This is a genomic window from Methylobacterium tarhaniae (assembly GCF_001043955.1).
GTDB lineage: Bacteria > Pseudomonadota > Alphaproteobacteria > Rhizobiales > Beijerinckiaceae > Methylobacterium > Methylobacterium tarhaniae.
The window spans coordinates 1-40,680 of sequence record NZ_LABZ01000002.1 but is presented as its reverse complement, the minus strand read 5'-3'; the positions used below and the strand labels follow the sequence as shown (position 1 = coordinate 40,680).

The window sequence follows — 40,680 nt, the reverse complement described above, 5'->3', positions numbered from 1 at the left end:
CTTCAACGACATCTTGTACGGCAGCGCCGGCGACAACGTGCTGATGGGCGGCTCCGGCAACGACGCCATCTACGGACTGGACGGCAACGACAGGCTGGAAGGCGGCCGCGGTCTCGACACGCTGCGAGGGGATGGGGGCAACGACTCGCTCTATGGCGGCGACGAGGACGACGTCCTGGACGGCGGCTCCGGCAGCAACTTCCTCGATGGCGGCAACGGCACCGACACCGTCAGCTTCGGGAGTGCCGCCGTTGGCTACAGCATCGACCTGAACGCGCAGCGGGCCTGGACCAGCCAATACGCCGACACCCTGGCCTCGATCGAGAACGCAGTTGGTTCCGGCTTCAACGATACGATGTACGGCAGCGACGGCAACAACGTGCTGATGGGCCTGAACGGCGACGATGTTCTCTACGGCGGCGCGGGCGACGATGTCCTGCACGGCGGCGCGGGCAGCAACTTCCTCGATGGCGGCAACGGCAACGACTTCGTCAGCTTCGAGAGTGCCGCCGTTGGCTACAGCATCGACCTGAACGCGCAGCGGGCCTGGACCAGCCAATACGCCGACACCCTGGCCTCGATCGAGAACGCGGCTGGTTCCAGCTTCAACGATACGATGTACGGCAGCGACGGCAAAAACGTGCTGATGGGCCTGAACGGCGACGATGTTCTCTACGGCGGCGCGGGCGACGACGTCCTCCACGGTGGCGCGGGCAGCAACCGCCTCGATGGGGGCAACGGCAACGACACCGCCAGCTACGAGGGCGCCGATGGGGGCTACACGATCGACCTGGCCAACCAGCGGACCTGGAACGGTCGCGAGGGCGATGTGCTGTTCTCGATTGAGAACGCGACCGGCTCGTCCTTTAACGACAGCATTGTCGGCAGCGAGGGCGCCAACCTACTGCAGGGCCGAGGCGGTAACGACATCTACATTGTCGACAACGCGACTGATCGTGTCATTGAGGCAGCAGGTGAGGGCTACGACCGGGTATTGGCGCGCACGAGCTACACGCTGGCCACCGGGCAGGAGATCGAAGCACTCAACGCCGACGCCACTGGCAGCACGGCATCGATCGACCTGACCGGCAACGAGTTCGCCAATAGCTTGGAGGGCTCGTATGGGGCCAACCGCCTCGATGGTGGAGCCGGCGCCGACACGATGCGGGGTTATACGGGCAACGATACGTTCGTGTTTGCGAACGCGCTGGTGACAGGAGTCTTTGATCGGATCGTCGACTTTGGCACGAGTGCGGGGGACGACGACACCATCCAGCTGTCATCGAGCGTGTTCGGCCTGTCGACTGGTGCATTGGCATCAGGAGTGTTCAAGGACCTGAGCCAAGGAGCGGTGGATACGGACGACCGGATCCTGTACGATCGTAGCAGCGGCACCCTGTACTTCGACGCGGATGGCAGCGGCAGCGGCGCAGGGCTGCAGTTTGCTAGCCTCCACAACCGTGCAGTGCTAACGGCGGGCGACTTTATGGTGGCGTAGCACCCGGCCGGCTTCACCGACTGGGTGGCCGATGCCCCTGCGTGGCCGGCTGATGTGCCTGAGGTAATCGGCCCGCGTAATTGATCATCCCTTCGGGGACCTAAGGGGTCGGCCGTCCTGCGGCTTTAGCCTAGACGAAGGCCTCGCTGGCTCACGCTGGCGGGGCCTTTGCCATTCTAGGGCAATGGCGTGATAGGGTCAGCCGATGGACGACGCGATGTTCAACGACCTGACCCGCAGCCTTGAGCAGGCTGCCGCCCACACCCGCGGCGAGACCGTGCCCGGCCTGCGCGTCCTCGCCCCCTGCGAGGTCGACGTCGCGGCGATCCAGGGCCTCACCCTTGCGGCCCAGATCATCACCACCCCGGCCGGCCAGGAATTCGTGATCCTGCCGCGCCGCATCTACGACGCGCCGCTGCAGGGTTGCCCGCCGCTCATCCCCAAGTATCCACCTCAGGTGTCTCGCGGTAGTTCAGATTGGGCATGCCCTTTGTAAACCAGCCTCGGGGCGGCTACGGGACACTTATCAGACCGGCCAAACTGAACCAGTATCAGGTGAACCATCCCAACTGAACCGGCGCTCGCTCGCCGCATCTCATTATGCCCGCATAGGTATACCCGTACGGACGGGACCGGCCACGCATAGCTCGAGCATGGTCAGGTTTGGGAGCACTGGCGCCCCCAAGAGGGCCCCGACGGCTCATGGAGAGCTCTAAACGCCGTGTCGATCCTGGTCTGTCCGAGCAGCAGCCAGACGCAATGCGTCGCGCTCAGCTTCGAGAACGGTCAGGTGAGCTTGAAGCTCCTTGATCGTGGCGTGCAGCTCGCCGGCATCGACAGCCAGCTCCACGCACTGCTCCTGCGCCTCGGCGAGGGCGAACCGCAGCTTGGCGTTCTCGACAGCGAGGGCGAGCAGATCGGTTTCAACACTCATGCATGGTTTGCCCTGGCTCGGATCGGGTCGAGCCGCATCGTAGAAGGGAGCGGCGACTACGGCAGGTCAGGGCACAGCCGCCGCTCTCGCCGGTTCGGGAAGCCCCTGTTCGGCTCTCGGTTGAAGTCAACCAAGCGCGGTTAACGAAACGTAGCGCCTGGGTAGCTGGGCTGCTCAGGTGTGAGGACTACTGAACCGCCCCGGATTTCCCGGAGGCTCCAACTTCTGAGAGGATGGAGCCATGACGAAGCGAACAGCCCCGTTTTCCCCCGAGGTGCGCGAACGCGCGGTGCGGATGGTGCGCGACCATGGGGGCGAGCACGGCTCACAATGGTCGGCGATCCAGTCGATAGCCGCGAAGATCGGTTGCTCGGGCGAGACGCTGAGGAACTGGGTGCGCCAGTCCGAGCGGGATCAGGGTGTGCGTCCGGGCCAGACGACGGACGAGCGCGAGCGGATCAAGGCGCTTGAACGTGAGAACCGCGAGTTGCGCCAGGCCAACGAGATCCTGCGCAAGGCGAGCGCATATTTTGCCATGGCGGAGCTCGACCGCCGGTCGCGGCCATGATCAGCTTCATCGACGATCATCGAAAGGCTTACGGGGTCGAGCCGATCTGCAGGGTGCTGCCGATTGCCCCGTCGACCTACTATGTGCATGCCGCCCGACGTGCTGCTGCTGAGAAGCAACCGGCTCGTGCCCGCAGTGACGCTGCGTTGATGATCGAGATCCAGCGCGTGTTCGAGGCCAACTTCCGCGTCTACGGCGTGCGCAAGATCTGGCGGCAACTGGCCCGGGAGGGGATCGTGACCGCGCGATGCACGGTGGCGCGGCTGATGCGCAGGATGGGCTTGGCGGGGGTGGTGCGCGGCAGGACCGTACGCACCACGATCCCCGACCCGGCCGCAGCCTGCCCGCTCGATCGGGTCAACCGCCACTTCAAGGCTCCGCGGCCGAACGCCTTGTGGGTCAGCGACTTTACGTACGTGGCGACCTGGTCGGGCTTCGTGTACGTGGCCTTCGTCATCGATGTGATCGCCCGGCGCATCGTCGGCTGGCGGGCCTCACGCAGCGCTCATGCAAGCTTCGTTCTGGATGCTCCGGAGCAAGCACTGCACGAGCGTCGTCCCGTCCAAGGTGGTGGCCTCGTGCATCACTCGGATCGTGGTTCGCAATACTTGGCTTTGCGCTATACCGAGCGCTTGGCTGGAGCCAGTATCGAGCCGTCGGTCGGTAGTGTCGGCGACAGCTACGACAATGCTCTCGCGGAGACGATCAACGGCTTGTTCAAGGCAGAGGTGATCCATCGGCGCGGCCCGTGGCGCTCCTTCGAGGCGGTCGAGTACGCCACCCTGGAATGGGTCGACTGGTACAACCACCGCCGCCTGCTCGCGCCGATCGGCCACGTCCCTCCCGCCGAGGCCGAAGCGCGCTACTATGCTAACGTCGGCGACCAAGCCCTGGCCGCCTGACCCAAGACAAAAAGCCTCCGATAATCCCGGAGCGGTTCACCTCCGGGCGGCAATGGCCGACCTGTTGGATCTCGGCGCTGCGTCGGGCCGCATCCCCTGGAATGCGGTCCAGGCCGACCATCCGGTCGGCGCTGACTTTGCACGGTGGAAGTGTGACACTCGCCACCTTTCACCGCTTACGACTGCTCGGTAGTGTTGGTGGGCAAGCGGGGCAGAGCCACGCGGCGGGGGCGGAACCGTGGCAAACCTCGAAAGCGACATCGTTGGTCGGGTGAACCGGCTTGCCCTACGGCCTACTGAGAAGAACGCCCTCCTGCCGCTCATGGAGGCCGTCAGCAACTCGGTTCATTCGATCACCGAGCTCTACGATGACAAGGCGGCTGCCAAAGGTCAGATCGTGGTCCGCGTTCATCGGCAAGGCGACGTGCTGGAGGGCAGGGTTGTCGGGTTCGATATCGAGGACAACGGGATCGGCTTCACTGACGACAATTTCCGGTCCTTCAAGACGCCTGACTCTCGGTGGAAGGAGCAACGCGGCGGCAAGGGCGTCGGACGCCTGGCATGGCTTAAGGTGTTCGACCGGATCTCCGTCGATAGCACTTACGAGGGCAAAAAGGGCTGGGCGCGGCGGGCCTTCGATTTTCGGCTGGCCGACGAGGACCAGATCCTTGAGAAAGACCTGCCCGTAGCGGAGAAGCGGCATCGCACGGTCATCAGTTTCCGGGGCTTCAAGGCCGCGTATGAGAACCGCTGCCCTGCCAAGCTTGGCGTCATCGAGAACCGGATCGCCGCGCACTTCGTCCCGCTGTTCGTAGCCGGGAACGCGCCACATGTGACGGTCGAGGACGACGGCGATACCGATATCCAGACGCTGTTCGCTGAGAGCATCGTGGACCAGACCACCTCCGACATCATGATTGGCGAGGGAGAGGAGGCGTTTCCCCTCACGGTGTGGTCGCTTAAATGCGACAAGCGGATGCGGTTCGATCCCCCGGCGTTCAACTTCGCTTTCATCGCGGGCGATAGCCGGTCGGTGATCGACTACGCCATTGATGAGCAGCTGGGCCTCAAGGCGCTCGACAAGGAGCACGTCTACATCGCCTGCGCGTCGAGCCCCTACCTCGATCAGAAGGTCAACAGCGAGAGGACGGCATTCACGCTGGACCCCTCCGAGGTGGACGAGATCAAGCGCGGGGTGGCGTCCGCTGCACGGCACTACCTGAGGCCCTACATTCAGGAGGCTTTGGCCCGAAAGGTCGAGGCAACCCGCGAGCTGATCGCAGAGAATCCGCAATTCCTCTACCTCGCCGACAACGTGGACAATTTTGCCGAAAGCCTACAGCCCAACTCGTTCGGCAAGGAAGAAATCTTTCTAGAGATGTCCCGTGCGCGTTACCGCAGGCAAAAGAAATTCGTATCGATTGAGAAGGCAATCAAGACAGGCGACTTGCTGAAAGGCCCACTAGTCGAGAAAGTCGAGGAATACACGGCATACATTGCCGATGAAAAGAAGGGCGCACTTGCCGAGTACGTCACCAAGCGCAAGGCCGTTCTGGATATCTTTGAAACCCTCCTCGAATATACCGACCCTGAAAAGGAGACGTACAGTAAGGAGGACGCCCTTCATCAGCTTTTCTGCCCCATGAGGATCGACTCCAAAGGTCTGACCATAGAGGATCATAACCTTTGGCTGCTCGATGACCGGCTCGCTTTTTTCAATTTCTTCGCCTCTGACCAACAGCTCAATCAATACACCACCCTTGAGAGCGAGGAACGGCCAGACCTCGCGTTTTTCTACAACTCGTGCGTGGCGTGGCGAGAGCGGGAAAACCCCGATACGGTCGTTCTTGTCGAGTTCAAGCGCCCCATGCGCGAAGACTATAGCAAGGGCAAAGACCCGGTTCAGCAGGTTCTAAGCTACGTCGAGCGGCTGCAACATCCGGAAGGCGAGGTGGACATTCGGGGCCGCGCCATTCTCGGCATTGGCCCGAACACCTCATTCCATTGCTATATCGTAGCCGATATCACACCCCAGCTCAGGGAAAAGATGATCGGCCGGTTTGTCAGGACCCCGGACGGGAAGGGATATTTCGGCTACTCAACCAACCCAGCTGCCTTTGTCGAGGTTATTCCGTTCGGGAAGGTGCTGCACGACGCTCGGCTGCGAAACTCGATCTTCTTCCAAAAGCTCGGCATCACAAACACAGGCTGAGGGCTATGGCAGGCCGCATCATTGTCATCATGGGGACTTCCAGCGCAGGCAAAACTACGCTGATAAAGGCCCTACGAGAGGACATGCCGGAGCCGTTCTGCCTCTACTCCGCAGACCAGCTCACGGACGGCAATTTCGCGGCGGTGAGCCAGGTGCGGGACCGGAGCGCCCCGGAAGAGTTGGCGGCCTTCCATAGGGGCTTCAGCCGGTCCGTGGTGGCCTTCGCGGACGCAGGCAACGATCTGATCGTCGAGTTGGTGATCGAGACGCAGGAGCAGGCGCAAGATCTGAAGGAGGCTCTTGCAGGGCATGACGTGTTCTGGGTGTGGGTTTCAGCTCCAAAGCCCGAACTAGAGCGCCGCGAGAAGGAGCGGGGGGATCGCCGCACTGGTGCCGCGCTCCACTATCTCAGCCACAAGGCGTTCCTGACGTACGACCTTGAGGTTGATACCACAGAGCTGATGGAGGACAACGTGTTCAAGATCGCTGACGCGTGGCGAAACAGACGCTCTCCTGCCTAATTCCAAGAGGACAAGATGCGGGACAATCCGACCGAGCGTCTTTTCGCTAGTGAGGTGGAGTTCACATACTTCCTAGCAAATTTAATGAACGACAATCCCAGCTTTTCCGACATTTCAGTCGACACGATCATAGGCTCACGCAGCAGTGAGACCAAGGACCGCCTCGCACGCGCTGATATAATAGCTGTTCGCACTAAGCAAAATGGTAAGAATGAAACTCTTATTATAGAATGCAAAAACCGGCCTCTGTATGGGCAAGAAATTGACCGTGCTTTAGAGCAGATAGCCCGATATGGAGTTTTACGCCCATCCTCGCGCCTTGTACTTGCCCTTCCCGGACAGCTTGCTGACGAGGACGCCGTAAGGGTTCGAACAGCAGGTATTGAGCTCTGGGACCTGGCGACAATAGGAGTGATTTTTCGGTCCCAGCTGCTCCGATTGTCATCACCCACCTCGGCAGCATTCATTGGTGAGGCAGAAACTCCGGCTTCCGCTTTCATCAGGGAGCTACAAGCTTGCGAACCCGGAAAGAAGATGTGGTCGATCTATCAAGATTTGATCGGAAGGATTTTAGAACATTGCTTTTGCCCGCCGCTCAACCCTCCGCTTGGCGAGTCACCAGATGTATCAGGGGTAAATCAGCGTGATTTTGTACTAGCAAATTTTGCAGAAACCGGTTTTTGGACCAGCATCAGAACTCGATACGCAGCCGATTACATCGTTGCTGACGCCAAGAATTACGTCGGACATGTCAAAAAGAAAGAAGTTCTTCAAATCGCAAACTACCTCAAGCATTATGGCACCGGGCTTTTCGGCATGATCCTTTGCCGAACGGGAGGGGATGCCTCCGCCACTCAGACGGTCCGTGAACAGTGGGCGCATTACCAGAAGATGATCTTGATACTCGATGACACGCACATAGTAGCCATGCTCAACGCGTCTGTACGAGGTGACGCAGCTTCAGTTTTAGCCAAGGAGATACAAGAATTCAGGCTTAGCATGTAAACCGAAATCACAATAGGAGAAGGCCTCGGTAGCGAAGTCTAGGCCCGAACTGTGGCACGCTCCAACTCTGTCAACCAAGCGCCGAAGTGGGGGCAGCGCGCGCGCAGGGTAGGAAGCCCGATCTCCATCGCAACTAGGGTGCCAGCTACGACCTTGCTATATTCAGGGATATAACGAAGGATGCGCTTGGACGGGGCTGTCTCTGCGCCATCGTTTACTGCTTCAGGTGCGAGATCAGCGATTTCAGCGCGCAGGGCTGCGACAGCGTCAGTACGGTCCGGATAGAAATGGATAAGGGCCTCAGGCTCGGCTAATAATAGTGCCTCGTACTCGTGGAGCTGGAGATTAGGTGTGAAGCGCCACAAACCGTCTCTGCTGATATCAGCATAAAAGGCCGCCTCTAAAGCTGTAACTCGCACGTCAGCTTTTCCTTGCGGACCCTCGCCCGCGCTCGGGAAATCCGCTGGCAGTGCATACAGATCGAGCATGGTAGTGAACCAAGTGTCTTCACCATGCATCTGCTGCATCATTTGACAGATGAAGCGGCGAGCCTTCCCGTAATCGACCCAGCCGCCTTTGTGCTGACGAGCGTTCGAACCGCGCTTATTGGGAAGGATCAGCGGCGTCACCATAACCTCGAGCGGCAAGAAATGCGGCGCGAGGATATTGTTGACGAAGGCCTCTTCTGTCTGACCTTCGCAGAAGATGTATAGCCGCATCATACTTCGGTCGCCGCAGTGGAGCGCGGACGGCCTCCGAGCATGTTCATATCCCAAAGTTCACCGAGTGAATATTCGTCAAGCCAACGCTCGAAATGCTCCTGCGGTAGTCGGCGCAGGCGCGACGCGCCGTCTTGGCGTTCAACGACTATGATGTCTTCGACGTTGAACTCGTTCAAAAACTCTGGCGATTGAGTCGCCACGAAGCATTGCCGACTGACCGAGGCCGCATGAACCAAGCCAGCAACCACCCTGACCGCAGCAGGATGAAGTCCCAGCTCCGGCTCGTCGAGAACAATCATAGACGGAAGCAGTTGCGGCGGCTGGAGAAGCAGGGTCAAAAGCGCGACGGCGCGGATCGTGCCATCCGACATCTGATGAGGTCCAAAAACCAGATCCGACCGCGTCTCGCGCCAGCGCAGCAGCACACGCTCGCCCTCTGGCTCAAGCACGAAGTCTTCAAAAAACGGCGCGATCTGCCTTAGCGTTTCACAGATACGCCGGTAGTAGGACGGATATTGATCATGCAGGCGTAATAGGAACGCTGCTAAGTTGCTGGCATCTCCACGCAGGTAACGATTGTCCTCTACGAGCCATCGTTGCTTCACGCGAGCCTCGCTCGACGTGTCGTGGAACTGGTAGACCTGCACTCCCCGAAGAAGTGAGAGAATTGTCCTCTGCGTCTTACGCGCCGCCTCCTGCGGCGCATCAAGCAGTTTCGGTGCAGTATGGCCGACGCCGAGATCTATCCAACGCGGGTTTGTAGGCTTCCCGGCAGCCGAAAAGCGACAACGCTCGCGCTCAAAGTAGAAGCTATCACTAGCTGCGTAGTCAAGTTCGAACTCGTAGTCATTGGTGCCCTGGACTGTCTCCAGCATCAAGTGTGCACGGATAGCCGTCGTTATCTTTGGTCCATTGTGGAGCAGCGAACTGGCTCCCCCTGTCTGGGCAACGTACCGGGCCAATCCCTGCTCTGTGGACAGCATGAAGGAGAGCATGCGGAAGAAGGCTATGAGGTTCGATTTCCCGGCGCCATTGGGACCGATCAGGATGTTGACTGGCCGAAAGTCCAGCTTCTCGGAAGCGATCGAGCGAAATCCGTCGAGTTCGAGCTTCGACAACAAGACGCGGGGGGCACCTGCCTCACCACCCGCTCCAATTCGGCCAGTTGGCATATTACACTCCAGCCGGACGAGATCGCACAAAGCCGTCCAAGCGGCAAACCATCCGTGCCTCGCGTGGACACGCTGCGTCGCTCTAGAGGCTGTCGGGAGCCTGCGCCAGCCCCTATCCCTAGTTCACGAATATCCCAGTTGGCCTTAGGGAGGGGGACGAGGCCGGTTTGATCAGGCCGCAAGCCCCGCTGCGCGAGGGCCAGTGGCTCGCAGCCGCCTGGGACAGAAGCCCCTTTGCCGCCAGCACGGCAGCTGGCGTGGCTGCCCGTACAGCCGACCTTGGTCATGGATGAGGGCGACGCGGCTGTGGTAAGCCGCGTTGAGCAGGACGACACCGCGTGCGCCGTCACGGGTCTGGCCCGCCGCTCTACCGCACTCGTGCGCGCCGCCGGGAAGAGCAAGACTATCGCCGACGATCAGGACGCCGCTGCGGACATCGACACCTGGATCGGGCAGGCCCGGACCTGTGATGCTCCTGCCATCGCGACGTTCGCGTCGGGACTAGACGCTGACATCGCTGCCGTCCGGTCTACTCTGACGGAGCCCTGGAGTAGCGGCCAGGCCGAAGGCCAGATCAACCGGCTCAAGCTCATCAAGCGCCAATGCTACGGACGGGCAGGCCTCGATCTTCTAAAGCGCCGCATGGTTCTGGCCGCCTGATCCACGCAAAGTGAGCAAGAACCACCGATCCGGGGCAATCCCACGCTACCGGGGTGAGAAAGCACAGACCGCGAGCGCTTATCAACTCGGCAGGCTGGTCGACAAGCTCAAGGAGATCGAGCCCACAATAGCGAAGGGCAAGAAGTTCAAAGGCAAGCGACTGGCGGAGGCCGAGACTCCGGCGAAACCATCCGCCAGCGCTAGCTAAGAGATCGCGACGTAGCTTAACGGAAAGAGCGCCCGCCGCACTGCGAAACTTCTAGGGTCACGCCGGGGGTCTAGGGGCGGGGAGATGCGGGTTCAACTCCCGCCGTCGTGCCCACGTCAAAAAGGGATGTCGTCGTCAAACGGAGATGGATCGGGCTTAGAAGACGCGTTTCCTCCATTGTTCGATCCCTGCCGATTCGGTGGGCCAGGAATACGCTTCGGCGGGGCAGGCAAGCGACTTTGCCTCTCCTCTATGCCGTTGGCGGCTCGCAACAATCCGGCAATCGAGTCAAGCCATTTCCGAATAGGTCTTAGCTTAGCCTCGGCCTTTCCAGCGATCGTTGCGGCTTCAACAACAAGCGCTCCAATTGCCTCGTACCTTGCCCGATCGCGATCAACCTCAATCGAAAACGCATTAAGGCGACTCAAAAGTTTCTCTTTGCGATCGAGGGGTAATTCTATTCCTTCAATTGTCGTCTTAATTTTTGTAATATAATCTCTAATCTTTGATCGAGTATCTTTATCCAATCTAACTGATGATTTTCTACTAGATTGCGCGTGACGAACTTTAATTAGTACGATTGCGCTATCAATATCGTATTTTATTTTCTGAAAATTTTCGGGATTGCTGGCCTCATATGGGCTATTGATCCATTGCAATAAGATCTCTAAATCTAGAGCTGTAACCGACGATAATACACCATTAATGTAAGTTTGCATGAAGTGATTATAGGCCGTCCAATATCGGTTTTGATCTTCTTCGCTCAGTTTCTCAAGTTGTTGATCGAGCCGTGCGCGAAATATCTTTTCATAGTGCAGGAACGCGAGCTCATCATCATCAGGGCGATCCATAAACTCGTCTTCAACCAGGTGGTCGTGTGTCATTTTGCTAATCTCGAAATGGTCTGACGGCTGACATTGAAGCTACGGCCAATGCTGGCTGGCGACTCGCCGTCAATATCTCGACGTGAGATCGCCTCGCGCTGCTGATGCAGGGTCAACTTGGGTTTTGGCCCGAACTTGACTCCATCTGCTTTCGCTTTGGCCCGTCCGGCCGCAGTCCATTCCCGGAGCCGCTTATGCTCTAGTTTCGCTGCCAATCCGAGGACCGCCAGCACCACGTTGGCGAGGTCGCTGGTCGTGTCGATGATCGGCTCAGCGATTGAGCGCAGCCCGACGCCAGCCGCCTTCAGGTCGCGGGCGATGGTCAGGAGGTCGGCGGTGTCCCGACTCAAACGGTCGGTCGCCGGGATGATGACGGTATCGCCTCGGCCAACGGCTTCGAGGAGCTTCTTCAGTTGCGGGCGTTGGGTGTTCAGCCCGGACAGCTTATCGTGAAGGATGCGCTCGCACCCAGCGGCTTCGAGTTGGCCGATCTGGGTGGCAAGGTCTTGGGCGTTGGTCGAGACACGGGCATATCCGAAAATCATGCCCGCATCTTGGCTGGGATTTATGGACGAGAAAAGTGCTTTTCGATCAAGGGCCGGGGAGGGTGTCCATAAATTGTGAGTTATGAGCACTGGTGAAGGGACTGTCTTGGAAGCTGGTTCAATACGCCCCCCTTATGCGAGGGCGAGCACGATCCGGAGAGGCGGTGTAGACGCCCTCCGGGGCGTCGAAGCCGCCGGCAACCCAGCGCCAGGCGACTGGGCCGGGGTCAAGGCCCTTGCGGCCTTGAGGCCGGTTCGGGCGACTGGCCCCCCCCACTCAGCAAACTTGGCCGCAGGCCTCTGTGTGTCGCGTCAGTCGACCGTCACCCGGAGGGCCGAAACCGCGCAGCGGGTTCGGGGAGCCGCCGCAGGCGGCGAGTAGGGCGCGGCCCGAAGGGGACGCCCCTCTGGACCTCAGCCCCCCTGTGAACCCGACGGCGCAGCCTCTTCGGTTGGACCTCCAGCCTCAGCGCCAGCGGCAGCCGCAGCGAGTGCAGCGGCCGCCTTGCGCTGGCGGGCCCTCTCTTGGTCGACCTCGCAGTTGCGCTGCATGTCGTGCCGATCCTTCTCGCTCACCGGCTCGACCGGGTTGCCGTCGAGGTCGTAGCGCATCGATCCGGGCTGGGCGACCGCGTGCCGATAGCTGAAGCTGCGCACGTAATTTCGGATCGCCCGCTCACAGACATTGACCGCCACCTCGGGCCTGCGGCGGGCGAGGATCTCGGGACCGAGACCGACCTGAAAGGGGCGCAGGGGATCGCCCAGTGCGGCCGGGAGGACGCCGATCGGCGCCATGAGAAGGGCGTTGAGCGTCTGGGCTCGGGCGAGGACAGCGGGCCCGGCGGTGCTCGGCACCCGGCTTCTCACCCATGGACGGAACGGCCGAGCCTGCTTGACGGGCGCGTCTGTCACCGCAGCCGGAGCGACCGGCGCGGGCACGACCTGGACAGACTCGACACATGGGCTGGATGCAGCGGCGGTGTCCACCGCGGGCCGCTCCGGAACAGCCTGCTGAGACGGGGCAGGTACCTTGCCCTTGAGGGTCAGCGTCGGCCGCGCAGGCCGGGCCGGCACGACGGCGGGCGTGCGAGGAGCAGCAAGCTCAGGGCCTCGGCGGGGCTCACGTCCAGTCTGCATCGGGGCTCAATCCGAGGGCTGCCGAGTCGGCCAGTATCCGACTCGTCGCATCGGACCCCAGTCGAGCCAGGGCATGCCGCTGTGTCAATTCGGGCAGCGCGTCGGTACGACGGGTCTCGATGCAATCGCACCAAAGGGCTACACAAGCGCCGCCGGACAGGCACCGCCTACACATCTCCTTCAGCTCATGATCGCGTAATGCCCACCCTGTCCGATCGCCAGCGTGTCGAGCTCGCGATCCCGGCCTACCTCCTCTATGCCCTCACCGCCGCGCCTGGCGTGTTCGTCCCGGCCGATCCGGACCTGGCAGCGCGAGCGGAAGCCGACATCGCCGCTCTGCGCGCCGACCTACAGGCCGCGCTCCTCGAGCCCTTCGGTGACCTCACCGAGAAGAAACAGTGTGCCCTCCTGCGCCGTGTCGAGCGCATCGGAAAGGGCGTGATCACCGGATGGGGCAACCGGCCGGCGCTGAGCGTGATGCTGACGCTCTGGTACTTCGTGAAGGACCTGACCGACCGGGAGGTGCTGATCCTGTGGGAGGGCTCGGCGATGGAGCGGGCGACGAGCCGGCTGCTGCCGATGTTCGCGCACGGCTTCGACGAGCAGAAGCGCGATGCCACCGCCCAGGAGCAGGCCCGGCAGCTGCTCGCTTGTCTACAGACAGAAGGGCTGTATGACTGATAGTAATTGGCATCTCGTTGAATAAATAAATAGCTATGTCGATGCAAAATCGCGATTTACGGCGATAGTTTTGAAAAAATTATGGGGTATAATTTGCGACAAAGCTCAAGATTTTACATGTGAAGAGGCGCTTGCTGACGGATTAGATTTATAATGAGCGATTACTTTTGTAATACGCTCAAGTAGTGGAACAAAAAGTGAAAAATCTATTTTGTCGTAATTAGCTCTCACTACCTTATCAGCAAAAACCATCTTGCCATATTGAGTCGAAGTATCTTTATCATCTTTGCGATTAAAAGTTTTACCATCTACTTTTGTTGCTAAAGTAGCGGCATCAAACAAATCTTCCATGCATGATTCTCCCGTCAGACCAATCTCAGGCGTTTTAATTAAATATAAATTATGACAAAGATGATAAAATGGCTCCTTGCTACTGTAGTTGATATCGATTTTTCCATTCAATTTATTTGCTTGAGGAAATACGCTTCCCTTTTGTCCCGAATCATTATCCACCAGAACAATCACCGGGTGTTTCATCGATCTATATTTATAATTGTAAACCGCACCTCGATAATGCGCAATAAAATTAGCAATATTGCCACTGCCGCCACTAAGCTCAAGAATGTTGTGCTCTATACGAGAATGCTTTAAGAATTTAACTTTTGAACGCAACTCCCCTTTTTTGACATCTGCTAGAACCGGAAAGGCCGGATATAGTGCCTTAAGAGCACTTCTCAAATAAATATTATCCGTCTTCCCCTCGCAAACGATCAAAGGAGCGTCTAGATTTATAAAATGACGGAAATACAAAAACTTTTTGTATAGATGGCGGTATGCTGGATATTTGATTTTGTTGCTCTTCTGCTTAAGTTCTTCAGGTTCGGTTGAGCGCGTTAACTGTAAGTTTTTAATATGGTAAATATGACTTAATATTCCCTCTAAAACGCTTGGAGTATCAATGAGCTTTGGTCGAGGGCCTTCTACTCCAAATACAAATTCCATTTCGTTATAATATACACCGTGATTAAAAAACGAACTGCACATCTTTCTAGCATGGCGATAATACGAAGCGCGAATGTTCACCTTTTCATTTACAGTGAGTCCTGTAACGAGTTGTTGGCTTGGGCGGCTTTGCATGCGCGTTTTCTGATGATTGATAGTGAATCCTGTACGCACTATCTCGCCAGTCAATCGATTGCCTAAAACCCAGTTTCCTGGTTCATCGGGAACCTGGGTCGCAATGTCAGGCGGAAATTGCTTTTGATTTGTTGAAAATGTCAGATCGTCTGCATAGCGCGAGTATGTGCATGTATTAGACTTGGCCAGTCGGGCCATACGTACATCAAGTAGATGTGCGATTAAATTAGAAATAATAGGTGAACTTGGGCTGCCCTGAGGCAGTTTCCCTTGAAAACATGCAATCTGCGCTATGAGCGTCGCTGCTTTGATCGGGAGTTGAAAATCTCGATTGTTTATGAAATACCCGCGGACCCGACCAAAATTAATAGTAGGAAAGAAATCCTCAAGGTCCAGATTGAGAACATATCTTCTGTTTTTATGCGCCCAAGCGTTTGTAAATATGGATCGATCTGGCTCAAATCCATGGGAAAGTGTTGATAACGGCTTCTTATCGTGAATTTCCTTCCGACAATCAGCGAGGACATTTGCCAGCCGTTTCTGAAGGCGTTTTAGCTTTTCAGTTGGTGCATGAATTGTCCGAACACCACCAGATGCCTTAGCAATTGTAAATGTCTGATACTTTTCCGCATCAGTCATTTTGAAGAGAATGAACGCTAATGCGGCTGGCTTATAACCTAAAGCCGCAGCGAACCGATCGATTGTCGAAGCTGATTTGAGTTGTGACAGCATTTTTCTACGAGAGGTGGCGGCTTACAGGCACTCCTATGCGTAGGCCATCAGCCCATAATGTCCCATATCCATGATCGTCAGTCGGAGAGCAAACGCCGCCTGACATTGTTTCATATATCGCGATACGCGATAACAAATCTGCCTGTAAGCCGATCCAACCTTAGCAGGCGAAGGCGCCGAGTCAACGCGATTGGGCGGCAACCATATCGCCCTACCCTCATAATTTAACATATGATAATGTCATTTATCAGACATAGTGTTCGCGGGATTTGCTCCGGCGAAGACTCTCCAAGAAGGAGATTGAGGACCAGAGTAGGAATGTCAATCTGGACCCATCAGGGGCGGATCATCTCCAGGCTCCGGCCCGGCACCGGCACAACCAGGGTGCAGCTCTGCTCCAGTCCGGTCTTCGCCACAGCCGCCCGGCACGACGCCACCGTCGCAGCGTTCGCTCGCACGAGTTCCTGGGCCGCGTAGAGCCACTCGGCCGACTCAGGGTTGGCGAAGGCCATCAGGCGGGTGCCCGCATCCCAGGTGCGTTCGCCCATCACCGTCGCCGCCGTCCGCTCCGCCAACGAGAACGGCAGGAACCGCGGCACCGCCAGCGTCAGAACCACCCCCACCAGGATCCCCGCCGCGCCGGTACCCCCGAGCCACGCAGTCCGCCGCCGCCTCGCTTGCCACCGCTCGCGCTCACGCGCCTGGCGGGTGTCGATCAGGCTGTCGACCCGATCCAGGATCCGCCTCTGCTCGTTGAACTGCTCCACCATCTTGCCGGCGTCCTGCCGCAGAGCCGGCGCCCGCTCGACCGCCAGCAGGCGGTCGCTCACCGCATCGAGCCCCTGCACCAGGCGCCCGAGATCCGTCCGATAGTCGACCGGCGCTCCCTGCGCCTCGAGCTGGTCGAGCACAGCTCCCACCCCTCGGCCGATCGTCGTCAGCTGCCCGGACAGGGCCTCCACCTGCGCCCGCAACGCCTCGAAGGCCGCAGCCGCGTCGCCCTCCTCCCCCGCGTCCGGATCGGGAGCCACGCCCGCGATACTCCCAGATCGGCTATCGTGGTGTCCGTCGTCCCGCATGCCGTCCTCGTGCTCCCTACCGACCGAGACCCAGGCCGCGCGCCCGCCGCAGCTCCAGCTGCCGCACCTGCTCCCGGCGCAGCTGCTCCTGGCGTGCGGCCTCGGCCGACAGTTCCAACTGCGCCTGCCGAACCCGCTCGCGTTCTAGACCCGCCATCAGCTCCACCACCCGCCCCGGGCCCGGCCGCTCCTCCAGCGCCTGCCGCACCCGCGGATCGCGCTGCAGCGCCTCCTTCAAGGTCGCCTGTGTCCCGGCCTGCGCCGCGTCGAGCCCGAGCCCGGCCGCCGCCAGCGCCTCACGCTGGCTCTCCAGCCGCGGCAGCCCCTCCCGAGCCTGCCGCTCGCGCGCGTCGTGGGCCTGCAGGTAGCGCTCCAGTGCCCGCTCCAGGTCCGACCGCGACCGGAGCCGATCGGCCAGCGGGTCGGCGACCGGCTCCTGCACTGGCTCCTGCCTCTCCGGCTCCAGCGGTCGCGCCATGGGCGGCGGCGCGCGCAGCCGCAGACCGGCGAACCGGGGGCTGCGCGGCGTCTCGGGCTGGTGCGTCCCGGCCCGTACCGCGCTCGCGACCGGTGCCGGCGGCTCCGCTGATGGCGAGGTCGGCTCACGCCGCAGCTCGGCGATCAGATCCCGGTGGGACGGCTCGCCAGGCGCCGGGTTCTCCGGGACCGGCCCTGCCGCGAGCACGATCCCGCTGCGCAAGCCGAGCCGCTCTGCCAGCCCCCGCCGCGCCGCGAACGCCGGGGCGTAGTCCAGCACCGTCTCCTTCGCCCCCGAGCGCGACAGACGCGCCTCCAGAGCCCCGTACACCGTCTCGTGGCGCACCCAACGCTGGTCCTGGTTCGGGCAGAACTCGCTCCCGTCGACGTAGAGCTCCACCGCCTCGCGGTGGCGGGTCATCGCCACGTAGGTCAGGTGACGGTCCATCGTCGTCGAGGCCAGCACGAACGCCCGGTCCACCGTCGCTCCCTGGCTCTTGTGGATCGTCGTCGCATAGCCGTGGTCGAGCGCCTGATACGCGTCCGTCGCCACCTCGACCCGGCGCTCCTCCGCCCCGTCGAGCCGCACCACGATCCGCCCCGCGGCTACCGCCTCGACCGTGCCCAGCATCCCGTTCTTCACGCCAAGCGCCCGGTCGTTCTCCAGGAACACCAGCCGGTCCCCCGGCGCGAACCGGCGCTCGCCGTCGTTGGTCGTGAATGCCCGCTCCCCCGCCTCCTCGCCCTGCACCAGCGCGCCCCGCTTCTGCAAAGCCGCCCGGATGCTGTCGTTGAGCGCCCGGACATCGGCCCGGCGATGCGCCAGAACCACCTGTGAGCCGGTCGGCCGGCGCTCCCGGTCGGCGAGGTAGTCCCGCACGATCGCCGCCCCGGCCTGCGCCCGATCAGGCGCGATCTCGATCGCTCCGGCCTTCTTGTAGGCCTGCAGGCCCTCGGTCGTGCGATGGCTGGCGAACGCCACCGAAGCTGCGCGCTGCCACGGCTCGCGCTGCCGGCGGATGTCGGAGAGTTCGGCGTGCCCGATCCGCTCGGCGATCGCCCGGAACGGCGCCCCCGCGCCGATCGCCTGCAGCTGCTCGTGGTCCCCCACCAGTACCAGTTTCGCCCCGCGCGCCTCCGCCTCCGCGACGAACCGCGCGAGCTGGCGCGAGCCGACCATCCCGGCCTCGTCGATCACCAGAATGTCGCCGCTTCCGAGCAGCCCGCGCTCGTTGCGCCAGCCGAGATCCCACGAGGCCAGGGTGCGGCTGGCAATGCCCGAACTCTCCTCCAATCCCTCCGCCGCCTTGCCCGCCAGCGCGGCGCCGTGCACCCGGTAGCCTTGGCGCTCCCAGGCAGTCCGCGCGGCGGCGAGCATCGTGCTCTTGCCGGCACCGGCAAACCCCACCACCGCCGCGATCCGCTCCGGCCCGGTGACGTGCTGGATCGCCTCGCGCTGCTCCGGCGATAACCCGGCCGACGCCTCGCCCGTGCTCGCCCGGATCGCCGCGTCCTGCGCCGCAATCGCGTCCGCGACATGACCCGGCTCGACCCGGTACCGATAGCTCACCTGCATCCGCCCGGCGGCCTGCGCCATCCCGGTCTCAATCGCCAGCATCTCGTGCGTGGTATAGCGCGCCGCGCTCACCTCGCCGGTGAGCGGACCGGTGCTCTCGGACTGCAATGTCACGAGAGCCGGCGAGGCCATCACCGTCGCGAATGCGTTCTGGAAGGTGGTCGCGTCGTCATCGAGCGCGCGGTGCAGCGCCCTGGCAATATCCTGGCGGCTGAACACCGCCTTCTCGTCGGTGAGGATGCGCAGCACCTCCTCCGGCCGGCGCGCGATCAGGTCTGCGTTTCGTGCGGCGGTCTCGGCATCGAGCGCCACCCGATCGACCCCTGGTTTGCCGCGCCGCTGCATCTGGCTCGCATGCACCCCGACATGCTCGGTCGGGGCGAGTTCGATCCCGCGATCGAGGTGCGAGCGCCGGTCGATCGCGACCGCATGACCGGCCTTCGCGAGATGCTCGTTGGCGCACTCCTCCCAGATCGCCCGCAGCGCCACGACCTCGCCCCGCGCTGTCGTGGCGACGTCGAGAACCCGGGTCTTGGCTCCGAGCCCGTCGGCGGTCACGGCCCGCGTCGTAGTCAGGATGTGGGCGTGCCAGTTGCGCTCGTCGCCCTCGCGGCCGGGCGCGTGGACGGCGACATCGGCCGCGACGCCGTAGCGGGCGCACAGCCGCTCGGCGAAGTCGCGCACGAGGCCGGCGCGCTCCTCAGGCGTCAGCTCGTGCGGCAGGGCGACCTGGTACTCGCGCGCCACCTTGGCATCCTTGCGCCGCTCGGCTGCCTCGACGGCGTTCCACAACGCGGCGCGATCCTGCGCCCAGGCCGCTCCGTCCGGCGCCACGATGAAGCTCGCCGCGACCCCCGTGCGGCGCTGGTAGTCGTGGATCACGCCGGTGCGTTCGTCGGCGATGAGGCAGGCGGCGCGGTAGGCCGCGGCCGCGGTGGCGCTGCGGCCAACAGCGCGGGAGACGGGCTTGATGCTGAAGTGGTAGATCGCCACGTTCGCTACGTTCCCAGGCCTCTGCCGCAGGAGGAGGGCACGTTAGCGCTTACATTGCGATAGCAATGTTCAAGTGCGCCCTTCCACTCCTTTCCAGGGTTACCACAGCCTGATATCACCGCAAGGAGCGTGACCGTTCGTCAGGAGACCGATCCGCATGCCGGCGCCCCAGGCCGCCTCCGCCGAGGCCACCCGCACCCGGCTCGCGCAGGCCCAAAACCGGCTGCAACAGCTCGACGCGCGGGCGGCCCAGGAGGGGAGGAAGCGCGACACCCGCCGCAAGATCATCCTCGGCGGATTGCTGCTCGAGGCGGCCGGCAAGGAGCGGCGGTTCGCCGAAGCGCTCGACGAGCTGATGACCCGCATTCAGCGGGCCCAGGACAAGACCGCGTTCGCCGAATGGACCCCGGCCAAGCCGGCGGATCGGGCCTGACAATGCGCGCGATCCTGGGAGAAGAGTGCAGCGTGCTCGGGTCCGATCGCTGCTCCAGCGCCGGGCCCGTGGTACGGGAAAGGGCCGCGCTGATGGATGGATCAGAGGCAGGCGGTGCAGCGGTCCGGATCAGGTTTCGCTAGGCTCGCCTTTGACGAGAACCTGGTGATGGCGCTGGGTCAAAGCGGACTCGATCCGGCGGGATGGAAGGGGCCGCACTGAACGGTCAGGACGCGATGGATACCGAACGGCTCGCCCACCTGCCGGACCGCAAACGCCGCGAGCTGCAGCACGCGGTGCGGATCCTGTTCGAGGAGTTCGAGGACGCGCAGAAGACCAAGCTGTCGGACAAGGCCCGGCGCGGCCGTATCCTGAAGCTCGTCCTGTTCGGGTCCTACGCCCGCGGCGACTGGGTCGAGGATCGCGGGAGCGGCTACCTGTCGGATTACGACCTGCTGGTGGTCGTCAACGATGCCCGCTTCGCCGAGCCGTACGAGGCGTGGGAGAAGGCCGAGGAGCGGCTGCTTCAGGAGCTGAGCCTGGGCGGTCGACTGGCGACGCCGGTGAACGTGATCGTGCACACGTTGCAGGACGTGAACGACCAGCTGGCGCAGGGCCGTCCGTTCTTCGTCGACATAGCGCGCGACGGCATCATGCTCCACGAGGCACCGGGCTTTCCCCTTGCCTCACCCCAACCTCTCACCCCCGAAGCGGTACGGGCTGAGGCGCAGCGGCACTTCGATCAATGGCTGCCCAACGCAGACATTTTCTTCGGTCTGGCGACCCGCACCATCGCTGACGGTCACCATCGGCAGGCTGCATTCCTGCTGCATCAGGTGACCGAGAGCCTCTACCACTGCGTCCTGCTGGTCCTGACGCTCTACAGCCCCAAGCTCCACCGCCTGACCAAGCTGCGGTCACAGGCCGAAAGCGTCGATGCCCGGCTGGTCCCGGTCTGGCCACGCGATACGAAATTCGCTCGGCGCTGCTTTGCCCTCCTCAACCGCGCCTACGTCGATGCGCGCTACTCCCCGCACTACGAGATCACCGGCGAGGAGTTGGCCTGGCTCGTCGAGCGGGTGAGCGCCTTGCAGCGATGCGTTGCAGCGATCTGCGCCGAACGGCTCGAAAGCGCGGGTGCGAACCGGTCGGAATCATGAGCCGCCGCGGCGGATTCGCGGTTCAGGCCAGCATCGTCTTTCCTCGGAAGTGAGCTGCCAAATCCGAGCGGATTCTCGGGCTCTGAAGCTCAACGGTGAATCAGCCATGACGGTGCGATAGCGCGGCTGCGCTCACGCTAAAGCACCCCGTCCGGTTGAACGAACGCAGCCTGTGACCCGCATGCTGCGGGTACATGCCTGGGCATCTGGCTCAAACCCGTTGATGCGAATCTCAACCCCAGTAGGGTGAGGCTCTGCCAGGCCCGCGACCCTGCCTCTCGGCAGAGCTTTGTGACGGTTCCAACCCCTCACCGGTTCATGAGTACACACCTCGACGCAGCCGCTCCAATGCGGCTTCGAGTCCTCCGCAGACCGTCGTTGGATTCCGCTGATCCTTCTCGCCCATAATCACACGGCTTCCGCCTAGGGAATGCTTTTGGGCGACTTGGGGTGCGGGCATGGCCCTGGGGGCGGCGACGTTGGGCGCTGGCGCCCGTTGGGGCTGGGGACGCGAGGGTACTGACCTGCGGGATGGCGCTGGCGCTCCACGGACTGCCTGAGCACGGGCATTCGCTGCCGTGAACGCGACGGCATACTCCTCCCCGAAACGGTGCAGGATCGCCCTGCGCTGAAGGCCGCCCTCCGTGCGCTGGTACTTCTTGCCGGCCTCGGGCTCGTACCGCGCCAGGAACCCCACCTCGACGAGGACCGCGAGGGCACCCCGCACCCGGGCTTCCGTGAGCCCAAGGGCTTCGTGCTCGGCCAGGGCCCGCCGGTCGACCGGGATCGCACATAGGAGCCGCCTGGGGCTGCTCCAGAACCGAGCCAGGAACACCGCGAGGGCGAAGGCCGCATCTCGGTTCTTCCGGCCTCCCAAGGCAGCCGACAGCCGATCGCGAACACCGGCCGGCAGCCGGTACGGGCCAGCACTGTCGGGGCACCAGGCAGCCCGGCTGGATACCACCTCACGCCGTTGGTGCGGCTCATCAAATCCCATGGGAGCAGGCATTTCGCCACCACCCCGGGCATAGGCGTGCGTCATCGTTCGGCCCTCTCGGGCCGCGGGTCAGCATTCGGCGCCGCCGGTCGGGCGGTCCGTCACAGGCAAGCCGAGCCCGTCTCCGAAAGCGTGGCTTTCAGATTGACTCGCACAGCGATTTCGGGGGATGATCCGTGCTGCAACGCATTCGGACCGGCCCCCTCGGGGCTCTAGACCCTGGTGGCCCTGGCAGGCCTCCGGGGTCTTGCTTTTTCAGGTGGCTGCTGTCGCGGCGGTGATCCTGGTAGCGACTCGCGGGATGCGAGCCGCCTTAATCAGCCATTCGGCACGAACGGCAACGGTTCGTCAAACTTTGGCGGGGTTGGCGACCTCAGAGGCCGCGAGATAGATGGCCTGATGGCTGTTCACCCGCTTGGCGGTGAGCCAGGCGAGGCAGCGGTTGAGGGATATCCCAGAGGAGAAGCGCCGACTCGCCGATGCGCTGCGCGTCAGTGCTATGGCCGAGCGCGACCGTCTCGCAGCCTTCGTCCTTGACGAGGCGACAGCGTTCGCGGCCAACCCCTTCCCGTCCACAACGGCCGGCGTTGCCCGCCAGCGCTGGGGCCTGCGCGAGATTGAGTTCGAGGCGATGGAGATTGCTGCGGCAGGACTACCGTGCCTCCTGGCAGCACTGGCCTGCCTACCGTCTGCGGAACCCCTGCGACAGGAGATCCTGCGGACACCGACCCATGTCCTCTACCTGCTCCATCGGACAGAGGGCGAGCAGCTCGTCGGAGCGGTGCTGCACGGGAAGCCTCGTCTAGCCTTGCCGCTCTTCGTCCAGCCTGATCCTGCTCCTCGACTCGTAGCTCGGCGACAACGGCGCCGACAGGTGAGCGCACAGCAACTCGACCTGTTCGCGATCGACGTCCCCTGAGCGGGCTGCCGGATATCAGGCCATGCCCGCTCCATCGCTTTCGGGAACGACCATTATCGAAGGCGATGTCCAACGCTGTCGGTCTGTGACACTTTAGTGCTGTAGTGCTACAGCTCTCTAGCGCCTTGGTGCTGTAGCGGTTCTGGCGCCGAGGCATCAGCCCTTCTTATCGCCCTTCAGCGCCTCGACGGACGGGTGCCCGTGCTTCTGCAACGCGGCGTCGATCCCCTCCATGATGACGTCATGCACCTTCACGTCGCGGGTGAAGGCTATCTCGCGCAGCCGGCGATGCACCTCGCGCGGCAGGTAGATGGACGTATGCACCGTCTCAGGGCGAGGGCGCCGGCCGGCCGGCTTCGCAGGGGCCTCAGGCGCCGCCCGTTCGGCGGGAGCCTCGGGCTTGGGCGCGGCGGGCTCGGCACCCGGCAGGGTGAGGCCGCCAATCAGGGAGGGTCGCTTGCTCATGCCCGGTTGCCCTTCATCTTGCGATCCACCCACGCCCACAGCGCCCGAATTTCCTCGGCTGCCTTCCCGTCCGGAGCGAACTCGGTCACGCCCTGCCCGGCAGCGATAGCGTCCTGATGGTCGGCACGCTGCGCCAGCGGTGGCTCTGCCAGGACCCCGAACATGCTCAAGCCGCTGGCTGCCTCTGTCGCCCGGGATGACCGTCCGGGCGGGCATTGGTTCAGTGCGAAGGCGAACCGATCCCGCATCCCGAGCCGCATCAGGGTCTCGATGGTCGGCATCGTGGCCTGTAGGTCGAGGCGCGAGGGACGAGCCGGCACGAGGGCGAGATCCGCGGCCTGCATCGCGAGGTTGCCGCCAGTCGAGGACACGCCCGCAGTGTCGAGGATCGCGACGGTATAGCCCTCAGCCTTTAGTGCTTCGAGGATGGCGGGCAGCTCACCAAGCCGCTCGGGGGGCAGCCGATCAACCGCAGGTGCGTCGGCCGTGCGGGTGTCGCCCCAGGCACCAAGCGACCCCTGAGGGTCGAGATCGAGGGCAACGACCTTCTCGCCGGCCTGTGCCGCGGCAACGGCAAGGGAGGCCGCCAGCGTCGTTTTTCCGACGCCTCCCTTCTGCGTGACGAGTGTCAGGGTCCGCATGTCTCACCTGTGATGCTGTCGCATCATAGCAGGTAAGCGCCACAGTATGAAAGCACTACAAACGTATGGTGTCGTCGCGCTGTGATGCGGTAGCATTGTAGCGCTACAATGCTACCGCATCACAGCACGATGCCCCATACCGATGCGCCCCGGAGCGAGCATGAAGCTGCCTCTCGCGCTACCGGCTGCCGAGCTGATGGCACTCCTTCCGCCCGGTCGCAGCTCGATCGTCGATCCACTTCGCCTTCGCCGAACTTCGTCATCAGATCTTCCGCTCCGGTGACGCCAGCCTCATCCGGCGATAGCAGTCGGAGGCTGGCGATCAGGCCACCTCGCCAAGGATCTCCCGCACCACCTGCGGCCGCTTCTCGACCATTGCCAGGAGCACGCGGGCAGGCCCCTCCGGACGGCGGCGCTTCTGCTCCCAGTTCCGGAGGGTGTGCAACGAGACGCCGATGGTCGCAGCAAAGGCCGGCTGAGCGAGTCCGGTCCTGGTCCGGATCTCAGCCACGTCCAGATCCTCCGGGACGTGGACAACGGTCCCCTCGGGAGGATTGCCCTCCATGTAGGCCAAGGCGCTCTTGGCGCCGCTCAGGATGCGGGTGAAGCTGTCGGTCATCGGAGACACCATGCGGAGGGTTGCCGGTTCGTCAGCGCTTCTTGCTGCGCCGGTGAGCCGATTTGATTGCGGTGGCCACCTTCTTGAACTCGGCAACCTCCGCATCGGTGAAGTTTTCGCGATCCCCCTTGCTGAGGACGGCAACGAGGAACACGGGGATCGTCTCGTCGAGGTAGATCGAGACCACCCGGTAACCGCCCGACTTGCCCTTGCCGCGGCCGGCGACCCGACCTTTGCGAAAGCCGCCGGAGCCCTGGATTTCATCGCCGTAGCCCGGCGTCATGGCGTAGGTGTTGATCGAGCGTTGGCGCTCCGCCTCGGTCATGCCCGCCCGCTTCGCGTCGGCGAGGTAGTCGGGGGTCTCGACGACGGTGTGAAGCGGCTTGGACATGAGAATGTGTAAGCCAATGGACTACGTAAGTCAATGGCTTATGATGTACCGTAGACAGCTTGGCCCGCTCGTTGCAGATCAGACTCGCAGCGCGCCCTCTCCCTTCACGAAGGTGGGCGGCCAAGTGATCGGCCTCGCCACACACCTCTGACGCCCAGCCTCCTCATCAGCACTGAAGCACCACAGAGCTACAGCATTGTAGCATTGCAGCACTATCATGCTGGTGTTCCTGAAGCTCCTCCGATGCTCCCCCCTGTCCTGCGCGAGCGCCTTGCCACTCTGAAGGACTCGTCCACGAAGGTCACCAAGACGCCTGAGAGCCGGAAGATCGGACCAAGGATCGCCGCGAAGCAAAGGCCGAAATGCTGGCAGACTCATCGCCTCCAAGCTGATCACCAATCCACAAAAACGGGCCCACGTCGTTTTGGCTATGGTGTGACCGCGTGGAGCCTGGCATAGCGCGCCCATGGCCAACGAAGTCCCGCATCCCTACTCCATCGAGGTTTCACCACTGCCCAAGCCGGAGGGAAACTTCCAGTGGGCGATCCGCCGGAGCGGTAAGTTGATCGAACGGTCCGACCGGCCCCACCGTAGCGAGGCCAAAGCCTTCGAGAGCGCCATGGAGGCTGTCGAGCGGGCCATGAAGCCGGGAGCCGATGGCGGTCGTCGCTGAGCGCGCAGCCGGCCGGGACACTCGATCTGGCCCTCGTCGCCCGGTTGGCGCGAGTTGCCATTAGGGCCAGCACTTAAACCCCATGCAGTCGTTCCGCATATGGGGCTCGGCCGTGCGGAAAACAGGTGTTTTCCGGCCTCCAAGTCGGCCAGTCGGGCGTGTTGGCTGACACCTAACGCCGACGGGCACTTCATGGGTCTGTTGACGACCCGTTGCAGACCCTGGGAAGGTCCGCTCTCGGGCTATGCCGCCGTCGTGAGCTTCGCGACGGCACCGACGATCTGTCGAAGCTGGAACGGTTTCTCCAACCGTTCGACGCCCGCGAACTCGGCCGGGATCACCTCAGCGTCATACCCGGTCGTGAAGACGAACGGGATGCCGCGGTCCTTCAGTGTCTTGGCCAGCTTGAACGAGGGGCCCGGACCAAGGTTGATGTCGACCACAACGGCGTCGAGCCGCTGCTCATCCAGCTCTGCGCGCGCATCCTCTTCACTCGCACACGGGCCGACAACCTCCGCGCCCGCGCCTTCGAGCGCCCGAGCAGCGTCCGTCGCAAGATAGAAGTCGTCTTCCACCACCAGGACACGGCGACCCGTGAGATCGGGTCCACCCGTCATGTCGAGCGCTCCTCCGAAGACTGTCATGCGCTGCGGTGCGCCTGTTTCCAGGATGCTGGCGCCCTCCTTGAGCGGGAACTCCAGATGACAGCGGGCGCCACCGGGCTCGACCGTCATCTTGCCACGCCCGCGCAGCTCGTAGGGGACACGCGCCTCGATTAGCTCGCTGCCGAAGCCACGGCGACGGGGCGCATCTTGGGTCGGCTGCGGGCGCTCGGGGGCACCCTCTTCCGTCCAGTCGAAGACGAGCCATGGGCTGCTACGTTTCTCGACAACGGACCACCGGACGGTGACCTTGCCATCCGCGACGGACAGGGCGCCGTATTTGAGCGCGTTGGTGGCCAGCTCGTGCACGGCCAGCGTCAGCACCTCAGCGGCCTTGGGCGACAGCGCGACATCCGGCCCATCGAGGTCGTATTGTCCCTCGTGCTGCGCCTGCACGCTCACCTCGTCGCGCACGATGTTGGCGATGCCAACGCTGACGTTCGCGGCGCGGGTGAGCAGCGCCTGCACGCGGGCGAGGGCGAGCAGGCGGCCCATCAGCAGCTCGGCGTAGTCCGGCACGGTGACGGCCCGCTCGCCGGTGCGCCGCGTCACCGAGCGGATCATCGCCATGATGTTGCGCACCCGGTGCTGGAGTTCAGCCAGCAGGACAGCAGAGTGCTCGGTGGCGAGCTTGGCCTCGGTCACGTCCTCGGCGATGCCGCCGATGCGGGGGATGTGGCCGTCGTCGCGTAGCGGAAAGTCGATGTTCCTGATCCAGCGGAAGGCGCCGTCCGAAGGTCGCTGTATGCGGAACTCGTGCACTACGGCCTCACCCGCGCGCGCCACTTTCAAATGGTTCAGGGCAGCGTCGCGGTCGTCCGGTACGATCAGAGAGGCCCAGCGCGCCACATCGCCAAGCAGGGCGTCGGCGTCCACGCCGTAGATTTTCGCGACGGCAGGGCTCACGAACTCCATCGCCAGGGTGTCCGCGTCCCGGATCCACAAGCCCGCGGCCGAGGCCGCGGCGAACTGTCGGAACCGCTCCTCGCTCTCACGCAGCGCCGCTTCCGCACGGGCGCGCTCGATGGCCGCCCAGGTGCGTTCCGCTACATCCTCGAGCAACTTAAGCTCGCCGTCTGTCCAGTCGCGCGGCTGGGTCGCCGCCGCTGTCAAAGACCAGACGGCGTTGCCCTCGCCCCTACGCAACGGGGCGGTGAGTACGGCGCAAAGCCCTAGCGCCTGGTAGGACTGCCTGTCGGCTTCGGCGAGGCTGCGATCGGCGGGCCCGTCGCGGATGACGAGCGGGCCGGTTTCCATGCGCTTTATGATTTCGGGAAAGTCCGCGAAGCGGTACTCGCCAGTCAGCGCTGGCAACCCGGAGGAGCGAAACTCGGGGCCGACCCAGCCCTTCTCCTCCTCTCGCGCGAACCGGGCGATGTAGCAGCGGTCCACGCCCAGGTGTTCGGCCACCATGCGCGTGGCGAGCGCGCCGACGGCGTCCGCTTTCATGTCCGGCCGGATGGCATCACTCAGCTTCAGCAGGAACGCCTGCCGCTCCTCACTTTCGCGCAAGACCTTCTCAGCGCGTGTCCGTTCCGTCGTGTCCCTGAAAACGAGGCAGATCTGCCGGCTTCCTTCCCCACCGACGCGAGAGATGAAGACCTCGTACCACCTGTCAGTTTCTTCATGGTGGTTTTCAACGCGTCGTGCCACGCCGGTTCGAGCCACTTCGGCGTAGGTTTCGATCCAGTAATCCTCTGTGTCCGGACTCACCTCGCTTCGGAGCTTGCCGACGACATCGATCAGCCCGGTGTGCTTCTTGAACGCTTCGTTCACTTCCAAGAAGCGGTAATCCGACGCGCGCTGGGGATCGTCGACATATTCCAGCAGGCAGAAGCCTTCGTCGATAGAGTCGAACAGGGGGCGGTATTTTTCCTCGCTCTCGCGCAGCGCGGTCTCGGCCCGTATGCGTGCGTCATCTTTCGCTCGCAGATCCGCCTCCGCAGCCGCGAGACGACGTTCTAGGTCTGCGATGGTCGTGCGCTCGTCCATCCTTCGACTGAGCATGGTCCGGCCACGGTGCGCAACCCGAGGTCGGCTTTCGGGCGACTACCACATGACCGCTCTCCACCCCGTGCGGTCATTCCGCAACTCAGGCTTGGCTGCACGGCAAACATGTGTTTTCCGACATCCAAGATGGTCAGTCAGGTATGTCGGCTGAGACCCGACGCTGACGGGCGGTTCATGGGAGCCGCTTTCGACCCTCAGCAGACCTGATGCTCTCCCAGTTCCACAGGTGTAGTCGTGAGATCGACATCGGCCAGCCACTCCTGGATTTGTTCCCAAAGATGCGCGATGTTCGCCGGGCTCGAAAGGACGTGCCCCTCCCCCCAGTAGCGCACGAACCGTGTCCGCCGCCCCAGCTTCCGCAAAGCCGAGAACATCTCCTCCCCTTGCCCCATCGGCACGTAGTCTTGGTCGCCCTGGGTGATCAGCAGCGGCGCTCGGATACGGTCAGCGGCCAGGAGTGGGCTGTTGCGCACGTAGCGTTCCGGATCGATCCAAGGCGGACTGCCCAAGCGGATACCTTGTTCAGGCGACCACGCGGCGCTGAACAGCAGATGTTGGGGGTCGCCGTAGCGGAAGCGTGGGTCGCCTGCGCCGTAGAAGCTGAAGAGGTCGCAGAACCCTGCCATCGCGATGCCGGAGCGGAACGCCTGCGTCGTTGCGAGGAGGCCCATGACCGCGTAGCCGCCGAAGCTCTGGCCCATCACATGAACTCGCTCGCGGTTGACGTAACCCGCCGAAACGGCCGCCTCGATCGCCGCTTCGGCGGCCGGGGCCAGGAGGGACAGCAGGTCCAGCGGTTCCTCCCCTTCGGGGATCGTCATGCTCGGCTGGATCACCACGTAGCCCAGCGCAGCTAGCAGGTGCAGGTTGAGCGGGCTGGCGTCGTTGAGCTTGAAGGGACGCCGCACGATCGGCCCCGGTGTTGCACCTGGATAGACCCAGACCACTGCCGGTCTGGGGACGCCGTCCTCGTGGCCCGGGGGGAGCAGCAGCCGAGTCGTCGGCCGGGCACTGTCCACGGACGCGCCGTCGAGATCTTGTATTGTCCCGACCCGAACGCGGCGCAGGTGAGTGTTGGTCTCGAAGACCCACTCGTCGGGCGCACCGTCCCTCGTGGCGATGCCGATGCGGCTGCCCTCCTGATCCTCGACAAGGTAGGCGATCCGACCCGTTGCCTCGTGAGTGGCTACGAGCCGCGCGCCCTCGGGCAACACCATGGCCGTGGCCCAGGCAGGGGACGTCGCGGGCGATGGTATCTCTGGCTTCTCCGAGGGGATGCGGACGAACATTTGCCGGAACGCCGCGATCTCCGGTGTGACCGTGTCGTCGCGTAGCGGGGTCGCGGACCCGTCCGAGGGAGCGACGGTGACGAAGACAGGCTCGGGATCGAGGTAGGTCAGCCCCTTTGGAGCACCTGGAATGACGTCCAGCACGTCTGCCGTCGGCTCCCGCCCCGCCCGCGCCTTAGACCACTCTATAATCGCTCGGCGCGGGGCGCGGGTCTCAGTCTCGGCGGCGATAGGGAGCAGCCCGTCGGGCAGCACCGCGCACAGGACGCGGTCTGTATCGAGCCAGAGGCAGGGGGACGCCCCGAAGCGCATGGCGACGTTGCGCTCCAGAAGTACGGTGCGCTGGCCAGAGTGGACGTCAACAACTACAGGGCGGATGGCCGTGCCGTCGACCATCGCGGCGGTGATCCACCGCCCGTCCGGCGACCACATGGGAGCAAAGAAGCCGAGCCCTTGCGCGACGTCGGCTGCGAGGGGGTGAACCTCATGCGAGGCCAGATTGGCCAGCCAGAGTTCGCCCCGGTCGTTACCCATGAGGAAGGGGCGCTGGTGGCAGACGCCCTGCGCAGCGGCCCGCTGCACGACGAAGGCGAGGTAGTCGCCCTTAGGCGAGAAGACGAACCCTGGTGCCCATGAGCCGTCGAAGGTGTCGAGATCAAGGACGTCCTGGACAGTGAAGTCGCGTGTTCGATCCATGCCTTGCCTCCTGGTCAGCGGATGCCAACCAGAAAGCAGCTATGTCCGCAATCCGCCCCAAGCGGTCATTCCGCCTCCCAAGCTTGGCTGCACGGAAAACATGTGTTTGCCAACAAGGGCCGAACCCGTCCAGCCGTGTGACCTTCAGCGATAAATGGCGGAATTCTTCGCTCGCTGAATGGCGCTGGTAACCAGAGTGCCGCGCGTCCCCTCGATGCCATCACCCTCAGCGAGGTCCGCAACGAGGCCATGATGGTGGCTGTCCGTGGGGCCTTCTAACCAGCGACGCTGCCTGCCAGGGCTGTCCGGAACCGACCGGTTCTGGACAGGACGGCCAGACCTGTTCAAAATCTAGCTTCCGCGAGTTCCGGACATGTGTCCAGTTCCGGTCAAGGTTTTCGGACAAATCTGCCTCATGCCGCGCACCTTCGCCTACCTCCGCGTCTCGACCCCCGGCCAGACCACCGACAACCAGCTCACCGAGATCCAGGCCGCCGGGTTCACCATCGAGCCGCGCCGCCTCGTGACCGAGACCGTGTCAGGATCCACCGCAGTCGGGCAGCGCCGCGGGTTCGCCCGCCTGCTTGATCGGCTCGAGGCGGGCGACGTCCTCGTCGTGACCAAGCTCGATCGGCTCGGCCGCAACGCCATGGACGTGGGCGCGACCGTCGCCAGGCTCGAGGAACTCGGCGTGCGGGTCCACTGCCTGGCGCTGGGTGGAGTCGACCTGACGAGTTCGACAGGCAAGCTGACGATGGCCGTGATCAACGCGGTCGCGGAATTCGAGCGCGATCTCCTGATCGAGCGGACCCAGGCCGGGTTGAGCCGGGCGCGGGCGGAAGGCCGACGGCTCGGCCGTCCGGCCAGTCTCAGTGGCGAGCAGCGCGCGGAGGTCGCTCGCCAGCTCGGGGAGGGTGCGAGTGTGTCGGCCCTGGCACGGGCATTCAAGACCAGCCGTCAGACGATCCTACGGATCAGGGACGCACTCGTGACACTCCCATTACCTCAGTCCCGTAACGTATAATCGACCGTCGATTTCGGAAATATGCATTGATGAACGTCGATCCCATATTTTTAAAAGCAGATTATTTTGGCTATTTTTATCTAATTGATGATATACACAAAAATATATAAATTCTTCGCATATTTTCATGTCACATATAATTGACTGCTAAAAATAAGGCCAAGAAAATGTCTTATTGTCTTTGCCATATTTTTTGCAATAATTGCCATATAAAGATTTTGAAGTATTAGATGGAAAATATTCGTTTTTCCATCTCAAAACTTCGTCAGCAAATAATGCCAATATATATAATATTCCTAAATAAATACCTATATATCTCGAATATGAGAATAAAATATTACCTAATTTATCTATTTTTTCTGGATTAGAACTTGCTCCTAAAGTAAATAAAACAGCAGCACCAGTAAATCCAGCCGCAGCAACATTTGATCCTACGTCGTGAGATCGAACAGCTGCACGCGCCCAGAGCAAAGAGGAAAATAGCCCACACAAAGCCGACGAATAAGTAGCTGCAAGTCGAACATACACACCATCTAAATCCATGTAAATCAAATTTCTAGAGAATGGCGCCCATATTGCTATCATGAATGCACCGCATATGATTATACAAAACAAACCAAAAGTCGACGGTTCTACTAACTTTCTGTTTCTAATAAAATTTTTTATTTTCTCAAAAATCGAGGTAAAATACTTTTTTATTATATTCATGTTACACCTATTACGATTTTTCGCTTGTTTTTGAGCGATTATCTGAGAGATAACACGATCACACATTACTACATTATAAAAATTTTTGGAAAATCGCCTGTTTTTGTATTTTTAGCAGCTATGGGTATTTGCGAAAACTAACGTGACACATACTGAGTAGCTTTGCGCATGGCTGAACCGATGCAGTAGACCAGGCCTAAATGGGACGCCCAACCACACAATATGCCGCGCTGTCCGTTTGGTTGTTGTACGCTGAGCGTGTCATCCTTTGATCTGAACCCACCCTTGCAGACGCCGCCTCAGCGTGCCGAAGGGCTGTCCGCTGCGGTATGCCCCTATGGACGGCCGGAATAACGAAGGGACCTGGGAGCACCGCGCCTTCGATCCGTAATGGGTGGGAAGTGGGCGCTTTTCGATGCAGGTTCATCCGATGAAGGGTCGCACACTCGTTCTCGCGCTCGGCGCTGGTCTCCTGCTCGTGTCGGCGATGCTGGTCGGCAGCCCGCTCTTGGCAATTCACCTATCGAGGCGGCCCCTCGTTCCGGCGACACCACCCCTCTTGCAGGACGTGCGCGCTGGGAGCGGATGGGCCAGCATGGGCTGCTCGCGGCCGACGTCGCCGTCCTTCGCCTCCATGAGCGAGGCCGTGTCGCCGGACCTCACCTCGCGCCTCGCCGCCCTGTTCCCCCCAGGGAGCGACGCGGACGCCCTTCAGACAGCGTTGGTCGCTCAGGGCTTCGGAGACATGGCGACGTGTAAGGACGATCCTTCAGTCTATCACGCCGCCTTCCGCCAGACGGGTGGCGGCTTCGCCGGACCATACCCGATCGAAGCTGTGGTAGCCTGGAGGCGGACCGAGGATGGACACGTCGAATGGACGAAGGGTTTCGTATCTTATCTTGCCCCTTGAACAGGCTTGGATATCAGCAACGAGTCGAAAGCTGACCCAAACGACGCTCAAAATCCGTTAGGGTATACCCCTACGGATGCATCTGTTCGTGCATAGCTCGCGCTAGTCGGACTGCCCTCATCCGGCTGCGTGCGGAGGGAGTTGCATCAGAGTAACACAGCCGCCCAACCTCATCCCCCAACCCAGGATTCCCTGCCATTACGACTTGACCTGGGGGCATGGATGTTGCCCTTTTTTGCCGAAAGGTTGTTAGATTTTTGCTGAGCTTTTTATGTGTAAAAATGCTGATGTAGACAGTCTGATGGATGAGCAAAAAATGTCTACAGAAGATTGATTCTGCGACTCAGGGTTGACGATCCTCGCCAATAGCTTCGGCGCATCTGGCAATCCGTTTAATATACAGTGTGCTCAGCGCGAATTAATTCAGCCATGATGCGTATCCGACATGGATGATTTGGTACGGACCAGTCGTGCATATGGCTACAAGGTATGGGCTGGCCGGTCGTCGATCCGGCGATTGAAGGCCCTTCCGCTCCCGGTCGTCGCCCGCCACATCGACGGCACGTCCTTCGTCATTGGCAGTAGGACTTCGAGGCGCAGGTGCAGAACGGCGACATCGGCTTCGTGACGGAGAGCCAGGAGGTGGAGGTGAAGCTCGAGGCCTTCCCGTTCACGCGCTACGGTCTGGTAAAGGGCCGGGTGCGCCGGCTCGGTCGCGACGCCGCGGTGGCGGGCCCGGGCCGCGGCGCGCCGGGCGCGCAGGGCACGAGCGTGCCGGTGCTACAGGCACAGGCGGCCCTGACCTATCCGGCGAAGGTGGCGCTGGCGCAGGACTGGATCGAGGTCGAGGGGCGGCGCGAGGCGATCAAGCCGGGGATGCGGGTGTCGGCGGAGATCCGGACGGGGCGCGGCGGGTGATCAAGTATCTGCTGTCGCCGATCTCGCGGACGATCAAGGAGGCAGCGAGGGAGCGATAAATACGACATGGATCTGCATAAACACAACCAAAGGAGATATTATGAGGTCTAATTATAAATACCCCACAGCATATAAGTCAAATAGATTTGTTTATTTTGCTGTCGTGATGCTAATTATTGCCGTAAATCGATCGTCTTTTGCCACTGAATTGGATGTAGAATCAATAAAAATATCAAAATGTTTAGAAGGTGCAAATGCAAATTTGGATGAAAAGAGAAAATGTATAGGAGTAATTTATAATTCATGCATTGAAGATGCTAGTAAATCGACATTATCTGGAATGATTGAATGTCAAAATATTGAATATCGTGCGTGGGATAAAAATCTAAATATCGTATATAATAAAGTTATAAAACTAAGCAACCCTGATACAAAAATATATATTAAAAAATCAGAATTAAAATGGCTAGAATATATTAATAAAAACTGTGAATGGCCAAAATATGTATATCCAACTGGCACTATACAAGCTCCTCTTGTTCAAGAATGTTTACGAAATGAAACTGCGTACAGAACAATCTTTCTAGACGGCGTTGCTAGAAGATTGCTTGAGGCAGAAAACTAAGGAGAAAAGCCGTGGAATTCAATAACTCCCTATCTTCGCTCCTAATATCTGCCCATATACTTGGATCAACAGAAGGTACATACTATCAGAGAAATGGTGCTTTCCAAGATACTAGGTTCAATGGCGTGGTATCTAACGCAAAAAGTGGCCTTTCATTTGGCATGTCCCAGCTAGATGTTGCGGCCAACAAGGCAGCAAAAGATTTATTTAGCAGCGCATTACAAGATGCTGTGGCTGGTTCACGCATAACATCTCAACAGGCCAATGATTATCTAGATCGGGCATCTACAAAAGGCCTATCGACTTCGGGAAAAAATTTCTCGAAGGCGGAGATGGATATAATCTCAAAGCAGGTTATCATTCCGTACGGCGCACGCATATCAGACGTGGACGCACAGCATATTTTCGATGCCGCAAAAACAGTAAATGATACAATCAATACTATTAAGAATGCGTGGGGTGGAAATGCTGGTGTTTTTGATACCACAAATCAAGATCAACTTATGGCTGTTGGGCATCTTCTTTCTTGGTCAAATCGTACTGGCGGCCTTTCTTCTTTTACAAAGTTTCTATCTGGACATCCTATTGTTAGCAAAAAAACCGGTGAGATACTTAGAAAATCTGATGGCACTATTTTGCAGATTGATCACCCTCCGACACTTGAGGACGTGCGCGAGTATTTAAAAAATCAATCACAATTTGTAAACAATCCTCGTGAATTCAAAAACGTGGAAGATAACATACGCCGCGGGATAGATGGGATACCAGGTATTAATGAAATACCATGGCGTTTTGGGGAGGTTTCTACTGATGGCAGAATAACAAGATTCGCCAGCTTAGAATTTGAAGGCAGTCTATTGGAGTTTATTAATAAATCATGCTTCTTATCAGGAACAGATGTATCTATAAGCAAAGGAAAATCTATACAAATACAAAACATAAAGAAGGGAGATTATGTAGAAAGCTTCGACTCATATTCTGATGTAATTTCACAAATTTTTACAAAAAAAGTAAAAAATATATATACAAATATCACTAACGTCGTTGTTGACGTTAGAGGTTTGCGCTGCACTCCTGGTCACATCTTCCTCACAGGAGAAGTTGATGCCAGCGGCCAACACCGCTTCGCCCCCATCGCCAGCATCCTGCGCGACGACGGTACTCTCGTCGAGCGGGACGCCACGATCATCCGCGCCCGCACCGGCGCCAAGCTTGGACAGGCCAACGACGCCCTCGTCAGCGTCGTCTACCGCGACCAGTCCATCGCTGACCAAGCGGCACCAGAACGCCGCACCCTCGTGCGTGCCGGCATCCCCCTACCGTCCGTCATAATTAAGGACACACTCGCCCCCGCCCAGTCCCTCGCCCAGCACCTCGCCGACCATGGCATCACCCCCTTGGCCGACGGCCGCCTGCGCACCCCGGACGGTACGATCCACGACGCCTGCAACTGGCCGGAGGGCGCCACGCCCTTCGACACGCACGAGGCCCGCAACTGGATCGTCCAGGCCAACGGCGTGCCCTACTGCCCGCCCTGGATCCGCGACCTCGTCGCCGAGGATGAGACCGAGGGGCTGCGCGTCGTCAGCGCCCTGTCGGCCTGACGCCGGCCGGAGTCTCGCCCCGCGCCGAACCCTGACCCGCGTGCCCGGCCCGTCCGATCCGCGCGCTCCCATCTCTGACCAGAAGGGTCCGATGTCGGATCACGCCTCCCCTCACGCTGTCCCGGACGGCAGCGAGAAGACCATCGCCACGGTCTTCGGCGAGATCGTCTGGCTGATGAGCCGCAGCAGCGCGCACCGCTCCATCCCGGTCGGCGACCTGGAGCACCTCGTGATGGCGCCGATCCTGCTGCGTCAGATCCGCGTATTCTACGACGGAGACCAGCCGGCCGCCGCCGTGCTCTACGCCCGCGTCTCCGAGGCGGTGGCGGCCCGGCTCGAGGCCGGCGCCACCACGGCGGAACTCAGCCTCGACGACTGGCACTCCGGCGACACCGTGCGGGTGATGCAGGTCATCGCTCCGCTCGGCGGCGCGGAGATCTACGCCCACGAGACCCTCGCGGTCCTCGGAGACGCGCCCGCTCCGCACTGAGCGCGCCGGACCGGCGCAGGCCGGCGGCACAGCCGCCCCGACTTCTCGATCACCCCGCGCTGCCCGGGGGCCGACGCTATGCGTCGGACCCAACGGGAGCGCTCGGCCCGAACGACCTCGTCCACCCTCACATCCGACTTGGGACCCCCGCACGATGACGACCGACTCGCTCACCCTCGCGACGCAGGCCGGAGCACACGCCACCCTCGCGCCGGTCGTCCTGCGCCTGTTCGGCCAGGCGACGCCGGCCGCCGAGGCCGTCGAGGCTGCCATCCCGACGGCGCGGGCCTACCATTACGGCCCGGAGACCGCCTCACTGTTCGAGACAGTGAGCGAGGTCGTCTATCCGAGCGACGGCGGCACGGCGCTGAAGTCGCAGGTCCGCGAGGGCTGGCGCACCTACAATTTCGAGGTCGAGGACCTGCACACCTACATCGCCGGCGGCCTACGGGTGCACAATACCTCGCTGCCCGACCTCGTGCCGGAGGGCGCCACCGATGTCGTCTTCGCCGACACCGATGGTGACGGAAAGTGGGACAAGGCAGATTACAAGCTCGGTGGCGGCGTCAGCGAGACGATCCACGGCCGGGACACTGACGGCAACGGCACCACCGACCTCGTCAAGCGCATCAAGACCATCCCGCGCGAGGAACTGCTCGGCCCGCAGGACAAGGTCGTGTGGGAGGAGATCTACCAGGGCACCAGCACCGTCCCGTCTGAGAAGAAGATCATCGGCATCGAGTACGCGCCCGGTACCCTGCAGGGCGAGGAGGCCGGCCGCACCCTCGGCAGCGTGCTCGGCCATGCCATCGGTGGCAGCAACATCTTCGCCCAGGTCGGCAGCGCGACCATCACCTCGACCCTGCTACAGAACGTCGGCGAGCTGCTGCACAAGGGTGTCGACCTCTCGCTCCTGTCTCTCGACGGACACGATGTCTCTCCGCTCGAGGCGGCCGTCACCGACACCTTCAAGGATTTCGGCAAGGATCTCGTTGGCAACGCGAAGGTCCAGGCGCTGAGCGCTCTCAGCGGAGTTCTCGTTGGCGAGATCGCCGACGCACTCAACCTGCAGGGCTTCGAGCGGGGCTTGTTCAGCACGGTAGGCAACACTGTCACCAATCAAGTCCTCACTAACGTTGCAATGATGACCGGCGTGATGGAGGTGCCAAGTACTGTCGTCAGAGAGAACCTGAACCTCCTGTCCGGCTTCGATGCGGTCAACATGGCGACGAATGTCGCCAACAGCCTCGGCGGGTTCTTCGGCTCGCAGCTCGGGCAGAAGGCCGTGCGCCCCCATAACGAGCAGGCCTCCCTGTTCGGATCGGCCGCGTCGGCGGTGGGAGCCTATATCGGGACGCTTACGGGCCTGCCGATCATCGGCCCGATGATCGGGTCGTTCATTGGGCAAACGCTCGGAACCATGGCGGGCAACGCGTTCGCCGATGACGACCGGCAGGTCCATATGGCTATGCAGACCACGGCAGATGGCTTGCTGCAGCCGAGCCAGCCCATCATCCGCGATAATGCCGACCAGAAATTCATCACCCTCGCCAGTACCCTGGCAGGCAGCATTCAACAGCATGTCAATGACACCTACACAGGATCCAATCTGAGGATTGACCTCAATCATAAGTATACAGATTTTTCTCTTGGGATGTACATAGATAAAGACAGCAATAGAAAGATCTACAGCGTCAACGGCGACTTCGTGGCGAGCCAAGAGTCGATGACTGGCCTGATCGCAGGATCGGTCGATTATGTCTTCACCAACTCCAACGCCGTCGGCGGCGACCTGTTCGCGCGGCGGGCCTACGCCGCCTCGCACAAGGAAGGGCTGACGCGGCTCTCGTTCGACCTTCAGGTCGCCCAGGATTTCAAGAAGTATCTCGCCAATACCAGCCTGATCAACAGCGTGATCGCGGACTCCCCAGAGAGCTCGTTCTCCGCTGGCTGGATCGCGACGCTGCAGCGGGCCCTGGAACTCGGCCTGAACAAACTCGTCGACTTCAACGCGATGGAGTACCTTGCCTCCCACGGCGATCTGCAACAGTCCTTCGGCCGCGACAAGGCTGCTGCCGAGCGGCACATGATCGAGTACGGCATCCCGGAGGGACGCCGGGTCACGTTCGACGCACTGGAGTACCTCGCCGCCAATCCCGGCCTAGCCCAGGCTTTCGGGGGGATCGACCGCGACCGCGCGGTGAACCACTACCTGGATCAGGGCCGCAACGAAGGACGCCCGACGCGGTTCGACGCCACCCAGTACGTGGCCGCCAACGGCGACCTCGCCGACCAGCTCGGCGCCAACAATCCCGAACAGGCGCTGCGGCACTACATCGAGTATGGCTATCGCGAGGGCCGCACGACCACGTTCGACTACCGGCAATATCTCGCCGCCAATCCCGGCCTGAAGGAGGAACTCGGCGGCGTCGATCCGACCACCGCCTCGCGGCATTACATCGAGACGGGCAGGCGCGAGGGGTGGCCGACGCAGTTCAACAGCTACGCCTACCTCGCCTCCTACCCGGATCTCTGGCAAGCCTTCGGGAGGAACTTCGGCGCGCTGCACCAGCACGTGCTGGACTACGGCCTGCGGCCGACGACCTTCGACGCCTCCGCCTATCTGAATGCCCATTCGGACCTGCAGGCCGCCTTCGGCACCAATCTGGAGGCCGCGGCGGAGCACTTCGTCGTCAATGGCCGCAACGAGAACTGGCGCACGGTGGTCTGGTACGGCGGCCCCGACGAACGGAACGTCGTCGGCGGCGCGGGTATCGATACGGTCTCTTACGCATACACATCGATCGGGCTGGTCGTCGACCTGAACGCCCAGCGGACCTGGAACGGTTATGCAGGCGACAATTTATTTTCGATAGAGAACGCAGTCGGTTCATACTTCAACGACACGATTCACGGTAGTGCCGGCATCAACGGCATTAATGGTGGCGCCGGCAACGATGAGATCTTCGCTCATCAGGGCAACGATTACGTCGAGGGCGGGGTCGGCCACGACGTCATCGTCGGTGGCTCCGGCAATGACACGCTGTACGGCGGAGACGGGGACGACCAGATCCATGGTGAAGACGACGACGACGTGATCGGCGCGGATGCCGGCAACGATACCGTCTATGGCGGCTCCGGCAACGATAGGATCTTCACTCATCAGGGCAACGATTACGTCGAGGGCGGGGTCGGCCACGACATTGTCGTCGGCGGCTCGGGGAACGATACGCTGTACGGTGGAGACGGCGACGACCAGATCCACGGTGAAGACGACGACGACGTGATCGGCGCGGGCGCCGGCAACGATACCGTCTATGGCGGCTCCGGCAACGACGTGATCCACACTCATCAGGGCAACGATTCCGTCGAGGGCGGCGGGGGCACTGACGACATCGACGGCGGCGACTTCGAAGATCTCCTCAGCGGCGGCGACGGCGACGACAGGCTGACCGGCGGCAACGGTTTCGACACGCTGCGGGGGGATGGGGGCAACGACTCGCTCTATGGCGGCAACGAGGACGACGTCCTGGACGGCGGCTCCGGCAGCAACGTCATCGACGGCGGCAGCGGTACCGACACGGTCAGCTACGAGACCTCCGGCGCCGCCATCGTCATCGACCTGCAGGCTCAGGCGACCTTCGACGGGACCCGCGGCGATCGCCTGGTCTCGATCGAGAACGCCATCGGCTCATCCTTTAACGACACGCTGATCACCGGCAATGGTACCACGCTGCTGGATGGTGGCAGCGGCAACGACACCCTCTGCGTCGTTAACAGCAACCAGGCCAGCATCCGTGGCG

The 40,680-nt window shown here is 61.5% G+C and carries 35 protein-coding genes, 1 tRNA gene, 1 pseudogene and 1 other annotated feature; of the genes and pseudogenes, 21 read left to right on the top strand and 16 right to left on the bottom strand.

What is annotated here, in order from left to right; genetic code table 11:
- Both VQ03_RS00265 and VQ03_RS00260 read left to right on the top strand, forming a co-directional pair.
- Window positions 1-1,498, top strand: a 1,498-nt coding sequence (locus VQ03_RS00265; protein ID WP_048448836.1) for a calcium-binding protein, incomplete at its 5' end; no start/stop codon positions are given.
- Between the two features lie 205 nt (window positions 1,499-1,703).
- Entirely contained in the window at window positions 1,704-1,994 is a 291-nt protein-coding gene (locus VQ03_RS00260) for a hypothetical protein (RefSeq protein ID WP_048448835.1), read from the top strand.
- Between the two features lie 216 nt (window positions 1,995-2,210).
- On the opposite strand, the gene VQ03_RS31310 is transcribed toward VQ03_RS00260, so the two are convergent.
- Window positions 2,211-2,432, bottom strand: coding sequence for a hypothetical protein (locus tag VQ03_RS31310; protein WP_083467666.1), 222 nt, complete (start codon window positions 2,430-2,432; stop codon window positions 2,211-2,213).
- 241 nt (window positions 2,433-2,673) lie between these two features.
- Between VQ03_RS31310 and VQ03_RS00245 the strand changes: the two genes are divergently transcribed.
- The 4 genes from VQ03_RS00245 to VQ03_RS32505 all read left to right on the top strand — a co-directional run bounded on the left by VQ03_RS00245 (window position 2,674) and on the right by VQ03_RS32505 (window position 7,640).
- Window positions 2,674-3,902 (top strand): IS3 family transposase gene (locus tag VQ03_RS00245; RefSeq protein ID WP_157063879.1). Its coding sequence is split into 2 segments (ribosomal slippage): window positions 2,674-2,962 and window positions 2,962-3,902, totalling 1,230 coding nucleotides; the frame shifts between segments, so codons are not numbered across the junction.
- Window positions 2,955-3,071: a sequence feature (AL1L pseudoknot), on the top strand. Its footprint overlaps the gene before it by 117 nt.
- A 238-nt stretch (window positions 3,903-4,140) precedes the next feature.
- Window positions 4,141-6,114, top strand: coding sequence for an ATP-binding protein (locus VQ03_RS00240; RefSeq protein WP_157063878.1), 1,974 nt, complete (start codon window positions 4,141-4,143; stop codon window positions 6,112-6,114).
- Window positions 6,115-6,119: 5 nt separating this feature from the next.
- Window positions 6,120-6,635: a phosphotransferase-like protein gene (locus VQ03_RS00235; protein WP_048448830.1), complete on the top strand. Its 516-nt coding sequence runs from the start codon at window positions 6,120-6,122 to the stop codon at window positions 6,633-6,635.
- A gap of 15 nt (window positions 6,636-6,650) precedes the next feature.
- Entirely contained in the window at window positions 6,651-7,640 is a 990-nt protein-coding gene (locus VQ03_RS32505) for an HNH endonuclease (RefSeq protein ID WP_157063877.1), read from the top strand.
- A 38-nt stretch (window positions 7,641-7,678) separates the two neighbouring features.
- On the opposite strand, the gene VQ03_RS31305 is transcribed toward VQ03_RS32505, so the two are convergent.
- Together VQ03_RS31305 and VQ03_RS00230 are read right to left on the bottom strand one after the other, a co-directional pair.
- Window positions 7,679-8,362: a DUF4276 family protein gene (locus tag VQ03_RS31305; protein ID WP_083467665.1), complete on the bottom strand. Its 684-nt coding sequence runs from the start codon at window positions 8,360-8,362 to the stop codon at window positions 7,679-7,681.
- Window positions 8,359-9,483, bottom strand: coding sequence for an AAA family ATPase (locus VQ03_RS00230; RefSeq protein WP_048448829.1), 1,125 nt, complete (start codon window positions 9,481-9,483; stop codon window positions 8,359-8,361). The genes VQ03_RS31305 and VQ03_RS00230 overlap by 4 nt, the downstream gene beginning before the upstream one ends.
- Before the next feature lie 336 nt (window positions 9,484-9,819).
- On the opposite strand from VQ03_RS00230, the gene VQ03_RS00225 reads away from it, so the two are divergent.
- The 3 genes from VQ03_RS00225 to VQ03_RS32495 all read left to right on the top strand — a co-directional run bounded on the left by VQ03_RS00225 (window position 9,820) and on the right by VQ03_RS32495 (window position 10,516).
- On the top strand, window positions 9,820-10,194 hold the full coding sequence (locus tag VQ03_RS00225) for a transposase (protein ID WP_053078335.1): 375 nt from the start codon (window positions 9,820-9,822) through the stop codon (window positions 10,192-10,194).
- Window positions 10,195-10,204: 10 nt separating this feature from the next.
- Window positions 10,205-10,402, top strand: a complete 198-nt coding sequence (locus VQ03_RS32500) for a hypothetical protein (RefSeq protein WP_157063876.1) — start codon at window positions 10,205-10,207, stop codon at window positions 10,400-10,402.
- Between the two features lie 5 nt (window positions 10,403-10,407).
- A tRNA-OTHER gene (locus tag VQ03_RS32495) sits at window positions 10,408-10,516 on the top strand.
- Window positions 10,517-10,518: 2 nt separating this feature from the next.
- Here the strand turns inward: VQ03_RS32495 and VQ03_RS32490 are convergent.
- The 3 genes from VQ03_RS32490 to VQ03_RS33575 form a co-directional block, all read right to left on the bottom strand.
- Window positions 10,519-11,286, bottom strand: coding sequence for a hypothetical protein (locus tag VQ03_RS32490; protein ID WP_157063875.1), 768 nt, complete (start codon window positions 11,284-11,286; stop codon window positions 10,519-10,521).
- Entirely contained in the window at window positions 11,283-11,831 is a 549-nt protein-coding gene (locus VQ03_RS31300) for a recombinase family protein (protein WP_083467664.1), read from the bottom strand. The genes VQ03_RS32490 and VQ03_RS31300 overlap by 4 nt, the downstream gene beginning before the upstream one ends.
- A 414-nt stretch (window positions 11,832-12,245) precedes the next feature.
- Window positions 12,246-12,686 carry a ProQ/FINO family protein gene (locus VQ03_RS33575; RefSeq protein WP_053078334.1) on the bottom strand — a complete coding sequence of 147 codons (441 nt, stop codon included), beginning with the start codon at window positions 12,684-12,686 and terminating at the stop codon, window positions 12,246-12,248.
- Between the two features lie 480 nt (window positions 12,687-13,166).
- On the opposite strand from VQ03_RS33575, the gene VQ03_RS00215 reads away from it, so the two are divergent.
- A complete protein-coding gene (locus VQ03_RS00215; RefSeq protein WP_048448828.1) occupies window positions 13,167-13,649 on the top strand; it encodes a hypothetical protein in 483 nt (160 codons plus the stop codon).
- A 105-nt stretch (window positions 13,650-13,754) separates the two neighbouring features.
- Here the strand turns inward: VQ03_RS00215 and VQ03_RS31290 are convergent, their stop codons facing one another.
- The 3 genes from VQ03_RS31290 to traA form a co-directional block, all read right to left on the bottom strand.
- Entirely contained in the window at window positions 13,755-15,518 is a 1,764-nt protein-coding gene (locus VQ03_RS31290; RefSeq protein ID WP_083467668.1) for a retron Ec67 family RNA-directed DNA polymerase/endonuclease, read from the bottom strand.
- 335 nt (window positions 15,519-15,853) lie between these two features.
- Complete coding sequence (locus tag VQ03_RS00210; protein ID WP_157063874.1) at window positions 15,854-16,549, bottom strand: DUF6118 family protein; 696 nt, start codon at window positions 16,547-16,549, stop codon at window positions 15,854-15,856.
- A 64-nt stretch (window positions 16,550-16,613) separates the two neighbouring features.
- Complete coding sequence (gene traA, locus VQ03_RS00205; RefSeq protein WP_053078332.1) at window positions 16,614-19,643, bottom strand: Ti-type conjugative transfer relaxase TraA; 3,030 nt, start codon at window positions 19,641-19,643, stop codon at window positions 16,614-16,616.
- 157 nt (window positions 19,644-19,800) lie between these two features.
- Here traA and VQ03_RS00200 point away from each other — a divergent pair, with 157 nt between their 5' ends.
- From VQ03_RS00200 to VQ03_RS00185, 4 genes are all read left to right on the top strand, one after another.
- On the top strand, window positions 19,801-20,076 hold the full coding sequence (locus VQ03_RS00200) for a hypothetical protein (protein WP_048448827.1): 276 nt from the start codon (window positions 19,801-19,803) through the stop codon (window positions 20,074-20,076).
- A 203-nt stretch (window positions 20,077-20,279) separates the two neighbouring features.
- On the top strand, window positions 20,280-21,236 hold the full coding sequence (locus VQ03_RS00195) for a HEPN domain-containing protein (protein WP_245291907.1): 957 nt from the start codon (window positions 20,280-20,282) through the stop codon (window positions 21,234-21,236).
- Window positions 21,237-21,846: 610 nt separating this feature from the next.
- The gene (locus tag VQ03_RS32485; RefSeq protein WP_048448826.1) at window positions 21,847-22,032 is read left to right on the top strand and encodes a hypothetical protein; all 186 of its coding nucleotides are present in this window, start codon (window positions 21,847-21,849) and stop codon (window positions 22,030-22,032) included.
- Between the two features lie 643 nt (window positions 22,033-22,675).
- Window positions 22,676-23,152, top strand: coding sequence for a hypothetical protein (locus VQ03_RS00185; RefSeq protein ID WP_245291906.1), 477 nt, complete (start codon window positions 22,676-22,678; stop codon window positions 23,150-23,152).
- Between the two features lie 156 nt (window positions 23,153-23,308).
- On the opposite strand, the gene VQ03_RS00180 is transcribed toward VQ03_RS00185, so the two are convergent.
- The 4 genes from VQ03_RS00180 to VQ03_RS00165 form a co-directional block, all read right to left on the bottom strand.
- Complete coding sequence (locus VQ03_RS00180; protein ID WP_048448825.1) at window positions 23,309-23,617, bottom strand: hypothetical protein; 309 nt, start codon at window positions 23,615-23,617, stop codon at window positions 23,309-23,311.
- Complete coding sequence (locus tag VQ03_RS00175; protein WP_048448824.1) at window positions 23,614-24,258, bottom strand: nucleotide-binding protein; 645 nt, start codon at window positions 24,256-24,258, stop codon at window positions 23,614-23,616. The genes VQ03_RS00180 and VQ03_RS00175 overlap by 4 nt, the downstream gene beginning before the upstream one ends.
- 322 nt (window positions 24,259-24,580) lie before the next feature.
- Window positions 24,581-24,877 carry a helix-turn-helix domain-containing protein gene (locus VQ03_RS00170; RefSeq protein WP_048448839.1) on the bottom strand — a complete coding sequence of 99 codons (297 nt, stop codon included), beginning with the start codon at window positions 24,875-24,877 and terminating at the stop codon, window positions 24,581-24,583.
- Window positions 24,878-24,908: 31 nt separating this feature from the next.
- On the bottom strand, window positions 24,909-25,268 hold the full coding sequence (locus VQ03_RS00165; RefSeq protein ID WP_048448823.1) for a type II toxin-antitoxin system RelE/ParE family toxin: 360 nt from the start codon (window positions 25,266-25,268) through the stop codon (window positions 24,909-24,911).
- 466 nt (window positions 25,269-25,734) lie between these two features.
- Between VQ03_RS00165 and VQ03_RS31280 the strand changes: the two genes are divergently transcribed.
- Window positions 25,735-25,941, top strand: a complete 207-nt coding sequence (locus VQ03_RS31280) for a hypothetical protein (protein ID WP_083467662.1) — start codon at window positions 25,735-25,737, stop codon at window positions 25,939-25,941.
- Window positions 25,942-26,183: 242 nt separating this feature from the next.
- Here VQ03_RS31280 and VQ03_RS31275 read toward each other — a convergent pair.
- Window positions 26,184-28,571: pseudogene (locus VQ03_RS31275) on the bottom strand (PAS domain S-box protein); the annotation flags it as partial.
- Between the two features lie 236 nt (window positions 28,572-28,807).
- Entirely contained in the window at window positions 28,808-30,598 is a 1,791-nt protein-coding gene (locus VQ03_RS00155) for a S9 family peptidase (protein WP_048448822.1), read from the bottom strand.
- Between the two features lie 415 nt (window positions 30,599-31,013).
- Here VQ03_RS00155 and VQ03_RS00150 point away from each other — a divergent pair, with 415 nt between their 5' ends.
- Window positions 31,014-31,622: a recombinase family protein gene (locus VQ03_RS00150; RefSeq protein WP_048448821.1), complete on the top strand. Its 609-nt coding sequence runs from the start codon at window positions 31,014-31,016 to the stop codon at window positions 31,620-31,622.
- A 147-nt stretch (window positions 31,623-31,769) separates the two neighbouring features.
- Here VQ03_RS00150 and VQ03_RS32480 read toward each other — a convergent pair whose 3' ends face one another.
- Window positions 31,770-32,165, bottom strand: a complete 396-nt coding sequence (locus VQ03_RS32480) for a hypothetical protein (protein WP_157063873.1) — start codon at window positions 32,163-32,165, stop codon at window positions 31,770-31,772.
- A gap of 1,675 nt (window positions 32,166-33,840) precedes the next feature.
- On the opposite strand from VQ03_RS32480, the gene VQ03_RS00140 reads away from it, so the two are divergent.
- From VQ03_RS00140 to VQ03_RS30795, 5 genes are all read left to right on the top strand, one after another.
- Window positions 33,841-34,158 (top strand): beta-barrel domain-containing protein, encoded by a 318-nt coding sequence (locus tag VQ03_RS00140; RefSeq protein ID WP_048448819.1) that lies wholly within the window; start codon window positions 33,841-33,843, stop codon window positions 34,156-34,158.
- 100 nt (window positions 34,159-34,258) lie between these two features.
- Window positions 34,259-34,783, top strand: coding sequence for a lysozyme inhibitor LprI family protein (locus VQ03_RS31270; protein ID WP_083467660.1), 525 nt, complete (start codon window positions 34,259-34,261; stop codon window positions 34,781-34,783).
- Between the two features lie 11 nt (window positions 34,784-34,794).
- A complete protein-coding gene (locus VQ03_RS33570) occupies window positions 34,795-36,387 on the top strand; it encodes a Hint domain-containing protein (RefSeq protein ID WP_167376032.1) in 1,593 nt (530 codons plus the stop codon).
- A gap of 91 nt (window positions 36,388-36,478) precedes the next feature.
- The gene (locus VQ03_RS33565) at window positions 36,479-36,877 is read left to right on the top strand and encodes a toxin-activating lysine-acyltransferase (protein ID WP_048448817.1); all 399 of its coding nucleotides are present in this window, start codon (window positions 36,479-36,481) and stop codon (window positions 36,875-36,877) included.
- A 154-nt stretch (window positions 36,878-37,031) separates the two neighbouring features.
- Window positions 37,032-40,680 (top strand): calcium-binding protein (locus tag VQ03_RS30795; protein WP_053078331.1); only part of this gene is annotated, 3,649 nt, incomplete at its 3' end.

What these genes read in the sequence shown, in the direction of transcription:
- VQ03_RS32490 (WP_157063875.1), bottom strand. Translation starts at nt 11,286, where the DNA reads ATGACACACGACCACCTGGTTGAAGACGAGTTTATGGATCGCCCTGAT.
- VQ03_RS31280 (WP_083467662.1), top strand. Translation starts at nt 25,735, where the DNA reads ATGGCCAACGAAGTCCCGCATCCCTACTCCATCGAGGTTTCACCACTG.
- VQ03_RS00260 (WP_048448835.1), top strand. Translation starts at nt 1,704, where the DNA reads ATGGACGACGCGATGTTCAACGACCTGACCCGCAGCCTTGAGCAGGCT.
- VQ03_RS31310 (WP_083467666.1), bottom strand. Translation starts at nt 2,432, where the DNA reads ATGAGTGTTGAAACCGATCTGCTCGCCCTCGCTGTCGAGAACGCCAAG.
- VQ03_RS00215 (WP_048448828.1), top strand. Translation starts at nt 13,167, where the DNA reads ATGCCCACCCTGTCCGATCGCCAGCGTGTCGAGCTCGCGATCCCGGCC.
- VQ03_RS00155 (WP_048448822.1), bottom strand. Translation starts at nt 30,598, where the DNA reads ATGGATCGAACACGCGACTTCACTGTCCAGGACGTCCTTGATCTCGAC.
- VQ03_RS31305 (WP_083467665.1), bottom strand. Translation starts at nt 8,362, where the DNA reads ATGATGCGGCTATACATCTTCTGCGAAGGTCAGACAGAAGAGGCCTTC.
- VQ03_RS31300 (WP_083467664.1), bottom strand. Translation starts at nt 11,831, where the DNA reads ATGATTTTCGGATATGCCCGTGTCTCGACCAACGCCCAAGACCTTGCC.
- VQ03_RS00175 (WP_048448824.1), bottom strand. Translation starts at nt 24,258, where the DNA reads ATGCGGACCCTGACACTCGTCACGCAGAAGGGAGGCGTCGGAAAAACG.
- VQ03_RS00195 (WP_245291907.1), top strand. Translation starts at nt 20,280, where the DNA reads ATGGAAGGGGCCGCACTGAACGGTCAGGACGCGATGGATACCGAACGG.
- VQ03_RS00180 (WP_048448825.1), bottom strand. Translation starts at nt 23,617, where the DNA reads ATGAGCAAGCGACCCTCCCTGATTGGCGGCCTCACCCTGCCGGGTGCC.
- VQ03_RS00150 (WP_048448821.1), top strand. Translation starts at nt 31,014, where the DNA reads ATGCCGCGCACCTTCGCCTACCTCCGCGTCTCGACCCCCGGCCAGACC.
- VQ03_RS00170 (WP_048448839.1), bottom strand. Translation starts at nt 24,877, where the DNA reads ATGACCGACAGCTTCACCCGCATCCTGAGCGGCGCCAAGAGCGCCTTG.
- VQ03_RS00200 (WP_048448827.1), top strand. Translation starts at nt 19,801, where the DNA reads ATGCCGGCGCCCCAGGCCGCCTCCGCCGAGGCCACCCGCACCCGGCTC.
- VQ03_RS31290 (WP_083467668.1), bottom strand. Translation starts at nt 15,518, where the DNA reads ATGCTGTCACAACTCAAATCAGCTTCGACAATCGATCGGTTCGCTGCG.
- VQ03_RS31270 (WP_083467660.1), top strand. Translation starts at nt 34,259, where the DNA reads ATGAGGTCTAATTATAAATACCCCACAGCATATAAGTCAAATAGATTT.
- VQ03_RS00235 (WP_048448830.1), top strand. Translation starts at nt 6,120, where the DNA reads ATGGCAGGCCGCATCATTGTCATCATGGGGACTTCCAGCGCAGGCAAA.
- VQ03_RS32505 (WP_157063877.1), top strand. Translation starts at nt 6,651, where the DNA reads ATGCGGGACAATCCGACCGAGCGTCTTTTCGCTAGTGAGGTGGAGTTC.
- VQ03_RS32480 (WP_157063873.1), bottom strand. Translation starts at nt 32,165, where the DNA reads ATGGATTTAGATGGTGTGTATGTTCGACTTGCAGCTACTTATTCGTCG.
- VQ03_RS00165 (WP_048448823.1), bottom strand. Translation starts at nt 25,268, where the DNA reads ATGTCCAAGCCGCTTCACACCGTCGTCGAGACCCCCGACTACCTCGCC.
- VQ03_RS00225 (WP_053078335.1), top strand. Translation starts at nt 9,820, where the DNA reads ATGGATGAGGGCGACGCGGCTGTGGTAAGCCGCGTTGAGCAGGACGAC.
- VQ03_RS33565 (WP_048448817.1), top strand. Translation starts at nt 36,479, where the DNA reads ATGTCGGATCACGCCTCCCCTCACGCTGTCCCGGACGGCAGCGAGAAG.